The sequence below is a fragment of the Synechococcus sp. CCY 9618 genome, assembly GCF_019038415.1.
GTDB lineage: Bacteria > Cyanobacteriota > Cyanobacteriia > PCC-6307 > Cyanobiaceae > Cyanobium.
In genome coordinates this window covers 1-47,236 of the sequence record NZ_JAFKRG010000041.1, presented here as the reverse complement: position 1 = coordinate 47,236, position 47,236 = coordinate 1, and the positions used below count along the sequence as shown (strand labels likewise).

The window sequence follows — 47,236 nt, the reverse complement described above, 5'->3', positions numbered from 1 at the left end:
TTGGGGGGTAGCCCCCTGCAAAAATAGCTCGATGCCAGGTAAAACTTCTCCATATCCCCGGCCAAGTGTCGGGGGACTGGACAAAAAGCCACCCGAATGGGTGGCTTTTTTGTTGGCCGCTGGGGGTGGTGGCTGCTCTGTTGGGGTGGTGGACTCCCTCCCTCTGCGGGAATTGGAGGCTCTGCCGGGGCTGGAGGCGGATCGGTTCAGCCTGAAGCGAAGCCTTGACCGCTCAGACGCCATGATGCCTTGTGTTGCCGATTCGCATCCTCGAGCATGGAGCTGTTGTGAGCTGGCGCCGTCGCTTTCGGCCTTTCTGGAAGGCCTATGCCCTGTGGTTGAGGGCGGATTGTGTCGATCTCAGTGCTGCTTTCGCTTATCACACGCTTCAGTCTTTCTTCCCGGCCCTGCTGATCGCCCTTTCGGTGGCCTCCCGGGTCCTGGGTCGGGACGTCGAGCGCTCAGACCGACTGATCCAGCTGGTGGCCCAGGTGCTGCCCTCGTCGGCGTTGCCGGCCTTCGAAGCCACCCTGCTGCGCTTCACCAACCAGGGATTCGGGGCAGGGATCCTGGGCCTGGTGCTGCTTGCCCTCAATGCCAGCAACATCTATCTGACCCTGCAGCGGGGCGCTGATCGACTCTGGTGGAACGGGCCCTTCGGATTCGATCATCTGACCTGGTATGAGCACCTGCGTCGCTTTCTCACCCTGCGCCTCAAGGCTTTGCTGATGTTGCTGGCGGCCGGGCTGCTGATCGTCATCGATCAGCTGGTCACCACGATTCGGCTGTTCGGCTCCAGGGGCTTCCATGACCTGCTGCAGTCCTATCTTCCGGAGCCGATCCGCTGGGTGGGCTCCCTGTCATTCGGGCTGGATCTTCTGGTCTCCCTGCTGATCAGTTTCAGCGCCACCCTGCTGTTTCTCTGGCTTCTGCCTTCTCGACGCATTCGTCTGCGGGCCCTGTTGCCCGGGGCCCTCCTGGTGAGCGGAGGCCTGACCCTTTCCAATCTGCTGCTCGGCAGGAGTCTGCTGGCCCTCGGGCTGCGCTTCCAGGCTTATGGCGTGGTGGGTGGTGTCCTGCTGCTGACCCTCTGGGTGTGGTTGCTCGGGGCTGTGATCTATTACGGCCAGTGCTTCAACGTCGTCCTGTCCGGCGGCACGGCGGGGGGGCCATCCACACCGTTGCCCCGCTGATGGCGGGCCGATTTCGGGTGAAGATAGGAAGGTCTTGAACCCAAGAACCTTTGGCCAAGCCCGTGCTGAGGATTCACCCCCTGCCCGCCAGCCTGGCGCTGGTCAGCATGGCGGTGGGAGCCGTGGTCCTGATCGGCCTCACCACCCTGGCGCTGGTTCCCCTGCTTCTGGGGCTCGGGCTGCTGGCCTGCTGGCTGGTGGCGGCCCTCCTGCTCGGGTGGGCCGGTGTGGAAGGTCTGGCGGCCCTGGAGCGCTGGTTCGAGAACGATCCGCGCTTCCAGCGCTGATGGAGCGTCGCATTCCCTGGCTGTGGATCGGTGTGGCGGCGGCCCTGCTGCTGGTGCCCACCTCCGCCGGCCGCCTGCTGCTGGATGTGATCGGTGGCCTCACCCTCACCCTGCTGCTCCTGCCGCTGCTGGCGGGCGGGGTTGCCCTGATCGGCTGGCAGCTGGTGAAGCGGCGCCTTCGCACCTGCCCCAGCTGCGGTTTCGCCAGTCTTGGCACCGATGTCTGTCCGGCCTGCGGCAGCAGCTTCGCTCCCGGTGACTCCGCTGCCACTGCATCTGACTCCGGCAGTTCACCTTCCTTCTGGGGCCCCGGGAACCGTGAGGAGATCGACGCCAGGGACGTCACCATCAATGTGGAGGCCGTCGATCTCGGTGGGTCCGCCAAGGAGTCTTCCGGCCCCCGCGACGCCAGCTCCTCCTGACGGCACGCCTCAGCCTTTCTTTTCGGAATCAGCTGCAGGGCCATCCCCTGTTCCTGCTTCGCGTTCCAGTTCCTGCAGACGTCGTTCGCGCAGGTGCAGGAACAGAGGCGCGCCGAAGGCGAAGGCGATCGTCGCGCAACTCAGCAGCACCCACGGCAGACCGCGCAGACGCAGGCGTCTGGTTTCCACCACCATCCAGAGGATGACGGCGGTGGCACCGATCGCCAGATCGCTGGACAGGGAGCGGGCTGCCGGATTGGCATTCGCCATGCGTACGAACAGCCCGAGATCGAACGCCGACCCCTGGTCCCGGATGAAGTCCAGGTTGGCCATCCAGGGCAGCACGCCGCCGGCCACGGCCAGGGCCAGGTAGAGCCAGGCCATCCAGCCGATGCCACCGGGACCTGCGGCCGGGGGGTGCTGACGGGCTGTGTCCTCGCTCATGGGGTGTAGGGGGTGGGCGCCGAATCCGGCTGGGAGGGATCCCACTGCATCACCTCCTGTTCCACCTGGCTGAGCACCGATTCGCAACGGTCGGCATAGGTCTGGGCCCTTCGATAGAGATCGGCCATCTTCTCCACATCCAGGTCCTGATCCTGGAGCTGGGCCAGGCACAGTTCAAGGGCCGTCTGGGCTTCGCGGAAGCTCAGTCCATCGGCCACCCCGGCTTCGGATGTTCCCGGCGACGGCGCCTCTGCCGCTGCTCGGGGTGGGCCGGACCGGCTGGATGATTTGGCCACTGCAGGGAATGGGGGGCTGTGGGAGAGGAGAGGAACCGTTCCATGCCGGAGGGCCCGGCGATCATGCTGGCTTCAGCCTGACAGGGGTTCTGTCTGTCCGGACGGATCGGGCCACGGCTTGGTCGGATGGGGACTTTCCTGGAGCATCGGTGAAGCCTGAGGCCCGGGAGGTTCCGGCGCGATGACCTGCACCTCCAGCATCAGCCTGCCATCGGCCAGCTCCGCGGTGAGCGGTTCGCCCACCCTGATCTGGAGAACTGAGCGCAGCAGGCGGCCCTCGCCGTCCCGCAGGAGGCTGAATCCCCTTGCCAGCAGATGCCGTGGGGACAGAGCCTGCAGCAGCTGACGCTGCTGGCCGAGCCACTGCTGCCGCTGCCGCACCAGGCCGGCCGGATGGAGCCGTCTGAGTTGCTCCAGCCGGGCCACCAGCCGCTCGCGGGCGGCGCTGATGCGCAGGGTCAGCAGCCGCAGCAGATGGCCGCGTTCCTGCTCCAGGGCGCGGATCACCTGGCTGCGTTCCGGCAGCACGGCCACCAGGGCAGCGGTGGGGGTGGCGGCCCGATAGTCCGCCACCAGGTCGGCGATGGTGACGTCGTCCTCATGGCCGATGCCGCAGATCACCGGCAGGGGTGCCGCCGCCAGCGCGCGGGCCAGCTGCTCTCCGTCGAAGACGACCAGATCCTCCCGGCTGCCGCCTCCGCGGGCCAGCACCAGGGCTTCGATGCCCAGGGCGCTGACCTGACGACCGAGTGACTCGACGGCCTCAACGATCTGGGATTCCACGTTCCCCTGAACCGGGATCGGCACCACCAGCAGGGAGGTGGCGGGCCATCGCTCCCGGGCGGTGCGCAGCATGTCGGAAAGGGCGGCGCTGGGCACGCTGGTGAGCAGGGCGATGCGGCCGGGCCACCGCGGGAGAGGGCGCCTGCGTCCGGGATCGAACAGCCCCTCCGGCTCCAGGCGGCTGCGCACCTGGTCGAAGCGGCGCAGCACGGTGGTCAGGCTGGGCCGCACATCCAGCACCTGGACGGTCAGGCTGGCGCGGGCTGCCCAGAAATTGAGCTTGCCCACCACGACCACTCCATCCCCTTCCTGCGGGACGAAGCTGAGCTTCTGCAGCTGGGAGGCCCAGATCACCGCCTGGATGCTGGCCTGGCCGTCGGCCAGGGTGAGCCAGAGGTGCCCCTTCTTCTGCTGGGGACGCCCCACGGTGGCCTCGAGCAGGAAGCGCGGGGCGAATCCCCGCTCAAGCAGGGAGCCGATGGCCTGATTGAGTTCGGCGACCGTGAAACGGGGAATCCCGTCGTTCTGGCGGGGGGAGCCTGGGCTGCCCGTGACCGTGAGCATGGGGTCAGTCAGTGCTGGAGCTTGCGGTAGCAGAGCCACCAGTAGAGGCTCAGCAGACCAGCTACCAGGGCGATGACCCGACCCGCTGGATGGTCGGCCCGGATCAGAGAGGCCCCTGTGATCACCAGCGCACTGCTGAGCAGCCGGGACCCATCGCGGCGGTTGCCCACATAGAACCGGGGCGGGGCAGACCGGGGCGTGGAAGGAGGAACGGCACCGGTCGGGGCCATCGCGAAGGGAAGGGCAGAGACGGGACTCAACCTAGGACCGCGCTCCAAGCCAGGGAATCCCTGCCGGACAGCAAATCCTTGGCATCACGCAAAGCCTTGGCATCAGGCAAAGCCTTGGCATCAAGCAAAGCCTTGGCATAAAAAAGCCGCCGGGAGCACCGGCGGCCACAACCGCAGCCTGGATGTAGGGCCTGAGCGGAGCAGGGGATGGTCTGGGGCTGACCGGCTCAGCCGAGACCGATCTGGGCCAGAATGCCCTGACCAGTGAGGACCTCGGTCGCAAGGCCGATCACGAAGCCCATCATGGCCAGGCGGCCATTCCAGGTTTCGGCGAAGTTGACGAAACCGAAGCGGGGCTGGGAAGCGTCAGTCATGGAAGTAAACCTCGGTGGAACCCTGACTGTAACGAAACATGGAGGGTTCTTGACAGTGGCAGGGGCTACAAACTCATGGGTGGGTTGCACGGTTGACAGCCGAGCCCCTCGATGACAAGCTCTCCGCCCCAGGCCCAGCCCGCCCCGCGCCGCTCCCTGTGGGGGCCAGGACCTGGAGATCGGCTGCGGACTCCCCGGGTCCTCTTCCAGGCACACCTCGCCGCACCGCTTCCCAGCGGCCCCGATCTGGTGCTGGTCACCGATCTGGACGGAACCCTGCTGGAGGGGGCCCTCCCGACCCGCCGCCGGGTCTACGACTGGCTGGCGTCCCAGCGCCACCGGGTGCTGCATGTCTTCTGCACGGGGCGCGACCTGCGCTCCGTGGCCCGGCTGCTGGCCGAGCAGGCCGCAGTGGGGCTCCGGGCGCCCCATCTGGTGATCGGCGACGTGGGCTGCACCGTGGCCTGCGGTACCACCCTCATCCCCCTGCCCCTCGCCCTGGAGCCGATCGAGGCCCTCTGGCAGGGGCGGGCGGAGCGGGTGCTGCCCCTGCTGGCCGGGATGCCCGGCCTGTCCCCCCATCCCCTCAGCGCCGACCGGCGCCTGGCCTACGGCATCGATCCCCGCAGGCTCGACACCAGCCGGCTCGCGGCGGTGGAGGCCCACGGGGTGGATTGGCTGGTGTCGGGCGACAAATACCTCGACATCCTGCCGGCCGGGGTCAACAAGGGCAGCACCCTGCTGGGCCTGCTGGAGTGGCTCGAACTGGAAGAGGCCCTGGTGGTCACCGCGGGTGATTCTCTCAACGATCTGGCCATGTTCGAAACCGGGCTCCAGAGCGTGATGGTCGGCAACGCCGAGCCCGGACTGGTGCGGGCCCTGCCGGGGCTGGCCCGCACCTACCGGTCCCGGGCCCATGGTTGCGACGGCATTCTCGACGGGTTGCGCCACTTCGGCTTCGGCCATCTCTTCGATGGCCTCCTCTGAACGCCGACAGGTCGGCATCGGAGCCGGATCAGGGCGCGGCCGCCGGGCCCTGCCCCCGACCCTGCCGCGCCAGGGCGGCCTTGGTGCGGGCACTGGCGATGCCCTGGCGGGGATCCTCCGGCCAGGGATGGCGGGGGTAGCGGCCACGCAGCTCCCGGCGAACGTCCGCATAGCCCTGGCTCCAGAAGCCGGCCAGGTCACTGGTGACCGCCGCGGGCCTTCCCGCCGGCGACAGCAGCTCCACCCGCACCGCCAGCCGGCCATCCAGAACGGTGGGTCCTGTGAGAGAGCCGAACATCTCCTGCAGTTTCACCGCCAGCACCGGAGTGCCGCTGGCGTAGTCGAGAGGCACCCGGCGGCCGGAGGGCACCGGCAGGGCCACGGGCAGCAGGCGATCCAGTTCCCTGCGCAGGGACCAGTCCAGGTCGTGCCAGAGAATTTCCGTCAGGTCGAGCTGCTGCAGATCCTGCAGGCTCCGCTGCCCTGTCAGGTGGGCGCCCAGCCACTGGCCGGGATCCAGGCGCAACGCCTCCGGTGAGCGGTCGGGCCAGGGATTCCCCAGGTGCCGGTGGGCGAGGGTCAGGCGCTGCTGCAGCTGGCGGCTGGAGCGGGTCCAGGGCAGCACCTCCAGTCCCAGTCGCTCCAGACCCTCCAGCAGGGCCCGCTGCACCGGCTCCCCAGTGGCCTCGGGCCAGGGCCGGCGCTCCAGCACCAGGGCACCGGCCCGCCGCAGGCGCTCGCAGCGCACCCGCTGGTCGGTGCCATCCCAGCGGGCTTCGGTGCACTCCTCCACCTCCTCCGCCACCAGTTCCTCCAGGCCACGGCGGGAGAGGGCCACCGCCAGTCGCACCCGGGCCTCCTGGCCCTGACCATCGACGCTGGCGATCGCCAGGGCGTCGGCACCGGCCAGGGGATCTCCAGGAGGAAGCGAGGCCCCGCGGCCGCAGCGCATCAGGAAGCGCCCGTCTCCCCGTCCCCGGCCCAGGGCAAGCCGTTCCGGATAAGCCCAGCACAGCAGCTGGGCCGCCCGGACATCGTCGCTTTCACCGACCACCATGCCGCCACTGCCACTGCCACTGCCACTGCCACCGCCACCGCCGCCCAGCTGGCGGCGGAGCTGGGCCTGCAATTGCCGCCAGGGCCCGGGATCGCCGGGCCGATCTTGCGCGCCGAGGTTTCTGCGATCCTGCCGCAACCAGTCGAGACGACGCATCAGGTCGCTGCCCGCTTCGCGGCGATCGAGGGGATCCCGTTCGCTCAGCAGCACGGCCACGGCACAACCCAGCGTCTCCCAGCCCCGTTCCCTGGCCCGCAGCAGCATGTGGGCGAGACGGGGGTGGAGCGCCAGCCGGGCCATGCTCCGGCCGTGGTCGGTGATGCGGCGGCGGTCGTCGATCGCCCCCAGCTGCTGCAGCAGGGCTTGGGCCTCCTCCAGGGAACGCCGGGGAGGGGACTGGAGCCAGGGCAGATCGTCGCCCTCGGCGCTGCCCCATTCCGCCAGCTGCAGGGCAATTGGCAGGGGATCCACCATCAGCAGTTCCGGCAGATCGAAGGCGGGACGCCGTTGCTGCTCCGCGGCGGACCAGAGCCGCACACAGCGGCCTGGCCCCAGCCGGCCGGCCCGGCCCCGTCGCTGCTCGGCGCTGGCCTGGCTGCAGGGTTGGGTGACGAGTCCGTCCATGCCCGTGGCTGGATCGAAGCGGCTGAGGCGGCTGAGGCCGCTGTCAATCACCAGACTCACCCCGGCGATGGTGAGCGAACTTTCCGCCACTGCGGTGGCGAGCACCACCTTGCCCGCCGCCTGGCTGGCAGAGGCGATCGCCCGGCCCTGGGCCCCGAGGGGCAACTGGCCATGGAGGAGAGCGCAGTCCAGTCCGGCCCCCCAGGGGCTGGCTTCGATGGCCCTCCGTGCGGACTCCAGCTCCGCCAGACCCGGCAGGAACACCAGCACCGTGCCGCGGGGGGCCGGCTGGGGCAGCCAGTGCGTTTCCAGGGCCCGCAGCACCTGGCGTTCCAGTCGCTCATCGGGCCGGGGCGGCTGGTACTCGACTGCGACCGGGTGGCTGCGGCCCTCGCAGTGAATCACCTCAGCCCCATCCAGATCCCCCGCCAGGGGCTCCAGATCGAGGGTGGCCGACATCACCAGCAGCCGCAGCTCGGGCCGCAGCAGGCTGCGGGCCTGGCGCACCAGCGCCAGAGCCAGGTCGGCCTCCGCCTGGCGTTCGTGAAACTCGTCGAAGATCACGCAGGCCACACCCTCCAGGGCGGGATCTGCCTGGAGCCGTCTCAAGAACAGCCCGGCGGTGACGACCTCCAGCCGGGTGGCGGAGGAGGTTCGCGATTCCAGTCGCACGCTGTAACCCACCCGTCCACCGAGGGGTTCGCCCAGGTTGGCGGCCAGGCGCTGGGCGGCGGCGCGGGCCGCCAGGCGCCTGGGCTCCAGCATCAGGATCTTTCCTGCCTCCGCCAGGTGATCCAGCAGCGCCAGGGGCACCCTTGTCGTCTTGCCGGCGCCCGGTTCTGCCTGCAGCAGCAGGGTGGAGCCGGGCCCCATCGCAGCTGTGATGGCCGCCAGGCGACCGTCGATCGGCAGGGGGGATCGCAGCGGGGCCAGGTCAGCGCACGTGACGGATGCCATCCACCGGGTGGTAAGCCTCGCCGGTCGTTTCCTCGTAGACGATCGCAGGAAGTCCCGTTTCGAACATCGTCTGCAGGGCCTCCTTCAGGTAGGGATTCCAGCCCCCGGTCGTGACCTTGCCGTGGCGGACGGTCCAGTCCCAGGTGCCCTGCAGATCCCGGGGGATCCTGCCCTCGCGATCCCTGCGGGCGACCAGATCCTGGGATTCGACGATGCCCACCAGAATGGGATCCTTGCCGTAGGAAGGCGTGATGCTGAGCTCGAGCCGGATGGGATCATCCTTCACCATCTTGAGGCGAAAACGTGGCGGCAGCTTCAGTGCTCCGAGCACGGCCGCCACGATTCGCGTTCTCTGATCAACCATCGATTCTCGCCGGTTAGCGCGTTCACCTCAGGGAGCCTATTCAGCGACCGGTCAGGCCGGCTCAGTTCGGATCGGCAGGAAAGGCCGGTTGTTCGTTGTCGCCGCTGAACCGCACGGTGAGCAGATCTTCCTGGGTGAGCTGACCATCGGCGTCCAGGAGTTCGGGATGGATCGTCAGCCGTCCGGTGCGGTCGCTGGCCTGACCTTCCCGCTCAGACCCGAGGGCACCGGTGTCACCGGGCCTGGGGACGGCTCGGAAACCCTGGCCCATGACCCGGAACGCCTGCCACAGGAGCAGCACGAAGCAGGCCCCGTAGACGATGGGAAAGATCTGGGAGAGAAAGGGGGTCATGGCGCGATGGGGATCCCGCGTCACGCGGCATCCATCCCATCATCGCCCGTCCGACGGCGCGGTGGCGGTGGCCAGCATCCAGGCCCAGAGGGTGGTGCAGGCAGCTCCAAAGGCGAGAAAGGCCAGTAGCAGACGGCTTGTGTCCATGTCTCGATAGAAAAGTTAACAAATCATAGCGGATCAGGCCGGTTTGCCTCCCCTTCCTTCCCACCGGCGGCTTGTCTACGGTTTTCGTCTATCCGTGCCTTCCCGCGATGCCTTCCTCCCGCGTTCTTGCTGCGGCTGCGGCAGGGCTCGCCACCGCGACCGTGGCCGTCTCCCTGCCGGCCTTCACCGCTCCAGGCCTTGCCCGGCCGGCGGCCTCCGCTCTCGGGCGCCAGTCCTTCGTCGCGGACGCCATCCGCCGGGCGGGCCCGGCCGTGGTCACCATCGACACCGAGCGCACGGTTCAGTCGGCAGCCACCGGAGGCCTGCCCAGGGGCCTGCTGAACGATCCCCTCTTCCGGCAGTTCTTCGGCATCCCCCAGCAGGGATCACCATCCCGTCGCACCGAACGGGGTCAGGGGAGTGGCGTGATCCTGCAGTCCGATGGGCTGGTGCTCACCAACGCCCACGTGGTGGATCAGATCGACCGGGTCACGGTGGGCCTTGAGAATGGCCGCCGCTACGAGGGCCGGGTGGTGGGGCTCGACAAGCTCACCGATCTGGCGGTGGTGCGGCTTGTGGGGGCAGGCCCGTGGCCGGTGGCCCCCCTCGGCAATTCCGATGCCCTTCAGGTGGGGGACTGGGCGATCGCGGTGGGCAATCCCTTCGGCCTCGACAACACGGTCACCCTCGGGATCATCAGCAGCCTGAACCGCAACGCCAGCAAGCTCGGCATCACCGACAAGCGGTTGGATCTGATTCAGACCGACGCCGCCATCAATCCTGGAAATTCCGGCGGACCGCTGCTCAACGCCGATGGAGAGGTTGTGGGAATCAACACCCTGGTCCGCTCGGGCCCGGGGGCTGGTCTGGGATTTGCAATTCCGATCAACCGGGCCCGCACCATCGTCAAGGAACTGGTGGCCACCGGGCGGGCGACACACCCGATGATCGGCGTCGGCCTGGACGAGATCAGAAGTGGCGACGGCAGAGGTGAAGGCCGCGGCGCGGTCGTGGTGTCCGTGCAGCCGGGTGGACCGGCGGACCGGGGAGGACTCATGGCCGGTGACGTGATCGTTGCCGCCGAAGGAGCGGCGGTGCAGGATCCTTCCCAGGTGATCACCGCCGTGGAACGGGCCGGCGTGGGGGGGATCCTGAATCTGACCGTGAATCGTCGAGGTTCGGTGGTGAACCTGCGTCTCACCCCCGGCGACATGGCCCTGATGCGCCAGGGGTGACAGCAGCGGTCGTGCTGGCTGAAACGTTCGGGTTCAGAGGATGTCAGCGGGGCCGTTGCCCCCTTCCGGTCGGAGGGAGTCGAGCATGGCTGCATCCGGCGACAGTTCGCTGCCGAAGCGGGCCGGAGACCCGAGTTGCTGACGCATCACCCACTGGGTGGCCGCCTTCTGGCTTTGCCAGGCCTGCAGCAGTTGCTTGGCCAGCCCCCGCAGGACCTGGGGATCGCCCGTGGCGTCGATGGCCCGGGTCATGCGCTCCAGCTCGAATTTCTGACCGAGGCTGAGGGCGAGGGGTTCGGACATGGTGGGCTCTGCGATGGGGCGTTGCTGACCGGCCCAAAGCTACAAACTGTTTCAAGTTGTCACGTAGCGGTTGCGACAGGGCTTACTGCCCGGTCAGGAAATCCGCTCAAGAAACTGGCCCTCGCTTCTGTTCGCCCGGCCTCGCCCGGCCCGCCCCGGCGCTCCGTGAGGCTCAGTGGCGCTCCCTGAGTTCTTCCACGCAGCGGGTGACACACTCCCCGTCCTCGAGGGAGCAGGTGGTGATGCATTCGAAGTACACCTCCATCGCATCCATCGTGTCCGCCGTGCCGGCGGGCTCCGCGCTCCAGCCGTCCGGGACGAGGGGCTGCGTGGTCATCAACTTTCCTCCGAGGGAGACCTTGTCAGACTATGCACACAGAAATCCCCCCACCAGTGAAATGAGTCTTCCTGCCTAGGGAACGATGAAGTTGTATGTTCAGCCGCCTTTGCGCGCGTCTTTCTGTGCGGCCTTGGCGCGCTGCTTGCGGCGCTGCTCCTGCCGTTTGGCGGCCTGTTGCTGCTCCTGTTTCATCCGGCCCTGCTCATCGGCCTCCTCCTTCTTTTTCTCCTGGTAGTAGGCGTAGTCACCCCGATAGAGCACCAGTTCGCCGTCGCGCACCTCCACGATCCGGTTGGCCACCCGGCCGATGAAGAAGCGGTCGTGGGAGACCAGCAGGGCGGCCCCCTCGTAGGCCATCAGGGCGTCCTCGAGCATCTGCTTGGCGGGGATGTCGAGGTGGTTGGTGGGCTCGTCCAGCACCAGCAGGTTGCAGGGCGTGAGCAGCATCAGGGCCAGGGCCAGCCGGGCCTTCTCGCCGCCGCTGAGTTTGGCCACCGGCTTGAACACCGTGTCGTTGCTGAAGCCGAAGCTGCCCAGCAGGGAGCGCACCTGGGTCTGGGTCCAGTCGGGCACGGCCTCGAACAGGGTGTCGATCACGGTCTTGGCCAGATCGAGGGCCTCGGCCTGGTTCTGTTCGAAATACCCCGCCACCACATGGTGCTCCCCCAGACCGGCCTGACCCTCGAGGGGGATCTCGTAGCCCATCACCAGCCGCAGCAGGGTGGATTTGCCCGCTCCGTTGGGGCCCACGAAGGCGATGCGGTCGCCCCGCTCCACCTCCAGGTTCGCCCCCAGAAACAGGATCTGGTCGTCGTAGCCGTGGGTGAGGTTCTCAATCGACGCCACCACCCGGCCCGAGCGGGGGGCGGGGGGGAAGGCGAAGCGCGGTCCGCCCAGCGATTCCAGCGGCGCTTCGATCCGCTCCACCTTGTCCAGCAGCTTCTCGCGGCTCTTGGCCTGGGTGCTGCGGGTGGCGCTGGCCCGGAAGCGGTCGATGTAGGCCTGCTGGCTGCTCAGTTCCTTCTGCTGGCGCTCGAAGGCGGCCTGGCCCGCTTCCCGTTCCAGGGCCTTCTGCTCCAGATGCTGGCTGTAGTTGCCCAGATAGGTGCGGGCCACACCCCGCTCGGTCTCCACGATCTGGTTGCAGACCCGGTCCAGGAAGGCCCGGTCGTGGCTGATCACCACCAGGGGGACGGTCTGGTCCACCAGGTAGGTCTCCAGCCACTGGATCGTCTCCACGTCCAGGTGGTTGGTGGGTTCGTCGAGGAGCAGCAGATCCGGTTCCTGCAGCAGGATCTTGCCCAGGGCGATGCGCATCTGCCAGCCGCCGGAGTAGTCCCCCACCGCCTTCTCGGCGGCCTCGGGGGTGAAGCCGATGCTGGGCAGCAGCTTGTCGATGCGGGCATCGAGCTCGTAGCCGTGGAGCGACTCGAAACGGCTCTGCAGCTGGCCGAGTTCGTCGATCAGGCGGTCCAGCAGGGCTGGATCGGCGGCGGCCTCCTCGGTGGCCATGGCGTCTTCCACCTGGCGCTGGCGGTTGAGCACCTGGGCGGCCTCGCCGAAGGCCTGGAAGAGTTCCTGGCGCACGCTGCGCGCCGGATCCACATCGAATTCCTGCTGCAGGTAGGCGATGCGTGGATCCCCCTGGCGCACCACCTGGCCGCTGGTGGGTTCCTCCAGGCCGGCGATGATCCGCATCTGGGTCGACTTGCCGGCCCCGTTCACCCCCACCAGACCGATGCGGTCGCCGGTCTTCACCTCCCAGGTGACGTCCTTCAGCACCTCACCGGTGGGATAGATCTTGCCGATGCGTTCGAGGCGCAGCACGGAGCGGAAGGCGGTCGCAGTGAGCGCATCATCCCTTGCCGGGGGTGTCCTGCAGACTGTGGGGCCGGCCCGCCCGTATCGTCAGGATGATCAAGCGTCTTGAGCAGATCGCCGCCCTGGTGGTGGCGGCCGGCCTGGCGCTGACGAGTTACTGGCTGTTTTTCAGCTGGGCCCAGGGAGGCGGCTCCCAGCGCCGGGAACCGCCCCGTCGCTCCCAGCTGGAGGGCCGTCGCCTCGCGCCGGGGCAGGGCCTGACCGGCTCAGAGACCGCCGCGGGCCTTGAGCAGCCACTGCTTGGTGGCGCCATCGTCGAGGCCGGCCAGGTGGGCCTTCACCTCTTCGCAGCTCACGGGCAGCCCCTGCTGCTCACCCAGGGCGACGATTCTGCTCAGGGCCCCGCTCGGGTCCTGCAGGGCCTGGCGGAACAGTGACTGGGTGAGCTCGGCATCGTTGCTGATGCGCCCGTAGAGCTCGGCGGCATTGCCAGTGGGGCTGCTGGCGGCGTTGCTGGTGGTCATCCTGGCCGGGATTCTCTCCTGACCTTATGGGCAACCGGGCCGCGGGCGCAGTCCCCCGCATCCGTTCGAAAGGGCGGCTGGAGCCTGTTCAGGCGGCGCGGGGGCTGCTGTCCTCCTCGGCTCCGCTGGCGGAGGCATCCTCCATCGTGCGGGCATCGAGGCAGAGCACCTTGCGGAGCTGGGCGTAATTGGCGGCGAGGGCCTGGCGCCCTTCCTGCTGGGCGCCGTACTCAGCGCGCTGCAGGACATGGTGCAGATGGGTGAGCAGGTAGGTGCTGATCACGGCCGAAACCAGCACGTCGCTGCGTTCCGCCGTCTGACGCCGGCGGCTCTGGCGGCTGCCAGGTTCCCGGGCGGTGTCGGAGCCGGCGGGTCGGGACTGGGTGGATCGGGCCATGGCGGAAGCGGCCGGTGGGCCGTCGGAGGGGACGGAGGAGGGCAGAAGAAACGCGGTGGCGGAGAGGCTGACCTGGCGAGACCCCGGCCGGGGTGGCTGAGGGGTGACCTGGTTCCACAAGCTTGGTTGCACAACCTTACTCCTGGATACTACCCATGACAGTCACTGTACACTTTTTCGTATCCAGCCGGATCCCAGCGGCACCCTCCTCCAGCCCGTGCCCACCCGTCAGACCTCCTCCAGCGGCAAGCCCAAGTCGCCGCGGATTCAGGTCGTCCTGCCGGAGGAGCTCTGCGCCCGTCTCGCCGCCCTGGCGGAGAGCGAGTCGCGCACCGTCAGCAACATGGCCAAGGTGCTGATCCAGCAGGGGGTGGAACGGCTCGAGCGGCGGCGTCCCCCCGAGCCGGTTCAGGCGTCCTACCCAGCCGGCCCCGCCGCCGCCGCCGACCGCTTCCGCCAGGAGCTCGAGCAGCAGGAGCAGGGTGGAACGCGTCGCCTGCGCGGCGCCCCCCGCCGGCTGCGCCTGCGCCAGCCGCCCTCATCCACCTGAAGGGGGCGGTGAGGCGATCACCCCCAGCACCGCCGCCCGGCGGGCCCCGGTGACCGAAGGCAGGGAGCCTGGATAGCTTCGCTGCCGCCACCAGGCCAGCAGAGCGAAGGCCAGGGCTTCCCGGTGCTCATCGGCGATGCCGCAGCTGGCCAGGCGGCGCACCGCCATGCCCCTGCAGCGGCGCCGCAGCTGCTCCATCAGGAAGCCGTTGCGGGTGCCGCCGCCGGCCACCAGAAGCTCCAGGGGCCGGACTCCCCGGGCCAGGTCCTGGCCGACCACCGCTGCCGTGAAGGCCGTCAGGGTGGCCAGGGCGTCGGCCGGATCCACCTCCTCGCCCAGGTCGGCCAGCCGCCGCTCCAGGTCGGCGGATCCGTACAGCTCCCGGCCGGTGGATTTCGGCGGTGGCCGCTGTAGGTAAGGCTCCTGCAGCCAGTGCCGGATCCGTGCTTCGTCGATCCGGCCCTGGCGCGCCCAGGCCCCATCTGCATCGAACGGGCGGCTCCCCCCGCTGAAGCGGGCCACGGCCAGGTCCAGAAGGGTATTCGCGGGGCCGCAGTCCCAGCCCAGCACAGGGTTGCCCCGGTCAGGCCCCGTGGCGGGAGGGAGCAGGGTCAGGTTGGCGATGCCGCCCAGGTTGAGCAGGGCCCGCCAGCCGCCGATGGAGCCCAGCAGGGCGGCGTCCGCCGCCGGCACCAGGGGGGCGCCGTGGCCGCCCAGGGCCAGGTCGGCGCTGCGGAAGTCGAACACGACCGGTCGACCCAGCAGTTCCGCCAGCAACGGTCCCTGCAGCAACTGCCAGCTGGCACCGCGGCGCTCCCCCTGCGGCGGGCGGTGCCACAGGGTCTGGCCGTGACAGCCCACCAGCTCGGCCCTGCCCTCGGGATCGCAGGCCAGGGCGGCGAGGGCCTGCTGCTCGGTGAGATCCTCGGCCAGGGTCAGCAGGGCCTCGGCGTTCAGGGGCGTTCCCTGGCCCACGGCCACCAGTCGCTCGCGCAGGTCGGCCGGGTAGGGGGTGTGGGCCCCCGCCAGGATCCGCCAGCGGGGCCGGGCCGATCGTCCGCGCAGGTCGACCAGCACGGCGTCAACCCCGTCGGCGCTGGTGCCGCTCATCAGGCCCAGCACCCGCATGGCCTTCAGTGGGACGGCAGGGCTTCGAGGGCTTCGCTGCTGCCCATCACCACCAGCAGCTCGGCTTCGTTGAGCACATGGGACGCGGGCGGGTTCACGGTGAGCTGGTTGGCGGGCCCGGCGGCCAGCACGCTGACGTTGTAGTTCTTGCGCAGGTTCAGATCCCGCAGCGACTGGCCCACGAAGGACGCCGGCACCTTGATCTCCTCGATGCTGTTGCGGTCGTCGAGGCGGAGCCGCTCGAGCAGGTTGGGCCGGATCAGTTCCATGCCCAGGCGGGTCCCCTGCATCTTGGAGGGAAACACCACCTTGTCGGCGCCGACGCGCCGCAGCATCTTTTCGTGCAGGTCGCTGGTGGCCCTGGCGATCACCTGCTTCACCCGGCTGCCGCTGCCGTCCTTGACGATCAGGGTGGCGGTGATGCTGGCGCCGATCGGTTCACTGATCGCCACCACCACCGTGCCCACGTCAAGGGCGCCGGCGGCCCGCAGGGCCTCCTCGTCGGTGCAGTCCACCACCCGGGCCTCGATGGCCGTGTCCATCTGGCGCAGCTCATCGATGGCCCGCTGAGAGTTGTCGATGGCCAGCACCTCGGCGCCGTTGCGCACCAGCTCCTTGCAGACGGCACTGCCGAAACGGCCGACACCGATCACCGCGTAGCTGTTGGAGGTGTCCTCCTCGCTTCCCTGCCAATGCCACCACTGGTTCATGAGGCCGACGTCGGGAGAGGCATGGGGGAAAGGGGGTGGAGGGAAGAGGGCGCGGGCCTAGCTCAGATGTAGAGCTCTTCGCGCGGGTACCCCACCCGATTCTGGGGCCGGATGCCGTAGAAAGCGGAGAGCAGCAGCAGAATGCCGATCCGGCCCACGAACATACCCACCATCAGCACCAGCTGGCCCCAGTGGTTGAGCTGACTGGTGACACCCACGTCGAGACCGACGGTGGCGAAGGCGGAGATGCAGGTGAACAGCTTTTCGAGAAAGGTGAACGCCTCGCTGCCCGGGGTGCCGGCGGTGGTGTCGCCCAGCCCCAGCAGCAGGGCCATGGCGAGCACGAACAGGAGTGAGCCGAGGGTGACGCCCACGGCCTTGAGGATCACCTTGGCGGGGATCTCCCTGTTGCGGACCACCACCTCGTCGTGCCCGCGCAGGGTGGAGCGGGTGGCGGCGATCAGGGCCGCGAAGGTGGTGGTCTTGATGCCGCCGCCGGTGCCCCCGGGGCTGGCGCCGATGAACATCAGGGCGATCATCAGCAGCAGGCCGGAGTCGGAGATCGTCTCGGCACTGATGGGGATCGTGTTGAAGCCGGCGGTGCGGGTGGTGATCGACTGAAACAGGGTGACGGAAAGCTTGTGCGGCAGGCTCATCTGCTCCACCATCCCCTCGGTGGCGAAGTGTTCGGTGAACAGCAGCCCCACGGTACCGATCGCGATCAGGGCGAGGGTGCTGCGCAGCACCAGCCGGGTGTGGAGGCTGAGGCGGCGGAGGCGGCCCAGCCGGAAGCGGTTCACCCAGATGTCGTTGGTGACCCGCCAGCCGATGCCCCCCATCACGATCAGCAGACCGATCACGCCATTGACGACGGGCTGGTTCTGATAGCCCACCAGGCTGTCGCGCCAGAGGCCGAAGCCGGCGTTGTTGTAGGCGCTGATGCAGTGAAACAGGGAGGCCCAGAGCCGCTGGCCCCGATCCGGAATGTCGGTGAAACCGAAGTTGTACAGAATCATGGTTCCGATGCCGATCACCACCGCCGCGATCAGCAGGATCTGGTTCAGGGTGGGGCCGATGCCGCCGACGCCGAACTCATCGAGGGCCCGTCCCTTGTCGAGCCGGTGACGCAGACCAGAGCGTCCCTGCACGAATCCCTGCAGGAAGGTGGTGATCGCCATCAGCCCCAGGCCCCCGGTGAGGATCAGCCCGGCCAGGGCGATCTGGCCGGGAAGGGTGAGTTCGGTGCCTACGTCGATGATCGACAGGCCCGTGACGGTGATCGCCGAGGTGACGGTGAACAGGGCCTCCCAAAGGCCCACCTCATCCGTGGAGCAGAGAGGGCTGGCCATCACAAGGGTGCCGATGGCAATCACCAGCACACCGGTGACCACGGTGAACTGGGGCACCGTCAGACGGTGCCGCCAACTCTGCAGTCGCTTCACGTGTTGGGCTGGGGGGTCATCCGGAGGTAGGGACGAATTTCAGTGACCCCTTTGGGGAACTTCTTACGGGCCTCGTCGGTGGGGATCGAGGGAACCACAACGCAGTCCTCGCCTTCCTGCCAGTTCACCGGGGTGGCCACCTGGTGGTGGTCGGTGAGCTGAAGGGAGTCGATCACCCGCAGGATCTCAGCGAAATTCCGGCCCGTGCTGGCTGGATAGGTGATCTGCAGACGCAGTTTCTTGCTGGGATCGATGATGAACACCGAGCGCACGGTCAGGTTGCTGAGGGCATTGGGATGAATCATGCCGTAGAGGCTGCTCACCTTCTTGTCGCTGTCAGCAAGGATCGGGTAGTCGACGATGGTGCACTGGGTTTCGTTGATGTCGCCGATCCAGCCCTTGTGGCTTTCTGCCGAATCAACGCTCAGGGCGATGGTTTTGACGTTGCGTTTCTCCCATTCGGCCCGCAGCCTGGCGACTTCACCGAGCTCCGTGGTGCAGACGGGGGTGTAGTCGGCGGGGTGGGAGAAGAGCACCACCCAGCTGTCGCCGGCGAAGTCGTAGAGGTTGATCGGGCCGAGCTGGGACTCCTGGGTGAAATCGGGGACGGTGTCGCCCAGTTGCAGGGTCATAGGAGAAAAATTGAAGCTTCTCGATGCTGGCACAGGGCGGGGTGCGCCCGTCGGCGCCGCCGTGGGACGGGGGCCGGCCCTAGGGCCAGCGCTGCAGCTCCCGGCGCAGATGCTGGAGGCCCAGATCGGCCGTGGCCGAGACGAACAGCACGTCCGGATCCATGGCCCTGGCGCGCTCGAGTTCACCGCTGGGGCAGCGGTCGATCTGGTTGCCGATCACGCGTCTGGGCATGGTGGCCTCCAGGGAATCCAGGATCGACTGCACGGTGGTGAGCTGCTCGGGCCAGGCCGGGTCCGCCAGGTCGACGACAATCAGCAGGCCGTCCGCATCGAGGGCTTCCTCGAAGGTGGAGCGGAAGGCCTCCATCAGCTGGGGGGGCAGGTCGCGGATGAACCCCACCGTGTCGGTCACGAGCAGCGGCAGGTTGCCCGCCGGGGACCCTTCGGTCCGCTCGATGCGGCGGGTGGTGGGATCGAGGGTGGCGAACAGCTGATTCTCGGCCAGCACGGCTGCGCTGCCGCTGGCTCCTGTGAGGGCGTTGAGCAGTGAGCTCTTGCCCGCATTGGTGTAGCCCACCAGAGCCACCCGGGGGAGATCGCGACGGCCCTGGCGCAGCCGGGCCCGGTGCTCTCCCAGCCGCTGCACCTCACGCTGCAGCCGTTCGATGCGGCGGGCGATGGCGCGCCGGTCCTTTTCCAGCTGGGTTTCCCCCGGGCCCCGGGTGCCGATGCCCCCTCCCTGTCGCGACAGGCTCAGACCTCGGCCGGTGAGCCGCGGCAGCCGGTACCGCAGCTGGGCCAGCTCCACCTGCAGCCGGCCGGCGCCACTGGCAGCCCGCTGGGCAAAGATGTCGAGGATCAGTTCGCTGCGGTCGCTCACCGGCAGATCCAGCAGGCGTTCCAGGTCACGGGCCTGGGCCGGGGTCAGCTCCCGGTCGGCCACCACCAGGCTGGCGCCGAGGCGGCGGGCCTCCAGGGCCGCCTCCCGCAACTTGCCTTCTCCCCAGGGGCTCCGGGAGACGGGGCCATGGCGGCGCTGCTCCACCCGGCCCACCGGTACGGCGCCGGCGCTCCGCACCAGGCCTTCCAGTTCAGCGATGCGCCGGTCGCTCAGGGCCCGGTCGCCGCTGGTCTGGACCAGCAGGAGCACCTGCTCGGGCCCGTCCAGGGCCGGTGGGGGGGACGCGGCGGCTGGTGTCCGCACCGCAGCGACAACGGCGGGGTCACGGCCGCAGAGATCGGCCAGGTCTCCCTCCAGGGAGGGGTGCCAGGGGCTGTCGCCCGTGCTGGTCGGGGTGTGGATCGCCGCCGGCCAGCGTCCGCCGGCCTCGGATTGCGGGCCGAAGCGCAGCCAGAGCTCCGGCGCCAGGTCCATCCCCACCACAGCCTCCTGGGGGGAAGGGTTCAGCTGGGGCTGGCGTCCCGTCCCCGCACAGGTGAGCAGCCGCAGGTCGCCGCCCTGGCGCCGGGCCGGGCCGGGGAGCTTCTCCAGCAGACGTGCCGCCTGATCCAGCTCTCCCACCCAGAGCAGCCGGCAGAGCCCCCGACTGTCCACCACCAGCGTCAGGGGCAGCTCCAGGTTGCGGGCCTCGGCCGCCAGCCGCTGCAGGGTGAGCAGATCGGCCACCGCATCGCTGGGATGGCGCCGATGACAGAGGCTCTCCAGCCGTCGCCGCTCCGCGGGCCTCAGACCCGTTGTTCTGCCGGCCAGCACCCCTTGCCTCAAGGACGCCGCACCAGCAGGCAGCGGATGCCGGCCGCCCCGGCCCCCGCCCGATCCTCCGGACTGTCGCCCACATGCCAGACCTGGCTGGCCGTCAGCCCGAGGGAGTCCAGCGCCAGCTGAAAGGGCAGGGGCGAGGGTTTGGCGGCCCCGGCGCTGCTCGAGACCACCACCCGCTCGAACAAATCCCCCAGTCCCAGGCCCTCCAGCAGGGGCTGCAGGCGACGGTCGAAGTTGCTCACCACGGCAAGCCGCAGGCCCGCCCGGTGCCAGCGATGCAGCACGGCGGGCACCTCTGCATAGACGTGCCACAGGGAAGGGTCGGCGAAGCGATCGAACAGGGCGTGGTGCAGGGCCGTCGGGGCGGGCGACGCTCCAGCGCCCTCCGCCCCCGCCGCCTCGAGCACGGCGTCGATCCGTTCCCCCCACCAGCCCCGCTCCGCCTCCAGCAGCCGGTCGCCGTCGAGGCCGGGGAAGGCCAGGGGAGGTGCCTGGCGCAGCACATCGGGGAACGCCCGGTCGATGGCCCGGGCGTCCACGCTGATGCCGTGGTCGGCCGCCAGCGACGCATAGGTGTGACCGACCGTGACGCGCAGACCGATCAGGGTGCCCATGGCATCGAGCAGCAGTCCCCGGGGTCGCGGCCAGAGCTGCGCGGGACTGTCCGCCGGGATCATGGCGTCCAGTCGGCGAGCCAGCCTGCGGCCACCCGCAGCTGATGGGACCGGCCCGGCAGGCGGGTGAGGTAGGCCAGCCGACGCAGCTGGTAGGCGGCCGGACCGGCCAGGGTGACGCCTGCGGCGGTGAGGCTGGCTTCGCCGATGCCGAGGCTCATCATCTCGCCCAGGTCGTTCCAGCGGAAGGGCTGCAGCGGTTCTCCCCGCAGGGAGCGGATCAGGTTGTCGGCCAGCACAGGAGCCTGCTGGAAGGCCACCTGGGCCGTGGCCGGACTGGCGCTGCCGTCGGCCTCGCCCGGGACGGCGTCCGGGTCGAAAGGAGCGGCCAGATCCCCCGCCGCGAAGAGGTGAGGGTGGCTGTGCAGGCGCAGATCAGGACCACACAGCAGGCGTCCACGGCCGTCGCAGGCGGGAGCCGGATCGATCCGGGGCGGGCGAAAGCCCAGGCCTGCCGTCCACAGCACCGCCCGCACGGCCATGGTTTCGCTGTGGGGGGCCGTGTCGCCCTCCGGATGGCATCCCAGCGTGATGGTCTCGGCGCCCACCGCCTCCACCTGGGTGCGGGTGCGCAGCCGCACGTCGCGGCGTTGCAGGGCGAGGGCCGCCTGCTCCCGGTTGAAGGCCCGGGCCTGGGAGAGCAGCTGGGGCCCCTGCTCGATCAGTTCGATCACGGCACTGCCCGCGGCCATGTCGGCGAGCTTGCAGGCCAGTTCCACGCCCGTGGGACCGGCCCCGACAACGGCAATGCGCTGGAGCGGCCGGGGATGGGCCTTCAGGTCCGCCATCAGAGACTGAATCCGTTCGACATCGGCCAGGCTGCGGAAACCGAGGCTGTGGCGGTCGGCGCCCGGCACGGCGAAGGTGTTGCTCTCGGCGCCGGTGGCGACCACCAGCCGGCCGTAGGGCAGGCTGCGGCCTCCCGCTGTGTGCACCCGCTGGGCTTCGGCATCGATGCGGTCCACCCGGTCCTGAAGCCAGGCCACCCCCCGGCCTGCCAGCAGGCTGTCGTAGCGGGGGGCGATCTCCCAGCTGCGCAGTTCGCCGCTGAGCAGCTCGTAGAGCAGCGGCAGAAACAGGAACCGGTCGTTCGGCTCGATCAGCAGGACGGGGGGATGTTTCCTGTGTTCGGCAAGGGCAAGGGCGGTGTACAGGCCACCGAAACCACCACCGACGATGACGACGTTCTGGGCTGGTGCCGGGTCCCCTTGCATGGACGAACCCTAACCAAGGGTCACCCAAGGGCGATGATGGAGGACATGGTGTCCTTTCCCCTCACGGCTTCCCCCGGCCCCGAGGGCAGCGCAGTGGGCCTGGATCCGGCTCTGCGGCGACTGCCGAGGGACCGGCATGGAAGCCCCATCGACCTGGTCGCCGCCCGCAGCGGTCTGGCCCCCCTCGATGCCCTGGCCCGGATGCGCTGGGCCCATGAGACCTTCGCCGGCCACTTCGCCGTCACCACAAGCTTCGGCATCCAGTCGGCGGTGATGCTGCACATGGTGAGCCGACTGGGCGATGCCGGCTCCGGCCCCCCGATTCCGGTGCTGTGGGTCGACACCGGCTATCTGCCCCCCGAGACCTACCGCTACGCCGACGAGCTCGGCGACCGCCTCCGCCTCGACCTGCACGTGCTGCAGGCCGGCATGAGCCCTGCCCGCATGGAGGCCCTGCACGGCCGGCTGTGGGAATCCGGCCAGCTCGAGGACATGCGCACCTACAACCGGCTGCGCAAGGTGGAGCCCCTCGACCGGGCCCTGGAGCAGCTCGACGTGCACTGCTGGGCCAGCGGCGTGCGCTCGGGCCAGACCGAGCACCGGGGGGGGATGCACTGCCTCGATCCCGTGCGGGAGCGCTGGTCGTTGCGGCCGCTGCTCACCTGGACCCGGCGCGATGTCTATTACTACATGCAGGAGCATGACCTGCCCCAGCACCCCCTCTTCGAGCAGGGCTACTCCACCGTGGGCGACTGGCACAGCAGCGCCCCCGACGACGGCACCACCAGCGGCCGGGCCACCCGTTTCAACGGCCTGCAGCAGGAATGCGGCATCCACCTGCCTGGGCTGATGGGCGAGGGCATCTGAGGTGCCGGAAAGCCAGCTCCGCTGGCTGCTGATCGGCAACAGCCGCTGGCACTGGGCCGAGGCTTCCGGTGACCCCGGCCAACCCTGCCTGCGTTTCCTGCATCGGACGCCGGCGGCAGGGCCGGTGGCGGCGCCCCTGGCCTGGGCTGCGGTGGGACCGGTGCCAGCGGAGGCGAGGCTGCCGGCGGCGGCACGGCTGGGCCTGGAGGATGTGCCTCTGGCCGGGGCTCCCGCCTGGCTGGGCATCGACCGGGCCCTGGCAGGCTGGTGGGCCGCCCGGGAGGTCGGCGGAGCGGTGCTCGTGGCCGATGCCGGCACGGTGCTGAGCCTGACCCGTGTGGATTGCCGCGGTCGCTTCGCCGGCGGCCGGCTGATGGCGGGGGCCGGCCTGCAGCTGGCGGCCATGGGAGCGGGCACCGAGGCATTGCCATCCCTGGCCGGGCTGGCGGGGGCCGGGTTGTCGGGCGCCGGTGAGGGGGAGCCCTGGCCCCTGGACACCGCTGAGGCCATGGGCCGAGGGGTGGCCGAGGGGCTGGCGGCCACCGTGCTGGAGGCGGCGCGGCAGGTGCGGGCCTTGGAGCCCGGCTGCCGGATCGTGCTCACCGGGGGGGACGGGCCCGCCCTGCTTCCCCTGCTGCGGCGGTCCCCCGAGCTGGGGGGAGATGGCCTCCTGGACCGCCCCGACCTCTGCCTGGAGGCCCTCGTGGCCCTCAGGCCAGACCCAGGTCCTCAAGGATCTGATCGGCCATAGCCTCGGCCTTCACCTTGAGATAGATGCGCTCCAGCCTGCCTTCGGGATCGATCACGAAGGTGTGACGCATCATCCCCATGTATTCCTTGCCCATGAATTTCTTGAGGCCGTAGCTGCCATAGGCCTCAGCCACCGGACAGGGCTCGGCGTCGGTGAGCAGGGTGAAGGGGAGGTCGTACTTGGCGACGAACTTGCCGTGGCTGGCGGCCCCGTCCTTGCTGATCCCGAGCACCTTGATGCCGTGGGTCTCGTAGGCGCTCCAGCGATCGCGGAAGTTACAGGCCTCTTTGGTACAACCGGGCGTGTCATCCTTGGGGTAGAAATAAATGACGACCCGCTGCCCCTTCAGATCAGCAAGGGATACGACCTCTCCCTTCTGGTCGGGAAGGCTGAACTCGGGTGCGGGATCTCCCACCTGCAGGGTCATGGACAAAACCTTGACGACGACGTCGATCACACCCTAAGGGCTCAACGCTGGCTCCTGCCTTCGCTGCCGGCCGCGGCAGAGGTCTGTTTGGCTTGTGTGTGGGCTGGCGAAGAAACCAGAGCAGCGTTGTAGGCAACACAACCCCTGATGGCTAGGTTGATTGTGATGTCAATGCCGCCTGTCATGCTCAAGCACATTCTCGCCGGTCTCTTCCTGGGATCGACGGTTACGGCCACCGTGCTGCCCGCCTCGGCAGCCGTCGACAACGATCTTCCCGTCCGCTGGAACACCGGTGGTGCCGTGTGGTCCACCCCCCAGAGCGCCTTCGACACCTTCCTTGATTCCGGTGACATCACCGACAGGGGTCTGGAAGGAGGCCTCGCCCGTTCCGGCTGGACCTCCACCGAGATCAAGGACGGCATGAACAAGACCTACACCGTCAGCCTGGTGGGGGTGTCCCGCTTCCTCTACTCGGACGCCGGGGTCAAGTTCCTGAAGAACGCGACCAACAGCTACTTCCCCTACTGGAGCATGAACACCTACGCAGTGCAGGCGCTGCGCTCGGCGATCATCAGTGACGCAGCAGATGGCAGCATCTCCTCGGCGGGCATCATGAAGGCTCTGCCCACCGATTTCCGCCTGGCGGATTTCTGCAACACTTACACCGGGGCGCAGAACATCTGCTCCGAGGGCAGCTGCAAGCCCGGCACCGCCCAGTGCACCTCGCTGCTCTCCTGGTACGTCTTCCTGCCCGCCTGCATCCAGGCCAACCAGATGGCCGATCCCGTGGCCATGGTCAAAGAGACCATGGCACCGGCTCCGATGATGCAGGAACCTGTGCGCGGCCTCTGGTGAGCCCAGGCCCAGGGGAGCCAGCCCTCCCCATCAGGCGCTTCAGCCCCGGCCCAGCCGGGGTTTTTTCATGGTCTTTCGCCTGGGCCAACCGCCGGCCCGGGATGCCGGGCCAGCAGCAGGGTGTGGCGCAGCGGCTGGGGCAGGGAGGCTCCCCGACGCGCCCGGAACAGGGTTTCGAGGCGCCGCCGCTCGGGCGCCGGCAGCACCGCGGCCAGATGCCTCCGGTAGCTGGCACCCTTGCCGAACCAGCGCTCCAGCAGGGTCTCGCTGAGGGGCAGGTCCAGGGCCTCCTCCCAGACCCGCTGCTGCACGCTCCAGCCGAGTGCTTCCATCCCCGCCCTGACCTGCCCGGCCTGGTCCCCCTCCCCCGCCAGCCAGTCCTGCTCGCTGGCGGCAGCGGTTGTCAGCGCTCCAGGAGCAGCGCCTTCGTTCGCCGGTCCCAGCAGTTGCTGCAGGCTCCCCGCCGGCCCGAGCAGGGGATGGCTGAACAGCAGTCGGGCCCGGGCGCCGGGGACGGCCAGGGCCGTGAGGGCTTCCAGCCAGGCCAGCCTCTGGGCCGCCGTGCAGTGGCGCCAGGGCTGACGCGCTGCGATCCATTCGAAGCGCCCGCCGCCGCAAGGATCCGCCCCCAGGGCCTCCAGGCCCTCGGGAGCGTCCGGGGCCACCGCCAGCAGCCGGGGGCGCCGCAACTGATCCAGCAGCTGCAGCTGGGCCTGCAATCGCTCCAGCACGGCAGCCGTGGGGGTGGTCAGCACCACTTCCCCCTCGCTGGCGGCCTCGAGCGGATCGAGGGCCCAGAGCAGCGACTGGGCCTCGACCACCAGCACCCGGTCGAGGCGTCCGATGGCGGCCTCCTCCCAGAAGCGCTGCCGCAGCCGGTCGAGCCGTTCCCCCTCCGCCCCGGCCTGGCGCTGCAGCCAGCGGTGCAGCAGGGGGTCGTCCGGACTGCTGCTCAGCAGGTCGCCCCGCTCGTCGGCGGCCGTTTCGGCGGCGGCAGCCAGCTGGGCCGCCCGGCGCTGCTGCAGCCGGCGCCGCAGGCCCCCTTCCCAGCCCTGGGCCCCCGGCTGCCAGAACACCTCCCCCTGCAGGGCGGTGGGCAGATACTGCTGGGCCACCCAGTGGTCGGCATAGGCGTGGGGGTAGCGGTAGCCCACCCCGTCCCCGAAGGCCTGCCCGTCCCGGTTGGCGTCGCGCAGATGGGCCGGCACCTGCTGGCGGCGGCCCTCCCGCACCGCCTTCACGGCGTCGAAGAAGCCCAGGCTGCTGTTGCTCTTCTCGGTGCCGGCCAGGTAGAGGGTGGCGTGGGCCAGGGGGTAGAGCCCCTCCGGCAGGCCCACCCGATCGAAGGCCGCCGCGCAGGCCTCCACCACCACCATCGCCTGGGGGTCCGCCAGGCCGATGTCCTCACCGGCGGAGATCAGCAGTCGTCGCAGGATGAAGCGGGGGTTCTCGCCGGCCTCCACCATCCGGGCCAGCCAGAACAGGGCCGCATCTGGATCGGAGCCCCGGATCGACTTGATGAAGGCACTGATCGTGTCGAAGTGGGCGTCCCCCTGCTTGTCGTAGAGCACCGCCCGTTGCTGGATCGACTCCTCGGCGATGGACAGATCGATGCGGATCACACCGTCGTCGCCGGGTTCGGTGGTCTCGACCGCCAGCTCCAGGGCATTGAGCAGGCTGCGGGCGTCACCGCCGGCCACATCCAGCAGATGGGCGCTGGCCGTCTCGCTCAGTTCCACGGAGCGCTGGCCGAAACCCTGTTCCGGGTCTGCCAGGGCCCGTGTCAGCAGCGCCCGCAGATCTCCGGGCTCCAGGGGCTGGAGGCGGAACAGGCGCGAGCGGCTCACCAGCGCCTTGTTGACTTCGAAGTAGGGGTTCTCGGTGGTGGCGCCGATCAGGCTCACGGTGCCGTTCTCCACCCAGGGCAGCAGGGCGTCCTGCTGGGCGCTGTTGAAGCGGTGCACCTCGTCAATGAACAGGATCGTTCGCAGCCCGTGCTGCCCCAACCGGAGCCGGGCGGCCTCCACCTCGGCCCGCAGATCCTTCACCCCCGCCAGCACGGCGTTGAGACTGCTGAAGTGGGCCCGGGTGCTGCCGGCGATGATCCGCGCCAGGGTGGTCTTGCCGGTGCCGGGGGGGCCGTGAAGGATCAGATTGCCCACCCGGTCGGCGGCGATGGCGCGACGCAGCAGCCGGCCCGGGCCCAGGATCGCCTCCTGGCCCACGAAATCGTCGAGACGGCGCGGCCTCATGCGATCCGCCAGCGGCGCAATCCGGCGCAGGGTTTGTTCCCCCTGGTGGCTGAACAGATCACTCACCGCCCCATCATCCCGCCACGGTCGTCCCGGGAGCGGTACCGTCTATCGGACGCCAAGACCATCGCTGATCCCGTGAACGGCCATCTGAACAGGCCGCCTCGCTCCGGGGCAGCGTCCAGGCGCCGGCCTGGTTCCGGGCGCTGGCTTCCCCGCATTGCCGCCAGTCTGGCGGGCGCCGCTCTGCTGGCCGGCTGCCAGTCGGAACCACCGGCGCCGCGCCCACCCCTTTCGGTGAGCGCGGAGCCTGCCACGCTGGCGGCCTTCACCGACAACGTCGACACCGTCAGCACCCTGGAGGCGATCGAGGAGGTGCGGCTGGCGGCGCAGGCCGGGGGTCGCATCGAGCGGCTGATGGTGCGTCAGGGCGACAAGGTGGCCGCCGGGCAGATCCTGCTGGTGCTGGATCAGGCCCAGGCCCGCGCCGACGTGGCCCGGCTGCAGGCGGAGGTACAGACCAACAAGGTCAATTACGAACGCTATGAATATCTGGTGCGGCAGGGGGCAGCCAGTGCCTTCCAGCGCGACGAATTCCGCCAGCGCTACCTCTCCTCCCGCGAGGAGCTGGTGGCTCGCAGGGCCGACTTGGCCTTCCGGGATCTCAAGGCGCCGATCGCCGGGGTTGTGGGCGATGTCCAGGTGAAGCAGGGGGACGTGATCACGGCCGGTGCCCCATTCACCACGATCATTCGCAATGACCGCCTGATGGCCAGGGTCGACGTCCCGGCGGTATTCGCCGATCGTCTGCGGGTGGGGCAGGCCTTGATCCTGATGAATCCCTCGTCCAACCAGCCCATGGCCCTGGGGAGGGTGGGCTCCCTTGACCCCGGTGTGGTGGCAGGCACCCAGTCGCTGCTGGCCAAGGCGGAGTTCGACAATCCGGGAGGGCTGCTGCGCAACGGGTTGCGCACCCGCACCCGGCTGGTGCTCGACAGCCGTCAGGAGCTCTCGGTGCCTTTCGGGGCCGTCACCCAGATCTCCGGCCAGAGCTTCGTCTACGAGGTGGGCGGTCTGGCTGACCTGGAGCGTCGCCCGGGCCGGGCCGACCTTGCTGCGGCCCGCAAGCTGCCCGCCGGCACCACCTTCGCCCTGCAGACGCCGGTGCAGCTGGGTCCGCTGCAGGACAACCGCTACCCCGTGATCAAAGGGCTGCAGCCCGGTGCCCGCGTGATCACCACCAACCTGATCAATCTGCGCAACGGCGCCGCCGTCAAGGTGAAGTGAGTCCCGTGACGCTAAGCCCGGTTCACCTGAATCCTGCCTGATGTCGCCCTCCAACACGTTCATCCTGCGCCCGGTGCTCACCACGGTGTGCAGCCTGCTGATCGTGATTGCAGGACTGATCGCCATCCCCCTGCTGCCGATCGAGAACCTGCCGGACATCGCCCCGCCCTCCGTGAGGGTCAGCTCCCGCTACGTCGGAGCCGATGCGGTGAGCGTCGAGGAGGGGGTCACCAGTGTGCTCGAGCAGCAGATCAACGGGGTGGAGAACATGGAGTTCATCACCTCCACCAGCGCGGCCGACGGCTCCAGCTCCATCTCGGTCACCTTCGCCAGCGGCAGCGACGGCGACATCAACCAGGTGAACGTTCAGAACCGGGTGTCCCTGGCCCAGCCGAGCCTGCCGGAGGAGGTGCGCCAGTCGGGCATCACGGTGAACAAGGCCTCGAATTCGATCCTGCTCGTCTATAACTTCACCAGCGAAGATCCGAAGAATCCCTATAGTCTGGAAACCATCAGCGGGCTGCTCGATCAGAACCTTACCGATGCGGTCCGGAGGGTCCCCGGCGTGGGTGAGCTCACCTATTTCGGCAACCGGGAGCTCGCCTTCCGCCTCTGGCTGGATCCCGATCGTCTGTCCGCCAACAACCTGACCGCCGCCAATGTGGTCGAGGCCCTGCGCAGCCAGAACCGGCTTGTGCCCGTCGGCCAGATCGGCGGCGCCCCCTCCCCCGAGGGCCAGCAATACACCCTCACGGTCCAGCTCCAGGGACGGCTGCGCAGCACCGAGGAGTTCGGCGCCATGGTTCTGCGTTCCACCGCCGACGGCGGACTGGTGCGGCTGCGGGACGTGGGCCGGGTGAGCCTGGGGGGAGAATCCTTCGACATCGAGGCCACCGACCTGCGCGGGGTGCCCTCGGTGGGCATGGGGGTCTATCAGCTCACCGGCAGCAACGCCCTGGAAGTGTCCAGTGGGGTGGAGGCAGTGATCAAGGATTTCGCCACCACCATGCCGGTCGGCATGACGATTCAGAAGATCTACGACAACACCGACTTCGTCGAGGCCTCGATCGAGGGAGTCTCCTCGGCGCTGCGGGAAGCGGTGGTGCTGGTGGTGCTGATCCTGTTCCTGTTTCTGCAGAACTGGAAGGCCACCCTGGTGCCGGCGATCGCCATCCCCGTGGCCCTGGTGGGCACATTCATGTTCGTCAAGGCCTTTGGCTTCACCCTCAACCAGCTCACCCTGTTCGGCCTGGTGCTGGCCACCGGCCTGGTGGTGGATGACGCCATCACCGTGATCGAGGACACCTCCACCAAGAAGGGCTCCGGCCTGAGCGCCCTGGACAGTGCCAAATCCACCATGGATGAGCTATTCGGCGCGGTGATCGCCACCTCCCTGGTGCTCTTTGCCGTGTTCGTGCCGGTGCTGTTCTTTCCCGGGGCCACCGGGACGATCTACAAGCAGTTCGCGGCCACGATCATCTTCTCGATCCTGATCTCCACCTTCAACGCCCTCACCTTCTCGCCGATGCTCTCCGCCCTGCTGCTGGCCCGGGAAGGGGATCCCCCGGGCCGGCGCACCTACGCCCTGGCGGGCACTGCCATCGGTTTTGTCTACGGCCTGCTCGACAGCGGTGGCGGCACCCTGGTGGCCCTCGCCCTGTTCGCTTTTTCGTGGGGCCTCGGCTACGGCCTGCATCTGCTCACGGGCCGACCGCTGCGGTTGCCCTTTGCGGTGGGCGGTGCCGTTTCGGCCCTGTTGCTGGCAGGGGTGACCAGCCCGCTGGTGGTGGTGGGCTACACGCTGTTCGGGGCGTTCTTCGGCTGGGCCACCCCGGCCATCTTCCGTCGCTTCAACATCATCTACGGCAGCGTTGAGCGGCGGTACCGGGCCGGTCTGGCCTGGGTGCTGGGCAGACGGCGGCTGGTGATGGCGGTCCTGGCCGGAGGCATCGTGCTCACCGCCTTCGCCTTCAATGCCATCCCCACGGGCTTCGTACCGGTGGAGGACCAGGGCTATGCCATTGGGATCGTCCAGGCGCCCGATGGGGCCTCCCTGGAGAAGACCCGGCGCATCAACCAGCGGGTGGCCGAGATCCTGCGCAGCGAGAAGGACATCTCCACGGCGGCGGTGTTCAGCGGCGCCAGCCTCGACGGCAACGCCCCGAACCGCGGCCTCTTTTTCTTCGGCACCCGAAACTGGAGCGAGCGGACCTCCGAGCAGCAGACGGTGGCGGCCATCACCCAGCGGCTGAACACCAAGCTCGCGGCCATCGAGGAAGCCAGGATCATCGTGATCGAACCCCCCGCCATCCCCGGGTACGGCACCGGGGCGGGCTTCGAGATGCAGATGCTCAACCGCAGCGGTGGCTCCCTGTCCCCGGCGGATTTCTTCGCGGCGGCCACCCAGCTCGTGACCAAGGCCAATCAGAGTGGCCTGTTCGATCGGGTCTTCACCCAGTTCTCGCCGGAAGCTCCCCAGCTGCAGATTCTCGTCGACCGCGACCGCATGGCCGCCCTCGGGGTGGATTACGGAACGGCGATGCAGACCTTCAGCTTCAACATCGGTTCCTTCTACGTGAACGACACCTTCGATGCCGGCAAGGTGCGGCGCATCTTCGTCCAGGCGGACGACCGCTATCGCACCAACCCGGAGCAGCTGAAATCCCTGTACGTGACCAATGGCGAAGGCAGTCAGATCTCCCTGTCGGAGTTCATCACGGTGGAGCCGATCACCGGCCCTTCGGTGATCCCCCGGTTCAACCTGTTCCGGGCCATCAAGGTGGAGGGAGCGGCCCTGCCCGGTCGCAGCACCGGCCAGGCCATCAAGGACATCCAGGACATCTTCCAGAACCTTTCCACCACCGGTGTCGGCTACGACTGGACCGGCATCTCCCGGGAGGAGGTGAAGGCGGGGGCGCTGGCCATCGTGATCTTCGCCCTCGGCATCCTCACCGTCTATCTGGTGCTGGCCGCCCAGTACGAGAGCTACAGCGATCCCCTGATCATCCTGATGACCGTGCCGACCGCCATGCTCGGCGCCCTGGCCTTCCTGGCGGTGCGGGGTGAGGTGCTCAACATCTATGCCCAGGTGGGTCTGGTGATGCTGATCGGTCTGGCGGCCAAGAACGGCATCCTGATCGTCGATCTCGCCAACCAGCGCATGGAGGAGGGCAGCAGTGCCCTCGAGGCGGCGCGAGAGTCGGCCCAGTCGCGCTTCCGGCCGATCCTGATGACCGCCATCTCCTCCCTGTTCGGATTCCTGCCGCTGGTCCTCGCCACCGGGGCTGGGGCCCGCAGTCAGGCGTCCCTGGGTACGGTGGTGTTCGGCGGTCTGGCCGTGGCCACCGTGCTGTCCCTGTTCGTGGTGCCCGTGTTCTACGTCGTCATGAAGCAGCTCACCGGATCGACGACCGCTGGGTCCCAGGGGGCATCAGCCTCCGAAGCGGGCTGATGCCAGCCCCCTGCCCGCCGCCGCTGAGTGGCCGGCGGGTGCTCTGCGCAGGGATGCTCACCGGCCTGTTGGGGCTGGCGGTCGCCACCTTCCTGCGCTCCATCGTGGAGCACACCCCGCTTCGGTTGACCCCTGAGGCCCTGTTCTGGAGCACGGTGGTCCTGACCGCTTTCGGGGGCGTGGCGGGAATGGCGGTGGAGGCGGTGCGGCAGCTGCAGGAGAGCAACCCGGAACCGGAGTATCACCGCCGTCATGGCGGTCGGCCGGGGCCCGGTCCCCGGTCCTGAAAGCCTGCAAAAGATCCCGGCCCCCTGGGGAGCCTCTGGCTTTTCCGGTACGTTTCGGGGGCTTTGAAACCGAATGGTGCGCTGGCAGCTCCTTTCCCCTTCGCTTCCCCTGGTGCTGCTGCTGGCGTCCTGCGGCTCCGGCAAGCCGGTGGCCCGGGCGCCCCTGACCGTTCAGACCGTGACGGTGGGGGAGTTCCGGTTCGCTCCAGGCATCGACACGATCAGCACCATCGAGTCCACTTCGAACGTGGTGATGCGGCCCCAGTCGGATGGTCGGGTGGTGCGCATCCTGGCCACGGAGGGCCAGCGGGTGAAGGCGGGCCAGCCCATCCTGGTGCTCGACAACGTGCAGGAGTCGGCGACCCTGGATTCCAGCCGTGCTGAAGCGATCAAGGACCGGGTCAACGCCGAGCGCTACATCTTCCTCAACGAGCAGGGGGCCGTCTCCACCAAGGACCGGGACTTCTACGTCACCCAGGCGATCCAGAGCCGGGACCAGGCCCGTTCCAGCGCCGCCACCCTGGGATACAAGTTTGTCACCGCCCCGATCGACGGCGAACTCGGCAATCTCGACACTGTGAAGCTCGGCGATTACGTGCGCCAGGGCCAGGCGATCACGGGCATCGTCAACAACAGCACCCTCTGGACCCTGATGGATGTACCGGCCACCCAGGCCGGCCAGGTGAAGGTGGGTCTGCCGGTGCAGGTGGAGAGCCAGGGCAACCCACCGGTGAAAGGCATGGGACGGGTGGTGTTCGTGTCGCCTTACTTCGCCACGGGCTCCACGTCGCCCGGCACGCCCAATACCGTGCTGGTGAAGGCCGTGTTCCCCAATCTCACCGGAGCGCTGAAAACGGGCCAGTTCGTGCGAAACCGCATCATCACCGGTGTCAGCGACCAGCTGGCGGTGCCGGTTCAGGCGGTGATGATGCAGGCCCAGCAGCCGTTCGTCTATCGGGTGCTGCCGCTCTACACGATCCTTCCGAAGATCAAGGCCTCCGACCAGCTCCCCGCTGCGGAGAAGCAAAAGCTGGAGAAGCTTCCCGGCACCACTCCAGTGGTGGTTCAGACGGTGGTGAAACTGGGAAATCTGCAGAACAATGCCTATCCGGTGCTCTCCGGGCTGGCCAAGGGTGATCAGATCGTGGTGAGCAACACAGCCCTGCTTCGCTCGGGGATGCCTGTGAAGGTGGTTCCGGCCGCATCGGGGAGCTGAGCAGAGCGATGTCGTTCTCCGATAATTTCATCAAGCGGCCGGTTCTCACCACCGTCTGCAGCATCCTGATCGTGCTCGTGGGCCTGATCGCCATTCCCACGCTGTCGATCGAGAATCTTCCCAACATCGCCCCTCCGCTGATCCAGGTCACCGCCAACTACGGCGGCGCCAATTCCCTGGTCACCGAGCAGGCGGTGACCAATCCGATCGAGCAGCAGATCAACGGGGTTCCGGGGGCGAACTACATCTCGTCCACCAGCAACATGTCGGGGACGAGCACGATCCAGGTGTACTTCGAGGAAGGCACCGACATCAACATTGACCAGGTGAACGTTCAGAACCGGGTGTCGCTGGCGATGCCGCAGCTTCCCCAGCAGGTTCAGGCCACCGGGGTGTCGGTGATGCAGAGCACCCCGTCGATCCTGCTGGCCTATCAGGTCACCTCTTCGGAGGGCCAGTTCGATGCCCCCTATCTCAATGGCCTGATCTATCAGGATCTTTATTACCAGCTTGAGCGGGTCCCCGGCGTTGCCACCGTCAATCTTCTCGGGGGCAGCAATCCGGCCTTCTGGCTGTTTGTTGATGCCGACAAGCTCACCGCCAACAATCTCACTGCCGATGAGGTTGTCAATGCGGTTTCAAGTCAGAACAGCGTGGCCATCGGCGGTCTGATAGGAGGCCCACCGGCGGGGGGAGACCAGAAGTTCGCCTACCCGATCCTGGTGGAGAACAACGGCAACCTGGTTTCGGTCGAGGAACTCAACAATCTGATCGTGGGCCGCTCGTCCTCCGGGAATCTGCTGCGCCTGAAGGATGTGGGCCAGGCCACCTACGGCGCCAACACCTATGCCCAGCAGGCGGTGAGCATTGATGGCTATCCATCGATCACCGTCGCGGTGTTCCAGACCCCCGAGAGCAATGCTCTTGATGTCTCGAACCAGGTGGTGAAGGTGATGGATCAGTTCACCCAGAACGTGCCGCCCGGGGTGAAGGTGTTCGAGATCTACAACATCGGCCAGTTCATCGAATCGGCCGTGGAGGGGGTGGTGGATGCCCTTGGCCTGGCCATCGTGCTGGTGCTGATCATCCTCTTCATCTTTCTGCAGGACTGGCGGGCCACGGTGGTGCCCACCCTGGCGATCCCGATCTCCCTGATCGGCACCTTCGCCTTCGTCAAGATCTTCGGGTTCTCGATCAATCAGCTGACCCTGCTGGGCCTGGTGCTGGCCACGGGCCTGGTGGTGGATGACGCGATCGTGGTGATCGAGGCGGTGGAGAAGAACCTGGAGAAGGGCATGCGACCCCGCCAGGCGGCCATGGCCTGCATGGGCGAACTGATCGGGGCCCTGGTGGCCACCGCCCTGGTGCTGATGGCGGTGTTCGTGCCGGTGGCCTTCTACCCCGGCGGCATCGGCATCATCTACCGCCAGTTCGCCCTCACCATCGCCTTCTCGATCGCCATCTCGGCCTTCAATGCGCTCACCTTCTCCCCCATGCTCTCGGCCCTGCTGCTGAGAAGCCGCAAGTCACCCCCCCCGGGCCGGCTGGTGGGGATCATCGGCGGGGCGGTGGTGGGCCTGGCCTTCGGCCGCTTCAGTGCGGCCTCCTTCGGCAGCGTCACCTACGTGCTGGGGGTGGTGGTCGGTGTGCTCGCCGGAGCCAATCTGACCTGGATCTTCGAGCGGTTCAACAGATTCTTCGTTCGTCTTGAGCGGTCCTACGCCTCCCTGGTGACCTTCCTGATCGAGCGGCGCCGCTGGATTCTGGTGGGCCTGGGCGGTGGCATCGCCCTCACCCTGTTCGCCTTCAGCGCCCTGCCCTCGGCCTTCATTCCCGAGGAGGACCAGGGCTATGGCCTGGGGATCATCCAGCTTCAGAACGGCGCCTCCCTCAGCCAGACCCAGGCCACGGCCAAGGAGGTGGCCAAGGTGCTGAAGGAGGAGAAGGAGATCGTCGCCGGGTCGGTGGTGAGCGGCTACGGCTTCAACGGAGCCAGCCCGGACCAGGGGGTGTTCTTCTTCGGCCTCAAGCCCCTGGAGGAGCGCAGCGGGACCGACCAGAAGGCTCCGGCGATTGTGAAACGGCTGAACGCCAAGCTCGGTGCGATCAGCTCCGGCCTGGCGGTGGCTGCCCAGCCCCCGGCCATCCCCGGATTCTCGGCCCAAGGGGGCTTCTATTTCCAGTTCAACGACCTCAGCAACGGGGCCTACAGCTTCAACCAGCTGGATGAACTGGCCAAGAAGCAGATTCTGGCGGGAACCACCAGTGGTGATTTCTCCACTCTTTACACCCAGTTCATTCCCAGCTCTCCGGCCTTCGGTCTGAAGATCGACCGCTCGGTGATGGGGGCCCTGAACGTGAATTTCCAGCAGGCCATGCAGACCATCGCCGTGCTGGCGGGCAGCAACTATTCCGGGCTCACCTACGAGAGCGGCCAGGTGCGCAACATCTATGTCCAGGCGGCGGCTGAGAATCGCAGCTCACTGGAGGATGTGCTGAGTTACTACGTTCGCAGCAACGACAACAAGCTGGTGCAGGTGTCGGAATTCGCCACGGCGGATCTGACCAGCGCCCCGCCGGTGATCAGCCATTACAACCTCTACCGCACCATTCTGATCCAGGGGGCCGAGGCGATCGGCAAGAGTTCGGGCCAGGCGCTGACCAGGATTCAGCAGATCTTCAAGGCCCAGGACTTCAACAACATCGACTATGCCTTCACCGGCCTCGCCGCCCTGCAGCTCTCCGCCGGCAATGCCAGTGTGCTGGTCTTCGGCCTGGGCATTCTGGTGGTCTACCTGGTGCTCTCGGCCCAGTACGAGAGCTATGTGACCCCGGTGATCATCCTGATGACCGTGCCCCTGGCCATGCTCGGCGCCCTGGTGTTCCTGGCCCTGCGCTCCATCGATCTCAACATCTATGCCCAGGTGGGACTGGTGACCCTGATCGGGCTGGCGGCCAAGAACGGCATCCTGATCGTGGAGGTGGCCGAGCAGCACATGGAGGAGGGCATGACCGCCGCCGAGGCCGCCATCGCCTCGGCCGAGTCGCGGCTGCGCCCGATCCTGATGACGGCCATCGCCGCCCTGGCCGGCTTTCTGCCGCTGGTGGTGGCCACCACGGCGGGGGCCAACAGCCAGCAGTCGCTGGGCACGGTGATCTTCGGCGGCCTGCTGGTGGCGACGGTGCTCTCGCTGGGCGTGGTGCCGCCGTTCTATGTGGTGGTGAAAGCCCTCGAGGAGCGCTGGTTCGGCTCCTCAACGGAGGAGGACGGTGCCGAGCTTGAGCCCCATACCCCGTAGGAACGGCTTCGATGTGGTTGTCTCCAGCAGATTCCTGTCCATCAGGACACAGCAATCATGAGACTTGTGGTTTAGTTCTTCGAGTGGATCCTGGGCCTGAACCATTAGGGGCTGACTCGGCACACTGCCAGGAGCTCCGCTGATTGAATCGGAGTCTTCTGCCTTCATCCCAGCCACTTTCCCGCGAGGCTCCGCAGCTTCTGTGCCGTTGACAGACCCATGCAACGGTTTCAGGCAGGCATTCATGGCTGGTAGCTTGAAGAAGGGCATTCGGGAGGAAATCGTGGGACGGAAAGCAGCGACGCCGGCGGCAGCCATGGGTGGGCTTGCCTCTCTCTTCCTGACCTTCACCGGCGTGGACCCCACTGCCGCCGCCTTGGCCCAGGCGGCTCCGCCGACCCGGAGCGTCCGGGTCGTCAAGGGCGACACGCTCGAGGCCATCGCCGCCCGTCAAGGGGTGAGCGTGGAGGACCTGATCCGCCTGAACAGGATCACCAGCCCCGAGGAGCTGCAGATCGGCCAGGAGCTGAAGCTGCCTGCCTCGAAGGCCATGGTGCAGGTGGGTGCCGGCGACACGTTCAAGGCGCTGGCGAGCCGTCATGGCACCACCGTGGCAGCCCTCACCAAGGCCAATCCCGGGGTCAAGCCCGACCAGCTCCAGGTCGGGACCTGGCTGCGGCTGCCTCCGGCGACGGCCAAGCCCAAGCCAAAGGCCCAGGCGCAGGCCAAGCCAGAAGCCAAGCCCCAGCCAGCTCCGCCCGCCAGGGCAGCGGCCCAGCCCCCGGCACCGGCACCGGCCAACCCACCGGTGGCTCAGCCCGCCGATCCGCCCCCCGCCCCCCAGGCGCCCCAGAAGGTCGAGCCGGTCCGATGGAAGTTCTACGGCAACACCCTCGTCGACTGGGGCGGCTGGAAGCTCCATGACGGGGGCGTCCGGGTCACCCTGGTGCAGCCCACGGCGGCGGAACTGGGTCCGGTCAGGTCGCGGGCGGCCGCGGTGGCGGTGCACTGCAACAGCCTGCGTCAGGGCTGGCTGGTCGATGGCGTCTGGGAGCCCTGGGGAGTGCCCGAGCCCCGTTCGGTCGCCCAGAAGATCGTCCTGGATCTCTGCGGCAACCTCACGGACCCCGCCGGTCCTGCCATTCCCCCACCGGCGGCCCCCTGAATCCCGGGGGGGCAGGTTCAGCCCGCCTGGTCGGCGTCCTGGCGGCGCATCACCTCGGCCACCTCCGGGAAATGGTGCTCGATGCAGGCCTGGCAGACCCCGTGGGTGAACGACACATCGGCGTGCTCCTTGAGGAAGGCCTCCACGCTCGACCAGTAGCCGGCGTCGTTGCGGATCGCCTTGCAGTAGGAGCAGATGGGGATCAGCCCTTCGATCAGGGCGATCTTCTCCAGGGCCTGGGCGAGCCGGGCCGACACCCTGCGCAGCTCCATCTGGGTCACCACCTGGCGGGCCAGGCCCTCCAGGGCACGGATCTGGCCTTCGCTCAGGTCCCTGGGCTCATGGTCGATCACGCAGAGAGTGCCCAGGGGCAGGGCGTCCGGTGACAGCAACGGGACGCCGGCATAGAAGCGGATGTTGGGTGCCCGGGTGACCAGAGGATTGGCGGCGAAACGCGAATCGGCGAGGGTGTCCTGGATCACCAGGATGTCTTCCTCGAGGATGGCGTGGGCGCAGAAGGAGACGTCCCGGTCGGTTTGGCAGGCTTCGAGGCCGACCTTCGATTTGAACCACTGCCGGTCGCTGTCGACCAGGCTGATCAGGGCAATGGGCACGTCACAGATGCAGGCCGCCAGGGCCGTCAGATCGTCGTAGGCCCGCTCCGGGGGGGTGTCGAGGATGCGGTAATCCCGCAGGGCCTCGAGCCGTTCCTGCTCTCGCTCGGTCAGTGGCGCCTTCATGGGCTGGAAACCGGAGGGGCCTCGACGCCACCGCCGATTCATTGTGGGTGACGCTCCCGAAGGGTCCCGCTGCCGTCATGTTTCCTCACCACCGCCGGGGTGTGGGAGGACTTCAGCGCCGCTGGTGCAGTTCCACCACGTTGCGGTCAGGATCCCGCAGGAACAGGCCCCGGGCCTGGCCGCCGAAGTCCACCGGTCCGGCGCTGGGCACCAGTCCTGCGGCCCGCAGCTCCTCGATGGCCGTCTCCAGGTCGGTGCAGAGCAGGGCGAAGTGGGTGATGCCGGCCGGTTTCTCCGGGCCGTCCATCAGCACGTTGGTCTCGGCCTGGGCGGGGGCATTGAGGATCAGGTTGATCTCCACTCCGCTGGGGTGGCTGAGGATCGCCACCGGTTCCGGACCGATCGGCCCGGCCACGAACCGGAAGCCGAGATGGGCATAGAAGGCGGCGGATCGCTCCATGTCGTGGACCCGGATGCCGATGTGGGCCAACCCGCCGATGCCGCTGAGTGCCTGCGTCAAGGGATGGGTCGCACGGGGTGGGCCTTCATCATCGGGCGTCCTTCCCCCCCGGCCGCCAGCGGTGCCAGTGGCAGAGGGGCCCCTGGCCGGCGCCGATGGCCAGGGCGTGGCGCAGGCCCCCCTCCACGAAGGCTTTGGCCGTGCTGATCGCCTCCGTCAGGGTCTCGCCCCGGCCGATGCAGGCGGTGATCGCTGCCGAGAGGGTGCAGCCGCTGCCGTGACTGTGGGGGGTGACCACTTCCGCTCCGCGGAACCAGCGGGCCTCCCCGTCGATCCAGGCCACGTCGCAGCCGCGCAGGCCCGCCAGTCCCCCTCCCTTCACCAGGGCGGCCGCTGCCCCCAGCTCGCAGAGCCTGGCGGCGGCCCGCTCCATGTCTGCTGCGCTGGCGATGGCCAGGCCCGTCAGCAGCCGCGCCTCGTGGAGGTTGGGGGTGACCAGATCCGCCAGGGGCAGCAGGCACCGGGCCATGGCCGTGATCGCCTCCGGGGCCAGCAGGCTGGCGCCGGAGCGCGACACCATCACCGGATCGATCACCCGGAACGCTTTCCGGGCCTCGATGGCGGCGGCGGTGGCCTCGATCAGGGCGGCGTCGAAGAGCATGCCGGTCTTGAGCGCCACCACGCCCAGATCGCTGCACACCGCCTCCACCTGGGCGGTGACGGCCTCCGGGGGCAGGGCATCCACCCGGCTGACGCCGCAGGTGTTCTGGGCGGTGACGCAGGTGATGGCGCTGCAGCCGTGCACCCCGAAGGCCAGGAAGGTCTTGAGGTCGGCCTGGATGCCGGCGCCGCCGCCGGAATCGCTGCCGCCGATGCTCAGGACCACCACCGGGGCGGATGGCGTCTCGGCCGACGGGCTGGCGGCGCTCGACATGGGGCAGGGGGAAAGCTGTGCCGGTACGCCCGACAGGAACGGCCTGGCTAGAACCTGAGGAACCTCAGGCGTTCCCGATGCAGATCACCGTATGGCAGACCACGACCCTCGGGGGGGCGCTGCAGCGGACCGAGGCCCAGCTGGTGGAGCCGGCCGCCGACGAGGCCACGATCGAGGTGCTGCACTGCGGCCTCTGCCACAGCGATGTGTCGATGATCGACAACGCCTGGGGGGTCACCAGCCTGCCCCTTGTGCCGGGCCATGAGGCCGTCGGGCGGGTGGTGGCCGTGGGCGAGGGGGTGGATCCGGCCTTGGTGGGCCAGCTGAGGGGCCTGGGCTGGATCGCCGGCAGCTGCCGCCACTGCAGCTGGTGCCTGGGCGGCGATGCCAACCTGTGCGCCTCGCTGGAGTCCACGATCGTGGGCCGCAGCGGCGGCTTTGCCAGCCACGTGAGCGCCCACCAGGACTGGCTGATCCCGATCCCCGAGGGGGTCTCCGCCGCGGATGCGGGCCCCCTGTTCTGCGGCGGCATCACCGTGTTCGCCCCCCTGATCGACGAAGAGGTCTCGCCCACCGCCCGGGTGGCGGTGATCGGCATCGGCGGCCTCGGCCACATGGCCCTGCAGTTCGCCCGGGCCTGGGGCTGCGAGGTGACCGCCCTCACCACCACCGCCGCCAAGGCAGAGGAGGCCCGCGGCTTCGGCGCCCACCGGGTGGAGATGCTCGCCGATCTGCCCCAGCAGGCCGGCCGCTATGACCTGATCATCAACACCAGCAACCACGACCTCGACTGGGACGCCGTGGTGGGGGCCCTCGCTCCCCGTGGCCGGCTGCATCAGCTGGGGGTGCCCACCAGTCCGATCCCCCTGCAGGCCTTCCCCTTCATCGCCGGCCGGCGCCAGTTCACCGGCAGCCCCACCTCCTCGCCGGCCAGCCTGCTGAAGATGGTGGACTTCTGTGCCCGCCACGGCATCGCCCCAAAGGTGGAGCACCTGCCGATGGCCGAGGTGAACACGGCGATCGAGCGGCTGCGCCGCGGCGATGTGCGTTACCGCTTCGTGCTGGACGGTCCGGCCTGAGGCCGGTGGGCGGCGATCAGGTGATCCGTTTCAGGTGATCACCGTGGGCCGCTCCATGCCGGTGCGGCTGCCGATCTCGGCCAGGGCGTCGATGGCGCTGATCAGATCGGCGAGGGCCACCTGGGGGTTCTGGCCCAGGTCGCCGGAAGCGGGTACGTAGCTCTCCAGGTAGACCCGCAGGGTGGCGCCCTTGGTGCCGGTGCCCGAGAGGCGCAGCACCACCCGGCTGCCGTCGTCGAGCAGCACCCGCAGCCCCTGGCCGCGGCTGATCGAGCCGTCCACCGGATCGGTGTAGCCGAAATCGTCGGCGGCGCGGACCGTGCGGCCGGCGAAGCCCTGGCCCGGCAGGGAGCCCAGCATCCCCTCGACCCGGTCGTAGAGACTATGGGCGGCGTCGCTGGCCACCGCTTCGTAGTCGTGGCGGGAGTAGTAATGGCGCCCGAAGCGTCCCCAGTGGCCGGCCATCACCTCGGCCACCGAACAGCCGCGCACCGCCAGGATCTGCAGCCAGAACAGCACGGCCCAGAGGCCGTCCTTCTCGCGGATGTGGTTGCTGCCGGTGCCGAAGCTCTCCTCGCCGCAGAGGGTGATGCGGCCGGCATCGAGCAGGTTGCCGAAGAACTTCCAGCCCGTGGGGGTCTCGAAGCAGGGGATGCCCAGCTCGGCGGCCACCACGTCGGCGGCGGCGCTGGTGGGCATGGAGCGGGCCACCCCGGCCAGGCCGTCGGCATAGCCCGGGGCGAGGGTGGCGTTGGCGGTGAGCACGGCCAGGCTGTCGCTGGGGTTCACGAAGCAGTGGCGCCCCAGGACCATGTTGCGGTCGCCGTCGCCGTCGCAGGCGGCGCCGAAGTCGTAGGTGTCGCCTTTCAGGAGCAGATCGGCCAGCTCGTGGGCATAGGTGAGGTTGGGATCGGGGTGGCCGCCGCCGAAATCCTCCAGGGGGATGCCGTTGCGCACGGTGCCGGCCGGCGCCCCCAGCAGCCCTTCGAACAGGCGGCTGGCGTAGGGGCCGGTGACGGCGTGCATCGCATCGAAGGCCAGCCGGAAATCGCTGCGCAGCAGGGCGGCGATGCGGTCGAAGTCGAACAGCTGCTGCATCAGGGCGACGTAGTCGTCGACCCCGTCGATCACCTCCACGGCCATGGCGCCGATGCTGGTGGTGCCCGGTGCCTCCAGGTTCAGCGGTTCGGCGTCGAGGATCCGGTAGCCGTCGAGGCTGAGGGTGGCGGTGTGGATGGCATCGGTGACCGATTCTGGCGCCGGCCCGCCGTTGGAGCCGTTGATCTTGACGCCGAAATCCCCCTCCGGGCCGCCGGGGTTGTGGCTGGCCGAGAGGATGATGCCGGCCACGGCGCCGCGGCTGCGGATCAGGTGGGAGGCGGCCGGGGTGGAGAGGATGCCGCCGGTGGTGGTGATCAGCCGGGCGACGCCGTGGGCCGCTGCCATGCGGGCGATCACATCGATGGCCGGGCGGTTGCCGAAGCGGCCGTCGCCGCCCACCACCAGGGTGCCGCCGGCGACGTCGGGCACCACCCGCAGGGAGGCCTCGATGAAGCTCTCCAGGTAGTGGGGGGTCTGGAACTGACGGCTGCTCTTGCGCAGGCCGGAGGTGCCGGGCTTCTGGTCGGTGAAGGGGGTCGCCAGCGCCACCTGACGCACGTCGGTCGTCTTCGCCATGGCCGGCGTCCCGGGGTCGTTGGAGCCCCAAGTTACCTCCGTCGATTCCTGCGGCCGGGCCCCTGGCTAGCCTGAGCGCAACCGAACGTTCACCCATGGCCCCGAGGATCACTCCCATCGCCTGGGCAGGCGTCGCCTGCGCTGTCTCCGCGGCCGCCACCCTGGTGGGAATGGCTGTGGTCGGGCCGGCCGCTGCCCGGGCGGCGGTCATGGGAGCTCCGAAGGCCCTTCCCTACGCCGAGGCGGTGGGCCGCACCCACGCCGCCGCCAAGGCGGTGCTGGCCGGGGCAGGCGCCGAGAGCTGTCTGCGGGGCAAGCTCACCAATGCCCTGCTGCTGATGTCCAGCAGCTGCGAAGCCAGCGGCGAGCGCAATCCCCTCTGTCAACTGGCCGACCGTGCCGCCGTGGTGACCCCCATGAGCCTGGCCTTCATGCGTGACACATCCACCCGGTTGCTGGCCCTGATCGACACCCCCGCCGGGGCCTCCGGTTCCGCCCGCCCCTGACGCGATGGACGTTCAGCATCCCGCGGATGACGCCCCCCTTTCCCCGGAACAGCAGCGCTTGCTCGAGCAGTTCCGTGAACGCGTCGACGCCAGGATCAGCAGCCACGGCCTCACCAGCGCTGATGTGGCGGAACTGGTGAAGGAGTTGCGCGGCCATCCCCGGATGAGCCGCCAGATGATGGCCCAACTGAGCCAGGAGATGGAACGGCTGCTGCCGGGCCAGCGGTTCAGTTTCGACTGGGACTGATCAGGTTCAGGCCGCCCTGGGGCCTGGGAGGGCCACCGGCCGTGGGTTGCGCCGCCGGCAGCTTCTGGCGGCACACGTCGGTGAGGATGCGGGCGGCGCGGTCGATTCCTTCCCTCCGGTCGTAGCTGTTGCTGGCGGCCACCTTCGCCAGCTGGCGGATGTCCCAGAGCACGTCCTTGCAGCTGGCGGGCAGCCGCGGATGGTCCATCAGGGGGTCCGCCAGGCTGCGGGCCCTGTCGCAGGGCTCTGTGCTGTTCTCACGGCTGCAGGCCAGGGTGATCAGCTGCAGGGAGCGGAATTCGGAGGACGGGGGAAAGGGCGGAAGCTCCGTTGCGGCCAGCAGGGGGGAGGTCCCGAGCAACGGCAGACCCGCCAGCAGCATCAGATGCCGCAGGCTGAGCCCGCGGCCGCGCCGGCCCGGGCGGGAGATGGGGAGGATCCGGGCCATGGCAGGCGCAACGCTGTGTCCATCATGACCGCCGTTCAGTCCGCCCCCGTGATCCGGCCCAGCCCATCCCGCAACTGACGCTGGCCGGCGCGCCAGCGGAGGGCCAGCAGCGGGCCGCTCCAGCGGGCGGTGCGGGCCAGCAGGGCCCGCAGCCCGTGACGTCGCCGCAGCAGATCGGCCCGGCGGGCCTCCTCCTCCTGAAGCTGCTGGATGCGGCGGATCTCCGGCAGCCGCTCGCTCGCGATGGTCGCGATGGCGGCATCGATGGCACCGCTGTCGCCATCAGCCAGGGCCGGCTCCAGGTGGCGGGCGGCCACCAGGGCATCGCGCAGGGCCATGTTGATGCCCTGGGCCCGCAGGGGGCTCATGGGATGGGCCGCATCACCGAGCAGCAGCAGCCCGGGCCGTTGCCAGCGGCGACAGAGGCCCACCCGCACCGGCAGCCGCACCGGACCCTGGACGGCCGTGTCCGGCAGGGTCCGCAGCAGCCGGGCCAGGGGTGCCGGGGCGTCACCGGCCCAGAGGTCTGACCAGGCATCGGGGGTCGGCGGAGCCGCCCCCGGTGCGAGCGCCCAGCCCAGCTGCACCCCGCCGCGGCTGGAGGGGAACAGGGCGTAGCTGCCGGCCGCCCCCACCACCGTCACGAAGCGCCCCTCCAGCCAGCCGACGATCCCCTCGGCCGCCGGACCCCGGAGCCGGAACCAGAGCACGTCGAGGGGGCTGGGGGCGACCTCCAGGTCCAGCTGTCCCTGCTGGCGCACCAGGGAGTCGCGGCCGTCGCAGCCCACCACCAGGGACGCCTCCAGGGGGGTGCCGTCCGCCAGCCGCACCCCGGTGATGCGGCCGTCCAGGTGCAGCAGGTCCCGCACGGCCCGCCCCTGGAACAGCCGGAATCCCGGCTGCCGACCGGCCTCCGCCAGCAGCTCCCGCAGCAGGGATCCCTGGTCGACCAGGGTGCAGGCCACGGGACTGCCCATCGGTTCGGCCACCTCGAACAGGGACTGGCGGTCGAGGAAGAAACTCCAGGCCTTCAGGGGCCGGTGGGGCACTGCGGCGGGCAGGGGCATCAGGCCCATGGCGGCCAGGGCCGCCAGGCCGCTCGGCATCAGCCCCTCGCCGCGGAACAGGCGGTTGCTGTTGAGGGCCGCCTCCACCAGATCGACGGGAAGGCCGGAGCGGGCGAGCAGCAGGGCCAGGCTGGCGCCCGCGGGGCCGGCGCCCACCACCACCACCCGGGCTGGGGTGGCGCCGGCGGTGGTGCTCAGGTGAACGAGTTGTAATTGAGCCCTTCCTCCGGCGTGACGTCGTCGACGCCCTGGAGGGAATGCTTCTTGCTGAGCAGATAATCCACCAGCTCCTGCTGCAGGGTCAGCAGCTCGCTGGTGCAGCCGCGGAAGGCGGCCCGGTGGCGGATCTCGTCGTGGCGGGTGTGCAGATCGCGCAGCATCAGGTTGATGGCATCCAGGCGAGGCGTGGCCTGGCGGGAGGCGGTGGCGGACGCGGCGTCCATGAATCCTGTGATCAGCGTTACGGAATCGTAGACGCCATCGCTGGTGCGCCTCCAGCGGCCCGGGGGGTGCCGCTGCCGCAGCTCTGTCGTTGCTGAGCCAGCTTGCGCTGCAACCGGCCGCTGATGCCCAGCTCGGCGCCGCGCCAGAGGCGATCCATTTCCGCCTCGAAGTGGCGGGCCAGCAGGGGCGAGTGGATCAGCAGCAGGGTCTCGTCGTTCTGGAAGGCGGCACTGGGGCTCCAGTTGAAGCTGCCCGAGATCACCGAGCGGCCGTCGAGCACGGCGAACTTGTGGTGCAGCTTGTCGCCGCCGGCCAGCCGGGGGGTGCCCACCCCTTCGAGGGCCTGGCTCCAGGCCCGGTTGCCGGCTTCGATGCGGCAGTCCTGGTCGGGCAGGGTGACCGCCAGCAGATCGAGCACCTCGCTGAAGGCGCGGACGGCGAAGCCCGGATCGGCCAGCAGGCGGATCTTCACCCCCCGGGCATGGAGCTCCTGGAGCCGGTCGGCCAGGTTCTGGCCGGAGAAGACGAACAGGGCCAGATCGAGACGCTGTCGCGCCCTGGCCAGCTGGGCTTCCAGCCAGGCCAGGCCCTGGTTCGGGTCGCTGCGTCGATGGGGGGCGAACAGCACCTCCACCGGCGTGCCGGCCACGTCCACCACCCGGGCGGGGCCGCCCCCCTTGGCGATGCCGAAGCGGCTGTCGGGGGCGCCGCCGGGGCCATCGCCCCAGAGCCGGGCGAATTCCTCCGCGAACAGCCCCGCCAGCGCCGGACTCTCGAAGCGGATCAGGTGGTTCACGTTGCCGCGGGTGGTCGGCGCGTCCGCGTCCCCGTGGATGCAGGAGGGACTGAAGTTGGCCGATCCGGTCACCACCACCTGGCCATCGACCACCAGAAACTTGTGGTGCATCAGGCCGCTGCCGCGGCTGCCGTCTGCCGTGTCGTCGATCAGAGGGATCCCGGCCCGCTGCAGCACGGCCACCGCATCCCCCTGGCCCAGGGCCGCCAGCTGCTGCTGGCGCAGGCGCTGGTGGGGGGGCAGATCCACCGGGTGCTGCTGGCTCCAGGGAGTGCTGTAGGTGTTCTCCAGCACCACCCGCACCCGTACGCCCCGGCGGTGCCGTTCCGCCAGGGCCTGGGCCACCGCCGGCAGGGAGAGCTCCTGCACCGCCACCAGGATCTCCCGTCGCGCCCCGCGGATGCTCTCCAGCAGCAGGGCCTCCAGGTCGTCGCCTTGGCGCCACTGGCCGCTGACGGGGCTGCGGTAGCGCCCCCCGCCGCGGTGGTTGAAGGCCACCCGGATGCCGGGGGGCAGGGGCAGGACGGCAGGGGGCCCGCCGCTCAGGGCTGCGGGGGAGGGGCCGCAACCTCCGAGCATCAGCGCGGTCGCCAGGACGAAGAGGCCCGTGACGCCCGGCGGCAAGGGACTGGGGCAGGAGGGGAAAGGAAACGCCACGACCGTTGACGGGGCGGTGCACGTCGCCCTGACGACAGCCTTCCCGCAGGGGGACGCCCCAGTGGAGGCTTGTCAGTGGTGGCCGGGCATCTCCGAGGTGCGCAGCATGGCGGCGAACCAGAGGGTGCCGATGACCACTGCGGCGATCACTCCTGAGGCGATGCTCACCCGCACCATCAGGATCGGCACCACCAGGGGGAAGAGGATCGAGCCGGCCACGGGTGTGATGGCCACGACCGCCTTCAGCAGGCCGCGGCTTGAGCTGTCGGTTGCCATCAGAACCACTCGGCCACAGCCTGGCTGGCGGGATTGCTGTTGTCTTCGGGGGTGGAGCGGCGGAACTCCATGGTGATGCTGCGCTTCTGTTCCCCGTCGGCGGCCACGGCCTCGATGGGATAGAGCTGCTGGCCGTCGCGGAAGGGCACCTGCACCCGGAAGGTGCCGTCGGCGGAGAGGGGCACCTCCTCGCCGCCGATGCTGAGCCGGGCGGCCGGATCGGTGGCGCCGTAGACGATCAGTTCGGCATCGGCCACCAGCCAGAAGGAGCGCT

At 68.9% G+C, this 47,236-nt stretch carries 49 protein-coding genes and 1 pseudogene; 18 read left to right on the top strand and 32 right to left on the bottom strand.

What is annotated here, in order from left to right; translation table 11 throughout:
• The first annotated feature begins 254 nt into the window (after window positions 1–254).
• From KUG41_RS10045 to KUG41_RS10035, 3 genes are read left to right on the top strand one after another with little or no spacing between them, the layout of a single operon-like run.
• Entirely contained in the window at window positions 255–1,193 is a 939-nt protein-coding gene (locus KUG41_RS10045; protein WP_254217095.1) for a YihY/virulence factor BrkB family protein, read from the top strand.
• A gap of 50 nt (window positions 1,194–1,243) precedes the next feature.
• Window positions 1,244–1,480, top strand: coding sequence for a glypican (locus KUG41_RS10040; protein WP_216903750.1), 237 nt, complete (start codon window positions 1,244–1,246; stop codon window positions 1,478–1,480).
• Window positions 1,480–1,902 (top strand): FYDLN acid domain-containing protein, encoded by a 423-nt coding sequence (locus KUG41_RS10035; protein ID WP_216903748.1) that lies wholly within the window; start codon window positions 1,480–1,482, stop codon window positions 1,900–1,902. Before KUG41_RS10040 ends, KUG41_RS10035 begins: the two co-directional genes overlap by 1 nt.
• Window positions 1,903–1,911: 9 nt before the next feature.
• Here KUG41_RS10035 and KUG41_RS10030 read toward each other — a convergent pair whose 3' ends face one another.
• From KUG41_RS10030 to KUG41_RS10010, 5 genes are all read right to left on the bottom strand, one after another.
• Complete coding sequence (locus KUG41_RS10030; RefSeq protein ID WP_371734110.1) at window positions 1,912–2,346, bottom strand: DUF2834 domain-containing protein; 435 nt, start codon at window positions 2,344–2,346, stop codon at window positions 1,912–1,914.
• Entirely contained in the window at window positions 2,343–2,564 is a 222-nt protein-coding gene (gene xseB, locus KUG41_RS15630) for an exodeoxyribonuclease VII small subunit (RefSeq protein ID WP_371734109.1), read from the bottom strand. Before xseB ends, KUG41_RS10030 begins: the two co-directional genes overlap by 4 nt.
• A gap of 150 nt (window positions 2,565–2,714) precedes the next feature.
• Window positions 2,715–3,989, bottom strand: coding sequence for an exodeoxyribonuclease VII large subunit (gene xseA, locus KUG41_RS10020; protein WP_216903744.1), 1,275 nt, complete (start codon window positions 3,987–3,989; stop codon window positions 2,715–2,717).
• An 8-nt stretch (window positions 3,990–3,997) separates the two neighbouring features.
• Window positions 3,998–4,219 carry a hypothetical protein gene (locus KUG41_RS10015; RefSeq protein ID WP_216903742.1) on the bottom strand — a complete coding sequence of 74 codons (222 nt, stop codon included), beginning with the start codon at window positions 4,217–4,219 and terminating at the stop codon, window positions 3,998–4,000.
• A 227-nt stretch (window positions 4,220–4,446) separates the two neighbouring features.
• Entirely contained in the window at window positions 4,447–4,593 is a 147-nt protein-coding gene (locus KUG41_RS10010; protein WP_216903740.1) for a chlorophyll a/b-binding protein, read from the bottom strand.
• A 111-nt stretch (window positions 4,594–4,704) separates the two neighbouring features.
• Here KUG41_RS10010 and KUG41_RS10005 point away from each other — a divergent pair, with 111 nt between their 5' ends.
• Window positions 4,705–5,580 carry an HAD family hydrolase gene (locus KUG41_RS10005; protein ID WP_216903738.1) on the top strand — a complete coding sequence of 292 codons (876 nt, stop codon included), beginning with the start codon at window positions 4,705–4,707 and terminating at the stop codon, window positions 5,578–5,580.
• Between the two features lie 28 nt (window positions 5,581–5,608).
• Here the strand turns inward: KUG41_RS10005 and hrpB are convergent, their stop codons facing one another.
• From hrpB to KUG41_RS09990, 3 genes are all read right to left on the bottom strand, one after another.
• A complete protein-coding gene (hrpB, locus tag KUG41_RS10000; RefSeq protein ID WP_216903737.1) occupies window positions 5,609–8,218 on the bottom strand; it encodes an ATP-dependent helicase HrpB in 2,610 nt (869 codons plus the stop codon).
• The gene (locus KUG41_RS09995; protein WP_216903735.1) at window positions 8,196–8,582 is read right to left on the bottom strand and encodes a hypothetical protein; all 387 of its coding nucleotides are present in this window, start codon (window positions 8,580–8,582) and stop codon (window positions 8,196–8,198) included. Before KUG41_RS09995 ends, hrpB begins: the two co-directional genes overlap by 23 nt.
• Window positions 8,583–8,643: 61 nt before the next feature.
• The gene (locus tag KUG41_RS09990; protein ID WP_216903764.1) at window positions 8,644–8,934 is read right to left on the bottom strand and encodes a DUF2973 domain-containing protein; all 291 of its coding nucleotides are present in this window, start codon (window positions 8,932–8,934) and stop codon (window positions 8,644–8,646) included.
• Window positions 8,935–9,188: 254 nt separating this feature from the next.
• Between KUG41_RS09990 and KUG41_RS09985 the strand changes: the two genes are divergently transcribed.
• Window positions 9,189–10,316: a trypsin-like peptidase domain-containing protein gene (locus tag KUG41_RS09985; RefSeq protein ID WP_216903733.1), complete on the top strand. Its 1,128-nt coding sequence runs from the start codon at window positions 9,189–9,191 to the stop codon at window positions 10,314–10,316.
• A 33-nt stretch (window positions 10,317–10,349) separates the two neighbouring features.
• Here the strand turns inward: KUG41_RS09985 and KUG41_RS09980 are convergent, their stop codons facing one another.
• From KUG41_RS09980 to KUG41_RS09960, 5 genes are all read right to left on the bottom strand, one after another.
• A complete protein-coding gene (locus KUG41_RS09980; protein WP_216903731.1) occupies window positions 10,350–10,619 on the bottom strand; it encodes a hypothetical protein in 270 nt (89 codons plus the stop codon).
• A 172-nt stretch (window positions 10,620–10,791) separates the two neighbouring features.
• On the bottom strand, window positions 10,792–10,956 hold the full coding sequence (locus KUG41_RS09975) for a hypothetical protein (protein WP_216903729.1): 165 nt from the start codon (window positions 10,954–10,956) through the stop codon (window positions 10,792–10,794).
• A 99-nt stretch (window positions 10,957–11,055) separates the two neighbouring features.
• On the bottom strand, window positions 11,056–12,786 hold the full coding sequence (locus KUG41_RS09970) for an ATP-binding cassette domain-containing protein (protein ID WP_216903727.1): 1,731 nt from the start codon (window positions 12,784–12,786) through the stop codon (window positions 11,056–11,058).
• Between the two features lie 260 nt (window positions 12,787–13,046).
• The gene (locus KUG41_RS09965; RefSeq protein ID WP_216903725.1) at window positions 13,047–13,304 is read right to left on the bottom strand and encodes a hypothetical protein; all 258 of its coding nucleotides are present in this window, start codon (window positions 13,302–13,304) and stop codon (window positions 13,047–13,049) included.
• Window positions 13,305–13,392: 88 nt separating this feature from the next.
• On the bottom strand, window positions 13,393–13,701 hold the full coding sequence (locus KUG41_RS09960) for a hypothetical protein (RefSeq protein WP_216903724.1): 309 nt from the start codon (window positions 13,699–13,701) through the stop codon (window positions 13,393–13,395).
• Window positions 13,702–13,918: 217 nt separating this feature from the next.
• Here KUG41_RS09960 and KUG41_RS09955 point away from each other — a divergent pair, with 217 nt between their 5' ends.
• Entirely contained in the window at window positions 13,919–14,251 is a 333-nt protein-coding gene (locus KUG41_RS09955; protein WP_216903722.1) for a hypothetical protein, read from the top strand.
• On the opposite strand, the gene KUG41_RS09950 is transcribed toward KUG41_RS09955, so the two are convergent.
• The 7 genes from KUG41_RS09950 to KUG41_RS09920 all read right to left on the bottom strand — a co-directional run bounded on the left by KUG41_RS09950 (window position 14,240) and on the right by KUG41_RS09920 (window position 21,774).
• Window positions 14,240–15,379 (bottom strand): anhydro-N-acetylmuramic acid kinase, encoded by a 1,140-nt coding sequence (locus KUG41_RS09950; RefSeq protein ID WP_216903720.1) that lies wholly within the window; start codon window positions 15,377–15,379, stop codon window positions 14,240–14,242. The genes KUG41_RS09955 and KUG41_RS09950 overlap by 12 nt on opposite strands.
• Window positions 15,380–15,384: 5 nt before the next feature.
• Window positions 15,385–16,089 carry a TrkA family potassium uptake protein gene (locus KUG41_RS09945; RefSeq protein WP_216903719.1) on the bottom strand — a complete coding sequence of 235 codons (705 nt, stop codon included), beginning with the start codon at window positions 16,087–16,089 and terminating at the stop codon, window positions 15,385–15,387.
• 62 nt (window positions 16,090–16,151) lie between these two features.
• Window positions 16,152–17,531, bottom strand: coding sequence for a potassium transporter TrkG (locus KUG41_RS09940; RefSeq protein ID WP_371734108.1), 1,380 nt, complete (start codon window positions 17,529–17,531; stop codon window positions 16,152–16,154).
• Complete coding sequence (locus KUG41_RS09935) at window positions 17,528–18,163, bottom strand: peroxiredoxin (RefSeq protein ID WP_216903717.1); 636 nt, start codon at window positions 18,161–18,163, stop codon at window positions 17,528–17,530. Before KUG41_RS09935 ends, KUG41_RS09940 begins: the two co-directional genes overlap by 4 nt.
• Window positions 18,164–18,242: 79 nt before the next feature.
• Window positions 18,243–19,889, bottom strand: a complete 1,647-nt coding sequence (gene hflX / locus KUG41_RS09930) for a GTPase HflX (RefSeq protein WP_216903715.1) — start codon at window positions 19,887–19,889, stop codon at window positions 18,243–18,245.
• Entirely contained in the window at window positions 19,886–20,563 is a 678-nt protein-coding gene (locus tag KUG41_RS09925) for an HAD-IA family hydrolase (RefSeq protein WP_216903713.1), read from the bottom strand. The genes hflX and KUG41_RS09925 overlap by 4 nt, the downstream gene beginning before the upstream one ends.
• On the bottom strand, window positions 20,560–21,774 hold the full coding sequence (locus KUG41_RS09920) for an NAD(P)/FAD-dependent oxidoreductase (protein ID WP_216903711.1): 1,215 nt from the start codon (window positions 21,772–21,774) through the stop codon (window positions 20,560–20,562). Before KUG41_RS09920 ends, KUG41_RS09925 begins: the two co-directional genes overlap by 4 nt.
• A gap of 45 nt (window positions 21,775–21,819) precedes the next feature.
• On the opposite strand from KUG41_RS09920, the gene KUG41_RS09915 reads away from it, so the two are divergent.
• Window positions 21,820–22,641, top strand: coding sequence for a phosphoadenylyl-sulfate reductase (locus KUG41_RS09915; RefSeq protein ID WP_216903709.1), 822 nt, complete (start codon window positions 21,820–21,822; stop codon window positions 22,639–22,641).
• A 1-nt stretch (window position 22,642) separates the two neighbouring features.
• Window positions 22,643–23,392 carry a type III pantothenate kinase gene (locus KUG41_RS09910; protein WP_216903707.1) on the top strand — a complete coding sequence of 250 codons (750 nt, stop codon included), beginning with the start codon at window positions 22,643–22,645 and terminating at the stop codon, window positions 23,390–23,392.
• Here the strand turns inward: KUG41_RS09910 and bcp are convergent.
• Entirely contained in the window at window positions 23,352–23,819 is a 468-nt protein-coding gene (gene bcp, locus KUG41_RS09905; protein WP_216903705.1) for a thioredoxin-dependent thiol peroxidase, read from the bottom strand. The genes KUG41_RS09910 and bcp overlap by 41 nt on opposite strands.
• A 183-nt stretch (window positions 23,820–24,002) precedes the next feature.
• Between bcp and KUG41_RS09900 the strand changes: the two genes are divergently transcribed.
• Complete coding sequence (locus KUG41_RS09900) at window positions 24,003–24,674, top strand: alpha/beta hydrolase (RefSeq protein WP_216903703.1); 672 nt, start codon at window positions 24,003–24,005, stop codon at window positions 24,672–24,674.
• 65 nt (window positions 24,675–24,739) lie between these two features.
• On the opposite strand, the gene KUG41_RS09895 is transcribed toward KUG41_RS09900, so the two are convergent.
• Window positions 24,740–26,992: an AAA family ATPase gene (locus KUG41_RS09895; RefSeq protein WP_216903701.1), complete on the bottom strand. Its 2,253-nt coding sequence runs from the start codon at window positions 26,990–26,992 to the stop codon at window positions 24,740–24,742.
• A gap of 231 nt (window positions 26,993–27,223) precedes the next feature.
• On the opposite strand from KUG41_RS09895, the gene KUG41_RS09890 reads away from it, so the two are divergent.
• The 6 genes from KUG41_RS09890 to KUG41_RS09865 all read left to right on the top strand — a co-directional run bounded on the left by KUG41_RS09890 (window position 27,224) and on the right by KUG41_RS09865 (window position 37,631).
• Window positions 27,224–28,213 carry an efflux RND transporter periplasmic adaptor subunit gene (locus KUG41_RS09890; RefSeq protein ID WP_371734107.1) on the top strand — a complete coding sequence of 330 codons (990 nt, stop codon included), beginning with the start codon at window positions 27,224–27,226 and terminating at the stop codon, window positions 28,211–28,213.
• 40 nt (window positions 28,214–28,253) lie between these two features.
• Window positions 28,254–31,664 (top strand): efflux RND transporter permease subunit, encoded by a 3,411-nt coding sequence (locus KUG41_RS09885; protein WP_216903697.1) that lies wholly within the window; start codon window positions 28,254–28,256, stop codon window positions 31,662–31,664.
• Complete coding sequence (locus KUG41_RS09880; RefSeq protein ID WP_254217094.1) at window positions 31,664–31,951, top strand: hypothetical protein; 288 nt, start codon at window positions 31,664–31,666, stop codon at window positions 31,949–31,951. The genes KUG41_RS09885 and KUG41_RS09880 overlap by 1 nt, the downstream gene beginning before the upstream one ends.
• A gap of 73 nt (window positions 31,952–32,024) precedes the next feature.
• The gene (locus KUG41_RS09875; RefSeq protein WP_216903690.1) at window positions 32,025–33,167 is read left to right on the top strand and encodes an efflux RND transporter periplasmic adaptor subunit; all 1,143 of its coding nucleotides are present in this window, start codon (window positions 32,025–32,027) and stop codon (window positions 33,165–33,167) included.
• A gap of 8 nt (window positions 33,168–33,175) precedes the next feature.
• Window positions 33,176–36,466, top strand: a complete 3,291-nt coding sequence (locus KUG41_RS09870; protein WP_216903688.1) for an efflux RND transporter permease subunit — start codon at window positions 33,176–33,178, stop codon at window positions 36,464–36,466.
• Window positions 36,467–36,722: 256 nt separating this feature from the next.
• A complete protein-coding gene (locus KUG41_RS09865) occupies window positions 36,723–37,631 on the top strand; it encodes a LysM peptidoglycan-binding domain-containing protein (RefSeq protein ID WP_216903686.1) in 909 nt (302 codons plus the stop codon).
• A gap of 17 nt (window positions 37,632–37,648) precedes the next feature.
• Here KUG41_RS09865 and KUG41_RS09860 read toward each other — a convergent pair whose 3' ends face one another.
• From KUG41_RS09860 to thiD, 3 genes are all read right to left on the bottom strand, one after another.
• Window positions 37,649–38,371 (bottom strand): GAF domain-containing protein, encoded by a 723-nt coding sequence (locus tag KUG41_RS09860; protein WP_216903684.1) that lies wholly within the window; start codon window positions 38,369–38,371, stop codon window positions 37,649–37,651.
• A 112-nt stretch (window positions 38,372–38,483) separates the two neighbouring features.
• Window positions 38,484–38,891 (bottom strand): VOC family protein, encoded by a 408-nt coding sequence (locus KUG41_RS09855; RefSeq protein WP_254217093.1) that lies wholly within the window; start codon window positions 38,889–38,891, stop codon window positions 38,484–38,486.
• A 28-nt stretch (window positions 38,892–38,919) separates the two neighbouring features.
• Window positions 38,920–39,765 (bottom strand): bifunctional hydroxymethylpyrimidine kinase/phosphomethylpyrimidine kinase, encoded by an 846-nt coding sequence (gene thiD, locus KUG41_RS09850; RefSeq protein WP_216903682.1) that lies wholly within the window; start codon window positions 39,763–39,765, stop codon window positions 38,920–38,922.
• A gap of 77 nt (window positions 39,766–39,842) precedes the next feature.
• Here thiD and KUG41_RS09845 point away from each other — a divergent pair, with 77 nt between their 5' ends.
• Window positions 39,843–40,844 (top strand): NAD(P)-dependent alcohol dehydrogenase, encoded by a 1,002-nt coding sequence (locus KUG41_RS09845; RefSeq protein WP_216903680.1) that lies wholly within the window; start codon window positions 39,843–39,845, stop codon window positions 40,842–40,844.
• A gap of 30 nt (window positions 40,845–40,874) precedes the next feature.
• On the opposite strand, the gene KUG41_RS09840 is transcribed toward KUG41_RS09845, so the two are convergent.
• Window positions 40,875–42,521, bottom strand: a complete 1,647-nt coding sequence (locus KUG41_RS09840; RefSeq protein ID WP_216903678.1) for an alpha-D-glucose phosphate-specific phosphoglucomutase — start codon at window positions 42,519–42,521, stop codon at window positions 40,875–40,877.
• A gap of 95 nt (window positions 42,522–42,616) precedes the next feature.
• Between KUG41_RS09840 and KUG41_RS09835 the strand changes: the two genes are divergently transcribed.
• Together KUG41_RS09835 and KUG41_RS09830 are read left to right on the top strand one after the other, a co-directional pair.
• Window positions 42,617–43,027, top strand: coding sequence for a hypothetical protein (locus KUG41_RS09835; protein WP_254217091.1), 411 nt, complete (start codon window positions 42,617–42,619; stop codon window positions 43,025–43,027).
• 4 nt (window positions 43,028–43,031) lie between these two features.
• Window positions 43,032–43,274 (top strand): hypothetical protein, encoded by a 243-nt coding sequence (locus KUG41_RS09830; protein ID WP_216903676.1) that lies wholly within the window; start codon window positions 43,032–43,034, stop codon window positions 43,272–43,274.
• Here the strand turns inward: KUG41_RS09830 and KUG41_RS09825 are convergent.
• The 6 genes and pseudogenes from KUG41_RS09825 to KUG41_RS09800 form a co-directional block, all read right to left on the bottom strand.
• Window positions 43,255–43,722 (bottom strand): hypothetical protein, encoded by a 468-nt coding sequence (locus tag KUG41_RS09825; RefSeq protein ID WP_216903674.1) that lies wholly within the window; start codon window positions 43,720–43,722, stop codon window positions 43,255–43,257. The genes KUG41_RS09830 and KUG41_RS09825 overlap by 20 nt on opposite strands.
• Before the next feature lie 35 nt (window positions 43,723–43,757).
• Window positions 43,758–44,945 (bottom strand): FAD-dependent monooxygenase, encoded by a 1,188-nt coding sequence (locus KUG41_RS09820; protein ID WP_371734106.1) that lies wholly within the window; start codon window positions 44,943–44,945, stop codon window positions 43,758–43,760.
• A gap of 38 nt (window positions 44,946–44,983) precedes the next feature.
• A complete protein-coding gene (locus KUG41_RS09815) occupies window positions 44,984–45,232 on the bottom strand; it encodes a hypothetical protein (protein ID WP_216903672.1) in 249 nt (82 codons plus the stop codon).
• 17 nt (window positions 45,233–45,249) lie between these two features.
• Window positions 45,250–46,608 carry a phosphatidylserine/phosphatidylglycerophosphate/cardiolipin synthase family protein gene (locus KUG41_RS09810; RefSeq protein ID WP_216903752.1) on the bottom strand — a complete coding sequence of 453 codons (1,359 nt, stop codon included), beginning with the start codon at window positions 46,606–46,608 and terminating at the stop codon, window positions 45,250–45,252.
• A 150-nt stretch (window positions 46,609–46,758) separates the two neighbouring features.
• On the bottom strand, window positions 46,759–46,962 hold the full coding sequence (locus KUG41_RS09805) for a hypothetical protein (RefSeq protein WP_216903670.1): 204 nt from the start codon (window positions 46,960–46,962) through the stop codon (window positions 46,759–46,761).
• Window positions 46,962–47,236: pseudogene (locus tag KUG41_RS09800) on the bottom strand (DUF4912 domain-containing protein); the annotation flags it as partial. The gene KUG41_RS09805 and the pseudogene KUG41_RS09800, both read right to left, overlap by 1 nt.

Excerpts from the sequence above, each read along its gene's own strand:
- KUG41_RS10035 (WP_216903748.1), top strand. The coding sequence starts at position 1,480 with ATGGAGCGTCGCATTCCCTGGCTGTGGATCGGTGTGGCGGCGGCCCTG.
- KUG41_RS10030 (WP_371734110.1), bottom strand. The coding sequence starts at position 2,346 with ATGAGCGAGGACACAGCCCGTCAGCACCCCCCGGCCGCAGGTCCCGGT.
- xseA (WP_216903744.1), bottom strand. The coding sequence starts at position 3,989 with ATGCTCACGGTCACGGGCAGCCCAGGCTCCCCCCGCCAGAACGACGGG.
- KUG41_RS10015 (WP_216903742.1), bottom strand. The coding sequence starts at position 4,219 with ATGGCCCCGACCGGTGCCGTTCCTCCTTCCACGCCCCGGTCTGCCCCG.
- KUG41_RS10010 (WP_216903740.1), bottom strand. The coding sequence starts at position 4,593 with ATGACTGACGCTTCCCAGCCCCGCTTCGGTTTCGTCAACTTCGCCGAA.
- KUG41_RS10005 (WP_216903738.1), top strand. The coding sequence starts at position 4,705 with ATGACAAGCTCTCCGCCCCAGGCCCAGCCCGCCCCGCGCCGCTCCCTG.
- hrpB (WP_216903737.1), bottom strand. The coding sequence starts at position 8,218 with ATGGCATCCGTCACGTGCGCTGACCTGGCCCCGCTGCGATCCCCCCTG.
- KUG41_RS09995 (WP_216903735.1), bottom strand. The coding sequence starts at position 8,582 with ATGGTTGATCAGAGAACGCGAATCGTGGCGGCCGTGCTCGGAGCACTG.
- KUG41_RS09990 (WP_216903764.1), bottom strand. The coding sequence starts at position 8,934 with ATGACCCCCTTTCTCTCCCAGATCTTTCCCATCGTCTACGGGGCCTGC.
- KUG41_RS09985 (WP_216903733.1), top strand. The coding sequence starts at position 9,189 with ATGCCTTCCTCCCGCGTTCTTGCTGCGGCTGCGGCAGGGCTCGCCACC.
- KUG41_RS09980 (WP_216903731.1), bottom strand. The coding sequence starts at position 10,619 with ATGTCCGAACCCCTCGCCCTCAGCCTCGGTCAGAAATTCGAGCTGGAG.
- KUG41_RS09975 (WP_216903729.1), bottom strand. The coding sequence starts at position 10,956 with ATGACCACGCAGCCCCTCGTCCCGGACGGCTGGAGCGCGGAGCCCGCC.
- KUG41_RS09965 (WP_216903725.1), bottom strand. The coding sequence starts at position 13,304 with ATGACCACCAGCAACGCCGCCAGCAGCCCCACTGGCAATGCCGCCGAG.
- KUG41_RS09960 (WP_216903724.1), bottom strand. The coding sequence starts at position 13,701 with ATGGCCCGATCCACCCAGTCCCGACCCGCCGGCTCCGACACCGCCCGG.
- KUG41_RS09950 (WP_216903720.1), bottom strand. The coding sequence starts at position 15,379 with ATGCGGGTGCTGGGCCTGATGAGCGGCACCAGCGCCGACGGGGTTGAC.
- KUG41_RS09945 (WP_216903719.1), bottom strand. The coding sequence starts at position 16,089 with ATGAACCAGTGGTGGCATTGGCAGGGAAGCGAGGAGGACACCTCCAAC.
- KUG41_RS09935 (WP_216903717.1), bottom strand. The coding sequence starts at position 18,163 with ATGACCCTGCAACTGGGCGACACCGTCCCCGATTTCACCCAGGAGTCC.
- KUG41_RS09925 (WP_216903713.1), bottom strand. The coding sequence starts at position 20,563 with ATGATCCCGGCGGACAGTCCCGCGCAGCTCTGGCCGCGACCCCGGGGA.
- KUG41_RS09920 (WP_216903711.1), bottom strand. The coding sequence starts at position 21,774 with ATGCAAGGGGACCCGGCACCAGCCCAGAACGTCGTCATCGTCGGTGGT.
- KUG41_RS09915 (WP_216903709.1), top strand. The coding sequence starts at position 21,820 with ATGGTGTCCTTTCCCCTCACGGCTTCCCCCGGCCCCGAGGGCAGCGCA.
- bcp (WP_216903705.1), bottom strand. The coding sequence starts at position 23,819 with ATGACCCTGCAGGTGGGAGATCCCGCACCCGAGTTCAGCCTTCCCGAC.
- KUG41_RS09900 (WP_216903703.1), top strand. The coding sequence starts at position 24,003 with ATGCTCAAGCACATTCTCGCCGGTCTCTTCCTGGGATCGACGGTTACG.
- KUG41_RS09885 (WP_216903697.1), top strand. The coding sequence starts at position 28,254 with ATGTCGCCCTCCAACACGTTCATCCTGCGCCCGGTGCTCACCACGGTG.
- KUG41_RS09880 (WP_254217094.1), top strand. The coding sequence starts at position 31,664 with ATGCCAGCCCCCTGCCCGCCGCCGCTGAGTGGCCGGCGGGTGCTCTGC.
- KUG41_RS09875 (WP_216903690.1), top strand. The coding sequence starts at position 32,025 with ATGGTGCGCTGGCAGCTCCTTTCCCCTTCGCTTCCCCTGGTGCTGCTG.
- KUG41_RS09870 (WP_216903688.1), top strand. The coding sequence starts at position 33,176 with ATGTCGTTCTCCGATAATTTCATCAAGCGGCCGGTTCTCACCACCGTC.
- KUG41_RS09860 (WP_216903684.1), bottom strand. The coding sequence starts at position 38,371 with ATGAAGGCGCCACTGACCGAGCGAGAGCAGGAACGGCTCGAGGCCCTG.
- thiD (WP_216903682.1), bottom strand. The coding sequence starts at position 39,765 with ATGTCGAGCGCCGCCAGCCCGTCGGCCGAGACGCCATCCGCCCCGGTG.
- KUG41_RS09845 (WP_216903680.1), top strand. The coding sequence starts at position 39,843 with ATGCAGATCACCGTATGGCAGACCACGACCCTCGGGGGGGCGCTGCAG.
- KUG41_RS09840 (WP_216903678.1), bottom strand. The coding sequence starts at position 42,521 with ATGGCGAAGACGACCGACGTGCGTCAGGTGGCGCTGGCGACCCCCTTC.
- KUG41_RS09835 (WP_254217091.1), top strand. The coding sequence starts at position 42,617 with ATGGCCCCGAGGATCACTCCCATCGCCTGGGCAGGCGTCGCCTGCGCT.
- KUG41_RS09830 (WP_216903676.1), top strand. The coding sequence starts at position 43,032 with ATGGACGTTCAGCATCCCGCGGATGACGCCCCCCTTTCCCCGGAACAG.
- KUG41_RS09825 (WP_216903674.1), bottom strand. The coding sequence starts at position 43,722 with ATGGCCCGGATCCTCCCCATCTCCCGCCCGGGCCGGCGCGGCCGCGGG.
- KUG41_RS09815 (WP_216903672.1), bottom strand. The coding sequence starts at position 45,232 with ATGGACGCCGCGTCCGCCACCGCCTCCCGCCAGGCCACGCCTCGCCTG.
- KUG41_RS09810 (WP_216903752.1), bottom strand. The coding sequence starts at position 46,608 with ATGCTCGGAGGTTGCGGCCCCTCCCCCGCAGCCCTGAGCGGCGGGCCC.
- KUG41_RS09805 (WP_216903670.1), bottom strand. The coding sequence starts at position 46,962 with ATGGCAACCGACAGCTCAAGCCGCGGCCTGCTGAAGGCGGTCGTGGCC.